General features: G+C 61.0%; 49 protein-coding genes (1 of these 49 only partly in view). 32 read left to right on the forward strand and 17 right to left on the reverse strand.

The window, feature by feature from the left end; genetic code table 11:
* A protein-coding gene (locus EKL15_RS02160) for a LysR substrate-binding domain-containing protein (protein WP_169318699.1) crosses the window boundary here: on the forward strand, nucleotides 1-755 show its 3' portion. It extends 172 nt beyond the left edge of the window; 755 of the gene's 927 nt are visible here — the last part of the coding sequence; its start codon lies off the left edge, out of view; the stop codon is at nucleotides 753-755.
* Here the strand turns inward: EKL15_RS02160 and EKL15_RS02165 are convergent.
* Entirely contained in the window at nucleotides 750-1,265 is a 516-nt protein-coding gene (locus EKL15_RS02165; protein WP_070913755.1) for a DUF1543 domain-containing protein, read from the reverse strand. The genes EKL15_RS02160 and EKL15_RS02165 overlap by 6 nt on opposite strands.
* 120 nt (nucleotides 1,266-1,385) lie before the next feature.
* On the opposite strand from EKL15_RS02165, the gene EKL15_RS02170 reads away from it, so the two are divergent.
* Nucleotides 1,386-1,568, forward strand: a complete 183-nt coding sequence (locus tag EKL15_RS02170) for a YodC family protein (protein WP_025303973.1) — start codon at nucleotides 1,386-1,388, stop codon at nucleotides 1,566-1,568.
* Between the two features lie 32 nt (nucleotides 1,569-1,600).
* On the opposite strand, the gene EKL15_RS02175 is transcribed toward EKL15_RS02170, so the two are convergent.
* Together EKL15_RS02175 and EKL15_RS02180 are read right to left on the reverse strand one after the other, a co-directional pair.
* Nucleotides 1,601-1,879, reverse strand: a complete 279-nt coding sequence (locus EKL15_RS02175; RefSeq protein WP_063990620.1) for a GNAT family N-acetyltransferase — start codon at nucleotides 1,877-1,879, stop codon at nucleotides 1,601-1,603.
* A gap of 1 nt (nucleotide 1,880) precedes the next feature.
* On the reverse strand, nucleotides 1,881-2,111 hold the full coding sequence (locus EKL15_RS02180) for a (4Fe-4S)-binding protein (RefSeq protein ID WP_087762386.1): 231 nt from the start codon (nucleotides 2,109-2,111) through the stop codon (nucleotides 1,881-1,883).
* Between the two features lie 191 nt (nucleotides 2,112-2,302).
* On the opposite strand from EKL15_RS02180, the gene EKL15_RS02185 reads away from it, so the two are divergent.
* On the forward strand, nucleotides 2,303-2,716 hold the full coding sequence (locus EKL15_RS02185) for a DoxX family protein (protein ID WP_016929826.1): 414 nt from the start codon (nucleotides 2,303-2,305) through the stop codon (nucleotides 2,714-2,716).
* Between the two features lie 50 nt (nucleotides 2,717-2,766).
* On the opposite strand, the gene smrA is transcribed toward EKL15_RS02185, so the two are convergent.
* Entirely contained in the window at nucleotides 2,767-3,339 is a 573-nt protein-coding gene (smrA, locus tag EKL15_RS02190; RefSeq protein ID WP_060425072.1) for a DNA endonuclease SmrA, read from the reverse strand.
* Nucleotides 3,340-3,523: 184 nt separating this feature from the next.
* Here smrA and EKL15_RS02195 point away from each other — a divergent pair, with 184 nt between their 5' ends.
* Nucleotides 3,524-3,859 carry an MbeD/MobD family mobilization/exclusion protein gene (locus EKL15_RS02195; protein WP_004928976.1) on the forward strand — a complete coding sequence of 112 codons (336 nt, stop codon included), beginning with the start codon at nucleotides 3,524-3,526 and terminating at the stop codon, nucleotides 3,857-3,859.
* A gap of 67 nt (nucleotides 3,860-3,926) precedes the next feature.
* Entirely contained in the window at nucleotides 3,927-4,373 is a 447-nt protein-coding gene (locus EKL15_RS02200; RefSeq protein WP_025303978.1) for a DUF1198 family protein, read from the forward strand.
* A 26-nt stretch (nucleotides 4,374-4,399) separates the two neighbouring features.
* Here EKL15_RS02200 and EKL15_RS02205 read toward each other — a convergent pair whose 3' ends face one another.
* The 3 genes from EKL15_RS02205 to EKL15_RS02215 all read right to left on the reverse strand — a co-directional run bounded on the left by EKL15_RS02205 (nucleotide 4,400) and on the right by EKL15_RS02215 (nucleotide 7,009).
* The gene (locus EKL15_RS02205) at nucleotides 4,400-4,738 is read right to left on the reverse strand and encodes a DUF2002 family protein (RefSeq protein ID WP_038872785.1); all 339 of its coding nucleotides are present in this window, start codon (nucleotides 4,736-4,738) and stop codon (nucleotides 4,400-4,402) included.
* A 102-nt stretch (nucleotides 4,739-4,840) separates the two neighbouring features.
* Nucleotides 4,841-6,013 (reverse strand): MFS transporter, encoded by a 1,173-nt coding sequence (locus tag EKL15_RS02210; RefSeq protein WP_197848647.1) that lies wholly within the window; start codon nucleotides 6,011-6,013, stop codon nucleotides 4,841-4,843.
* A gap of 90 nt (nucleotides 6,014-6,103) precedes the next feature.
* Nucleotides 6,104-7,009, reverse strand: coding sequence for a LysR family transcriptional regulator (locus EKL15_RS02215; protein ID WP_049200821.1), 906 nt, complete (start codon nucleotides 7,007-7,009; stop codon nucleotides 6,104-6,106).
* Nucleotides 7,010-7,114: 105 nt separating this feature from the next.
* On the opposite strand from EKL15_RS02215, the gene EKL15_RS02220 reads away from it, so the two are divergent.
* Both EKL15_RS02220 and EKL15_RS02225 read left to right on the forward strand, forming a co-directional pair.
* The gene (locus EKL15_RS02220) at nucleotides 7,115-8,497 is read left to right on the forward strand and encodes an MFS transporter (RefSeq protein ID WP_147840214.1); all 1,383 of its coding nucleotides are present in this window, start codon (nucleotides 7,115-7,117) and stop codon (nucleotides 8,495-8,497) included.
* Complete coding sequence (locus tag EKL15_RS02225; protein WP_049200826.1) at nucleotides 8,494-8,874, forward strand: DUF4440 domain-containing protein; 381 nt, start codon at nucleotides 8,494-8,496, stop codon at nucleotides 8,872-8,874. The genes EKL15_RS02220 and EKL15_RS02225 overlap by 4 nt, the downstream gene beginning before the upstream one ends.
* A 195-nt stretch (nucleotides 8,875-9,069) precedes the next feature.
* On the opposite strand, the gene asr is transcribed toward EKL15_RS02225, so the two are convergent.
* Nucleotides 9,070-9,420, reverse strand: a complete 351-nt coding sequence (gene asr / locus EKL15_RS02230) for an acid resistance repetitive basic protein Asr (RefSeq protein ID WP_004928953.1) — start codon at nucleotides 9,418-9,420, stop codon at nucleotides 9,070-9,072.
* Between the two features lie 199 nt (nucleotides 9,421-9,619).
* Between asr and EKL15_RS02235 the strand changes: the two genes are divergently transcribed.
* The gene (locus tag EKL15_RS02235; protein ID WP_110158365.1) at nucleotides 9,620-10,594 is read left to right on the forward strand and encodes a nickel/cobalt transporter; all 975 of its coding nucleotides are present in this window, start codon (nucleotides 9,620-9,622) and stop codon (nucleotides 10,592-10,594) included.
* A gap of 91 nt (nucleotides 10,595-10,685) precedes the next feature.
* Nucleotides 10,686-10,994 (forward strand): YqjD family protein, encoded by a 309-nt coding sequence (locus EKL15_RS02240; protein ID WP_004928950.1) that lies wholly within the window; start codon nucleotides 10,686-10,688, stop codon nucleotides 10,992-10,994.
* A 61-nt stretch (nucleotides 10,995-11,055) separates the two neighbouring features.
* Here EKL15_RS02240 and EKL15_RS02245 read toward each other — a convergent pair whose 3' ends face one another.
* Nucleotides 11,056-12,489 (reverse strand): PLP-dependent aminotransferase family protein, encoded by a 1,434-nt coding sequence (locus EKL15_RS02245; RefSeq protein WP_203088711.1) that lies wholly within the window; start codon nucleotides 12,487-12,489, stop codon nucleotides 11,056-11,058.
* 95 nt (nucleotides 12,490-12,584) lie between these two features.
* Here EKL15_RS02245 and EKL15_RS02250 point away from each other — a divergent pair, with 95 nt between their 5' ends.
* The 5 genes from EKL15_RS02250 (at nucleotide 12,585) to nrdF (ending at nucleotide 17,039) form a co-directional block, all read left to right on the forward strand.
* On the forward strand, nucleotides 12,585-13,016 hold the full coding sequence (locus tag EKL15_RS02250; protein WP_015378864.1) for a carboxymuconolactone decarboxylase family protein: 432 nt from the start codon (nucleotides 12,585-12,587) through the stop codon (nucleotides 13,014-13,016).
* 272 nt (nucleotides 13,017-13,288) lie between these two features.
* A complete protein-coding gene (gene nrdH, locus EKL15_RS02255) occupies nucleotides 13,289-13,519 on the forward strand; it encodes a glutaredoxin-like protein NrdH (RefSeq protein ID WP_004928934.1) in 231 nt (76 codons plus the stop codon).
* Nucleotides 13,520-13,528: 9 nt separating this feature from the next.
* On the forward strand, nucleotides 13,529-13,933 hold the full coding sequence (nrdI, locus tag EKL15_RS02260; RefSeq protein ID WP_070913750.1) for a class Ib ribonucleoside-diphosphate reductase assembly flavoprotein NrdI: 405 nt from the start codon (nucleotides 13,529-13,531) through the stop codon (nucleotides 13,931-13,933).
* Nucleotides 13,915-16,059 (forward strand): class 1b ribonucleoside-diphosphate reductase subunit alpha, encoded by a 2,145-nt coding sequence (nrdE, locus tag EKL15_RS02265; protein WP_072265494.1) that lies wholly within the window; start codon nucleotides 13,915-13,917, stop codon nucleotides 16,057-16,059. The genes nrdI and nrdE overlap by 19 nt, the downstream gene beginning before the upstream one ends.
* Before the next feature lie 8 nt (nucleotides 16,060-16,067).
* Nucleotides 16,068-17,039 (forward strand): class 1b ribonucleoside-diphosphate reductase subunit beta, encoded by a 972-nt coding sequence (gene nrdF / locus EKL15_RS02270; protein WP_038872807.1) that lies wholly within the window; start codon nucleotides 16,068-16,070, stop codon nucleotides 17,037-17,039.
* A 62-nt stretch (nucleotides 17,040-17,101) separates the two neighbouring features.
* Here the strand turns inward: nrdF and EKL15_RS02275 are convergent, their stop codons facing one another.
* Entirely contained in the window at nucleotides 17,102-17,305 is a 204-nt protein-coding gene (locus EKL15_RS02275) for a DUF1289 domain-containing protein (protein ID WP_060425090.1), read from the reverse strand.
* A gap of 64 nt (nucleotides 17,306-17,369) precedes the next feature.
* The gene (locus EKL15_RS02280) at nucleotides 17,370-18,110 is read right to left on the reverse strand and encodes an SDR family oxidoreductase (protein WP_060441091.1); all 741 of its coding nucleotides are present in this window, start codon (nucleotides 18,108-18,110) and stop codon (nucleotides 17,370-17,372) included.
* A gap of 101 nt (nucleotides 18,111-18,211) precedes the next feature.
* Between EKL15_RS02280 and EKL15_RS02285 the strand changes: the two genes are divergently transcribed.
* Nucleotides 18,212-19,105: a LysR family transcriptional regulator gene (locus EKL15_RS02285; RefSeq protein ID WP_048234590.1), complete on the forward strand. Its 894-nt coding sequence runs from the start codon at nucleotides 18,212-18,214 to the stop codon at nucleotides 19,103-19,105.
* A gap of 12 nt (nucleotides 19,106-19,117) precedes the next feature.
* Here the strand turns inward: EKL15_RS02285 and EKL15_RS02290 are convergent, their stop codons facing one another.
* Nucleotides 19,118-20,062: an MBL fold metallo-hydrolase gene (locus tag EKL15_RS02290; RefSeq protein WP_087762380.1), complete on the reverse strand. Its 945-nt coding sequence runs from the start codon at nucleotides 20,060-20,062 to the stop codon at nucleotides 19,118-19,120.
* A 206-nt stretch (nucleotides 20,063-20,268) separates the two neighbouring features.
* On the opposite strand from EKL15_RS02290, the gene EKL15_RS02295 reads away from it, so the two are divergent.
* Nucleotides 20,269-21,240, forward strand: coding sequence for a patatin-like phospholipase family protein (locus tag EKL15_RS02295; RefSeq protein ID WP_048234592.1), 972 nt, complete (start codon nucleotides 20,269-20,271; stop codon nucleotides 21,238-21,240).
* Nucleotides 21,241-21,338: 98 nt separating this feature from the next.
* Here the strand turns inward: EKL15_RS02295 and EKL15_RS02300 are convergent, their stop codons facing one another.
* Nucleotides 21,339-22,694, reverse strand: a complete 1,356-nt coding sequence (locus EKL15_RS02300) for a 2-hydroxycarboxylate transporter family protein (RefSeq protein ID WP_033635692.1) — start codon at nucleotides 22,692-22,694, stop codon at nucleotides 21,339-21,341.
* 326 nt (nucleotides 22,695-23,020) lie between these two features.
* Here EKL15_RS02300 and EKL15_RS02305 point away from each other — a divergent pair, with 326 nt between their 5' ends.
* Nucleotides 23,021-24,613 carry a sensor histidine kinase gene (locus EKL15_RS02305; RefSeq protein WP_203088713.1) on the forward strand — a complete coding sequence of 531 codons (1,593 nt, stop codon included), beginning with the start codon at nucleotides 23,021-23,023 and terminating at the stop codon, nucleotides 24,611-24,613.
* Between the two features lie 32 nt (nucleotides 24,614-24,645).
* Nucleotides 24,646-25,332 (forward strand): response regulator, encoded by a 687-nt coding sequence (locus EKL15_RS02310; RefSeq protein ID WP_033635694.1) that lies wholly within the window; start codon nucleotides 24,646-24,648, stop codon nucleotides 25,330-25,332.
* Between the two features lie 16 nt (nucleotides 25,333-25,348).
* Here the strand turns inward: EKL15_RS02310 and EKL15_RS02315 are convergent, their stop codons facing one another.
* Nucleotides 25,349-25,612, reverse strand: coding sequence for a hypothetical protein (locus EKL15_RS02315; RefSeq protein ID WP_203088715.1), 264 nt, complete (start codon nucleotides 25,610-25,612; stop codon nucleotides 25,349-25,351).
* A gap of 126 nt (nucleotides 25,613-25,738) precedes the next feature.
* Between EKL15_RS02315 and proV the strand changes: the two genes are divergently transcribed.
* The 3 genes from proV to proX all read left to right on the forward strand — a co-directional run bounded on the left by proV (nucleotide 25,739) and on the right by proX (nucleotide 29,113).
* Complete coding sequence (proV, locus tag EKL15_RS02320) at nucleotides 25,739-26,941, forward strand: glycine betaine/L-proline ABC transporter ATP-binding protein ProV (protein WP_038872840.1); 1,203 nt, start codon at nucleotides 25,739-25,741, stop codon at nucleotides 26,939-26,941.
* Nucleotides 26,934-28,040 (forward strand): glycine betaine/L-proline ABC transporter permease ProW, encoded by a 1,107-nt coding sequence (gene proW, locus EKL15_RS02325; RefSeq protein ID WP_087762377.1) that lies wholly within the window; start codon nucleotides 26,934-26,936, stop codon nucleotides 28,038-28,040. The genes proV and proW overlap by 8 nt, the downstream gene beginning before the upstream one ends.
* 71 nt (nucleotides 28,041-28,111) lie before the next feature.
* Nucleotides 28,112-29,113 carry a glycine betaine/L-proline ABC transporter substrate-binding protein ProX gene (gene proX, locus EKL15_RS02330; RefSeq protein ID WP_033635697.1) on the forward strand — a complete coding sequence of 334 codons (1,002 nt, stop codon included), beginning with the start codon at nucleotides 28,112-28,114 and terminating at the stop codon, nucleotides 29,111-29,113.
* Between the two features lie 30 nt (nucleotides 29,114-29,143).
* Here the strand turns inward: proX and EKL15_RS02335 are convergent, their stop codons facing one another.
* Entirely contained in the window at nucleotides 29,144-30,022 is an 879-nt protein-coding gene (locus EKL15_RS02335; RefSeq protein WP_038872847.1) for a LysR family transcriptional regulator, read from the reverse strand.
* A 105-nt stretch (nucleotides 30,023-30,127) separates the two neighbouring features.
* Between EKL15_RS02335 and EKL15_RS02340 the strand changes: the two genes are divergently transcribed.
* The 7 genes from EKL15_RS02340 to emrB all read left to right on the forward strand — a co-directional run bounded on the left by EKL15_RS02340 (nucleotide 30,128) and on the right by emrB (nucleotide 37,445).
* Entirely contained in the window at nucleotides 30,128-31,327 is a 1,200-nt protein-coding gene (locus EKL15_RS02340) for an MFS transporter (RefSeq protein WP_033632267.1), read from the forward strand.
* A 121-nt stretch (nucleotides 31,328-31,448) separates the two neighbouring features.
* The gene (locus tag EKL15_RS02345) at nucleotides 31,449-32,195 is read left to right on the forward strand and encodes an AzlC family ABC transporter permease (protein ID WP_038872849.1); all 747 of its coding nucleotides are present in this window, start codon (nucleotides 31,449-31,451) and stop codon (nucleotides 32,193-32,195) included.
* Nucleotides 32,185-32,532 (forward strand): L-valine transporter subunit YgaH, encoded by a 348-nt coding sequence (gene ygaH, locus EKL15_RS02350; RefSeq protein WP_025304001.1) that lies wholly within the window; start codon nucleotides 32,185-32,187, stop codon nucleotides 32,530-32,532. The genes EKL15_RS02345 and ygaH overlap by 11 nt, the downstream gene beginning before the upstream one ends.
* Before the next feature lie 162 nt (nucleotides 32,533-32,694).
* The gene (mprA, locus tag EKL15_RS02355) at nucleotides 32,695-33,213 is read left to right on the forward strand and encodes a transcriptional repressor MprA (RefSeq protein ID WP_025160249.1); all 519 of its coding nucleotides are present in this window, start codon (nucleotides 32,695-32,697) and stop codon (nucleotides 33,211-33,213) included.
* A gap of 28 nt (nucleotides 33,214-33,241) precedes the next feature.
* Nucleotides 33,242-34,693, forward strand: coding sequence for an efflux transporter outer membrane subunit (locus EKL15_RS02360; protein ID WP_060425102.1), 1,452 nt, complete (start codon nucleotides 33,242-33,244; stop codon nucleotides 34,691-34,693).
* A 23-nt stretch (nucleotides 34,694-34,716) separates the two neighbouring features.
* Nucleotides 34,717-35,889, forward strand: coding sequence for a multidrug efflux MFS transporter periplasmic adaptor subunit EmrA (emrA, locus tag EKL15_RS02365; RefSeq protein ID WP_033635707.1), 1,173 nt, complete (start codon nucleotides 34,717-34,719; stop codon nucleotides 35,887-35,889).
* Nucleotides 35,890-35,906: 17 nt separating this feature from the next.
* Nucleotides 35,907-37,445 (forward strand): multidrug efflux MFS transporter permease subunit EmrB, encoded by a 1,539-nt coding sequence (emrB, locus tag EKL15_RS02370; protein ID WP_038872860.1) that lies wholly within the window; start codon nucleotides 35,907-35,909, stop codon nucleotides 37,443-37,445.
* A gap of 60 nt (nucleotides 37,446-37,505) precedes the next feature.
* Here emrB and EKL15_RS02375 read toward each other — a convergent pair whose 3' ends face one another.
* Complete coding sequence (locus EKL15_RS02375; RefSeq protein ID WP_100397079.1) at nucleotides 37,506-38,594, reverse strand: tRNA/rRNA methyltransferase; 1,089 nt, start codon at nucleotides 38,592-38,594, stop codon at nucleotides 37,506-37,508.
* Between the two features lie 207 nt (nucleotides 38,595-38,801).
* Between EKL15_RS02375 and trxC the strand changes: the two genes are divergently transcribed.
* The 4 genes from trxC to pssA all read left to right on the forward strand — a co-directional run bounded on the left by trxC (nucleotide 38,802) and on the right by pssA (nucleotide 44,230).
* Nucleotides 38,802-39,221 (forward strand): thioredoxin TrxC, encoded by a 420-nt coding sequence (trxC, locus tag EKL15_RS02380; RefSeq protein ID WP_004928868.1) that lies wholly within the window; start codon nucleotides 38,802-38,804, stop codon nucleotides 39,219-39,221.
* A gap of 114 nt (nucleotides 39,222-39,335) precedes the next feature.
* On the forward strand, nucleotides 39,336-40,025 hold the full coding sequence (locus EKL15_RS02385) for a tRNA-uridine aminocarboxypropyltransferase (protein WP_060431249.1): 690 nt from the start codon (nucleotides 39,336-39,338) through the stop codon (nucleotides 40,023-40,025).
* Nucleotides 40,026-40,073: 48 nt separating this feature from the next.
* Nucleotides 40,074-42,722: a bifunctional acetate--CoA ligase family protein/GNAT family N-acetyltransferase gene (locus EKL15_RS02390; RefSeq protein WP_203088717.1), complete on the forward strand. Its 2,649-nt coding sequence runs from the start codon at nucleotides 40,074-40,076 to the stop codon at nucleotides 42,720-42,722.
* A 152-nt stretch (nucleotides 42,723-42,874) separates the two neighbouring features.
* Nucleotides 42,875-44,230, forward strand: a complete 1,356-nt coding sequence (gene pssA, locus EKL15_RS02395; protein ID WP_060441100.1) for a CDP-diacylglycerol--serine O-phosphatidyltransferase — start codon at nucleotides 42,875-42,877, stop codon at nucleotides 44,228-44,230.
* A gap of 36 nt (nucleotides 44,231-44,266) precedes the next feature.
* Here the strand turns inward: pssA and EKL15_RS02400 are convergent, their stop codons facing one another.
* Complete coding sequence (locus EKL15_RS02400) at nucleotides 44,267-45,577, reverse strand: MFS family transporter (RefSeq protein ID WP_100397081.1); 1,311 nt, start codon at nucleotides 45,575-45,577, stop codon at nucleotides 44,267-44,269.
* Nucleotides 45,578-46,103 lie beyond the last annotated feature (526 nt).

Below are 46,103 nucleotides of genomic sequence, written 5' to 3' on the forward strand. Positions count from 1 at the left end.
TCTACCGGGTCGGCAACGACATGCACCCGACGGTGTATGCCGACAGCCTGGCCCCGACCGTCAGCGAAAGCCTGGCGCTGCTGGCCAAAGGGCTGCATCCGCGCCCGCGCTTCGTCCCCGCCGAAAGCCGGGAGAGCTTCACCTTCGCCATTACCGATTACACCGCCTTCGCGGTGTTTCCCGCGCTGATGGCGCAGATGCAACGCCTGGCGCCGGGGCTGTCGTTCCAGCTGCGCTATTCCGAGCGTAAGGTAGCATTGAACGATCTGTTGGCGGGGCGCATCGACTTCGCGCTGGGCTTTACCGAAACCGACGGCGAAAGCTACCCGGAGATCGACGAGGTGAACTGGCTGGAGGATGAGTATGTGGCGATTTGTTCACCCGCCTTCAGCGTAAAATACGGCGAACTGACGCTGGAAAACTACCTGCGGGCGCGCCATCTGGTGGTGACACCGTGGAACGAACAGCGCGGCGTCATTGACTACCAGCTCGATAAGCTGGGGCTGCAGCGCGATATCGCCATCCGCACGCCTTCGCTGTTGGGAGCGCCGTTCATCGTCGCCGACAGCGAACTGGTGATGAGCATGCCGCGCTACGCCGCGCAAAAATTGCGGCAGGCGGCGGCGCTGGATATCCACCCCCTGCCGTTTCCGGTGCCGCCGTATCAGATCAAAATCTACCTGCACCGCAAGAACGGCCGGCCAGAGGCCTGCCGCTGGTTGCGGCAACAGCTGCAGGCGTTGGCGGCGTTATAGCGCGGGTTCGCCGATCGGCAGATACCCCTGCCACAGCGGCCGGGCCGGTTTGCCGTGCGGGTTGGCCCGCAGATGCACGTGGTAGCCCTGCAGCGCCTGCAACAGCAGGCAGTCGTCCACCTCGGCCAGGTCATCCTTGTGCTGCTGCGCGCTGTCCGTCAGCAGCACCCGTTTGGCTTTGTCCTTCGCCTCGTCGACGGAACGCGCCACAAACAGGCCGAACTGGTGCAATTCCGCCAGCTCATCGCTGCGGTAGCCGCCCACGTTGACGAAAAACAGCTTCTCTTCACCGGCGAACGGCGCAGGCTCCAGGCTCACGTCGTAACCGTCCGCCCAGTCGATGCGCGCATAGCCGTCGACATGCACCTTGCGCTTATCGCCGAACCACTTTTCACGCAGCAACGGATACGCCTCTTCCGGCCGATCCGCCGCCGCGAACTGCACGTCGTGCAGCTCAATATTGGCGCCCGGCGCCGTACCGCCCACATAAAACATCAATAATCCCGGCATGTTATTCTGCTCTCCTTGGTGATAATCGCTATATAAAATAATACATAACGAAACTCGTGCCAACGGCAGCGCCATTCTGTGTTATCAATAGGTGAGGTTTAATCTGTTGTGGAGGAACGCATGGCATTCAATATCGGTGATTTTGTTCAACGCACCACCGGCGGCCCAAAGATGACCGTGGTGGCGATCGACGGTGAAACCCTGGTTTGCAGCTGGAATGAACTGGGCAAAGAGCAGCGCACGGAGGTGCAGGCCAGCGACGTGGCGCTGTACCACGAAGACGGCGATTTCGGCGTCTGCTGAATGACCGGGGCGCACCGCGCCCCGTTATCGCCTCAGGCGCGAATGTCCTGATAGGCCGGCGTGGTATCAAACTCATGCTTGGCGAACGGGCAGAGCGGAATGATTTTACGCCGCTCCGCGCGCATCTTCTCCACCACCAGCGCCACCAGCTTTTTGCCGACGCCCTGCCCCTTCAATGACTCATCCACCCAGGTGTGATCGATAATGGTCAGCTTGTCACCGCTCGGCACGAAAGAGATCTCGGCGATCAGCTTGCCCTGCTCGTCATTGATATAAAAACGCTTGTCGTCTGCCAGTATTTTATGTTCCATATTATTTCTCCCTATATTTAAGTGCGCCGCTGGGGCAGGTGTCGATAACGCGTTTCACCTCCGCCGCGTCGGCATTGTCCGGCATAATCCACGGGCGGCGGTTCAGGGTAAAAATAGCCGCGTTGCCACGCACACAGTTGGCGGAATGGCGGCATGTCGCGCTGTTAAAATAAACGTCAATCTTGTCGCCGGAATAACGGCGGTAACCGGCGGCGGTCAATTCCTCGTCCATTTTGGCCTCACATTGCCTGTTTTATTGTTTTTGCTCCAGGCTCAAGTATAGGCAATGCCGCCGGCTTCACCACGCGTCTCGCTCACCGAAAAAGTGGCGCAACCGCCCGCCGCCGCTAGAAAAAAACGTAAATTGTTCTAATCTTTATTCAGTAAGACAACATCATTCCGACAGTGGCTAAGGAGTTCGAAATGGGTGATAGCTCAAAAGACGGCGTAATTCTGCTGTCCCGCATATTACTGATGGTTCTGTTTATCATTTTCGGCTGGATGAAACTGGTCAACTTCGGTGCGACCGTCACGGCGATGGAAGGCTACGGCACGCCGATGCCTTATTTAGCGGCGATCGTTGCCGTGGTGGTGGAGTTTATTTTCGGCATCGCGCTTATTCTCGGTCTGTTTACTCGCCCTATCGCGGTCATTTTCGCCCTGTATGTGTTGGGCACCGCGTTTATTGGCCATCCGTTCTGGAAAATGACCGGCATGGAAATGATGGGCAATGAAATCAACTTCTTTAAAAACATCAGCATCATTGGCGGCTTGCTGTTGCTGGCGGTAACCGGCGCCGGCCGTTATTCGCTGGACTATAAAATATTTAATAAATAATTCATCGATGGCCGGCGATATTCGCCGGCCATTTTATTTCGGCTATCCCTTCAACGGCTGCGCTTGGCGTGGCGCTCAAAGTTTTCCGCCTTGGCCTGCGCCGATTTACGCAGCGTGACATAGCAGGCGCCCTCGCCGCCGTCGCGCGGTAAGGCACGGCAAAACGCCTGAACCTGTTCAAACTGCGCCAGCCATTTGGCGACGTAACTGCGCACGATATTCGGATGGCTTTCGTTCTGCCGTCCGCGGCCGTGCACGATCAGCAGCGAACGCAGGTTTTGCGCCTCCGCCTGCACGATGAAGCGAAACAGCGCCTGCCGGCTGGCTTCGACCGACTGACGCAGCAGGTTCAGCGACGCCTGCGGCGGATAACGCCCGTTGCGCAGCTTGTCCAGCACGCCCTGTTGAATGCCTTCCCCTTTGAACTCCAGCGGCTGTTCGCAGGGGATCACCTCGAGAAAATCGGTACTGAGGAAGTTTTCCTGCATCAGCCGCTGCGCTTCGCGCCGCGCGCTTTTGTCCATCGCCTCCTGCGGCTTGAGGTACAGCGTCTGCCGTCCGCTCGCCAGCGGCACCACGTCCGCCATCGCCTGTTCAAAAAAGTCTTTTTCCTGCTCGCTCATCTTCCACCTCTCTTGAACGGCAGCCTTTACGGCCGGGAATGGGGTCGATTGTAAGACGCCTTGGCGCGGTTGCAAGCCGGGAATTGTCAGCGGCATTTGTCTCATTTGTCGTCAACGGGTGAGCTTGCGAACAGTTTTCGCTATACTGCTAAGCCATCATTGAGTGCCGCAAAGGATCGAGCCCATGACAATGCGCGAGCTGGAAATCCAGTTTCAAAATGCGATGAATGAGTTGCAGAGCAGCTTCGAACGGCAACACCGCGAATGGCAGCAGAGCTACCAGGCGCTGCAGCAACTGCTGGAAGAAGCCAAACAGCGCGAAGCCGCACTGCGGGCGCAGAATGAACAACTGGCGCGCAAGCTGAGCACCGCCAGTTCGGTACCGGAACAGCATGCGCTGGTGAAGCAGATCAAAATGCTCGGCGCTCATCTGGACGCGCTGGCCAAAGACGCGGCCACCTTCAATCACCACCTGCGCCAACAGAGCGCGGTCGGTAATTTCAGCGGCGAACAGCATTGATAGCGGGCGCTGTCGCACAGCGCCTCCCGCCCCTCTTCTGGCGTATTGAGAGTGTAATAAAGCCTAAATGACCTGGATCATCCTCGCCGCCCTGATCGTCGTATTCATTATCGGTTACCGCATCCTGACGTCCGACACCCGCAAAGCCATCGATTCGCTGGCCCATCTGCTGAGGGTCAAACCAATGCTGATCGAATCGATGATCCAGGAAATGGGCGGCCGCCAAAGCCAGACCTTTATTCGCATGCTGAACAACGGCTACACCGAAGAGATGCACCAGGCGGCTTATCTGCTGTTCATCTACCTGACGTTCATCAAACAGGCGGACGACGAACAGATTGCCCTGTGGCGCGACGTGCTGCTGCGCGCCGGGCTATCGCCGGAGCTGCACGCCGAGCACACCGAAGCGGCGCTGTTTTACTTCGCCGAACTGGATATCGATGCGTTTGAACTGGCGCAGTTCCGTCGCGCCTACAACGAGCGTTTCAACCGCGAAGCGTTGGCCCACGGCTGATCGCGTCCCCCGAAACGGGGGACCGATTACAGGAACATGCTGAAGAGGTAGCGCGACAGCGCTTCGCGCGAGCTGAAGCCGTGTGCGATGCCGTAACGCAGGTTCGGGGCGTCGCCGCTTAAATCCAGGGGAAATTCCAGATACTGCTCGCTGGTGCGCACCGGGGAGGTTGGCGTGGCGAAATGCACGCTTCTCTCTTTCAACGCCGGGTGGATCACCAACGCGGTTCTGCCCATCCGCGCTTCGCGGTTCACATACACGTAGTGTGCACCCTTGCGGTAGCCATAGGCCTGATCGGTGACATAATCACGCTCAAAGCCGGTATTCTCCAACACTTTAGCCACTTCATCCGGCCGTAAATACATCGATTCCTCCTCTCATTCTGGACCGCTGAGCGACCTTACCGTAATCATTCACCGAAACAATGATTTTCTGGGGAGGAATCCGGGTTTCGGACTATTCCTGAATCAAGCCCGGCTGCGCTGCAGCAGGCGCAGAGTGAGCATAACCCCGAGCGCCACCAGCAGCGCCGCCGCCAGATAGATCGACGGCACGCCCGCTTGCCCAATCAGCAGCCCGGCCAGCGGGCCGGTGATGCCCAGCGCCAGGTCGAGGAACGCCGAATAGGTGCCGAGCGCCGTGCCCTGATTCTGCGGCGGCACCTGTTTCACCGCCTCGACGCCCAGCGCCGGGAACACCAGCGAGAAACCGGCGCCGGCCAGCAACGCGCCGGTTTGCACCATCCAGGGCTCACCGGCCAGCCAGATCAACAGCAGCCCGACGATCTCGACCAGAAACGACGCCAGCGTCACCTTCAGACCGCCGTGGCGGTTGATGACGTTGCTGAAGATCAGGCGGATGCCGACGAAGGCGCAGCTGAACAGCGTCAGCGAAAACGCCGCGCCGCTCCAACCTTTGTCGGCATAGTAAAGCGTGATGAACGTGGCGATCACGCCGAAGCCGACGGTGCCCATCGCCAGCCCGAGGCCATAGGCCCAAATGCGACCGAACACCGCGCGAAAGGCGATGCGCTGCCCGGCGGCGATCGAGACGTCCGGCTTGCCGCTCGCCAACAGCAGCGCCACCGCGACCGCCAGCACGATCAGCGCCGCCACCCCGGCCAATCCCCACTGCTGATTCAGGTATACGCCGAGCGGCGCCCCGGCCGCCATCGCCCCGTAGGTGGCAACGCCGTTCCAGGAAATCACCCGCGCGGTGTGCATCGCTCCGACCCGGCCGATGCCCCACAGCGTGGAACCGGTGCTGGCGAAGCTTTCGCCGACGCCGAGAAACACCCGCCCCACGCACAGCAACAGCAGGCTGAGCCACGGGTAACCGTCAACGCCGAATGCCAGCGCGTAAAACAGGCCGCTGGCGCCGCAGCACGCCAGGCCGAACAGCACCACCTTCTTCGGCCCCAGCTGATCGGCATAGCGCCCGGCGTGCGGGCGGCTGAACAGCGTGGCGAAGTACTGCGCGCTGATGATAAGGCCCGCCAGCACCGAGTTGTAGCCCAGATGCTCATGCACAAATCCCGGCAGCACCGCCAGCGGCAGGCCGATGGTCAGGTAGCAGACGAAGGTGAACATCACCACGGACAGAATGCGTCGGTTCAGCTGGAGGTTATTTTCTGCGGTCATCGAAGGTGGCTCGCATCGGACGGGGTAGACAGAGATTGCCAGCATACCCCGATGGGATCTGATGATAAATGAGAGAGTTATAACGAATTATTATTTCGCTAACGATTTTGCCGCCACCCGCGCGCGCAGAAAATCGATAAACGCCCGTACCTTTTCCGGCACATGGCGGGTGTTCGGGTAGAGCGCATAGATGCTCTGCTCGGGGAAACGGTGATCCGGCAGCAACCGCTGCAGCCGGCCGGCGTCGATTTCGGGCTGTGCCAGCCACGCCGGCAGCAGCGCCACCCCGGCGCCATGCAGGGCGAACGCCAGCAATGCCGCGGCGCTGTCGCCAGTGAGCGTGGCAGCGTCCGCGACCTTGAACAGCACCGCTTCGCGCTGCGGCGTGGCCACCTGCCAGCTGAGCGGTGAACTGAGCCGGCTGTGGGCGATCCACTGCGCCTGCGCCAGATCCGTCAGCGAATGAATCGGTCGGTCGGCCAGATAACCCGGCGACGCCACCGGAAAAATGGCGAAGCTGTCGATCAGCGCCGCGCGGTGGCTGGAGTCCGCCAGCTGGCCCAGGCGGATCGCCACGTCAAAGCGCTCCGAGATCAGATCGGCATGATAAGAAGAAGAGACATGCTGGATGCGCAGCCGCGGATGCTGCCGCGAAAAAGCCGCCAGCGCCGGCACCACCACCTGCGCGCCGTACTCCGGCGTGCTGGTGATGCGCAGCACGCCGCTCAGCCCGTGATGATCGCGGCGCACGTCGTCCAGCACGTTTTCCGCCTCCTGCAGCAGCTGCAGGCTGCGCTGGTAAAAGCGTTCGCCGGCGTCGGTCAGCGACAGCCGCCGGGTGCTGCGCGCCAGCAGTGACACCCCCAGCTCGTTTTCCAGCTGTTTGACGTTAAAACTCACCACCGCCTTGGTTTGCCCCAGCGCCGCCGCTGCCGCGGTAAAGCTGCCCGCTTCCACCACCGCCGCAAAGATCGCCAGGCGCTGCAAATTCAGCATTTCGCCGCCCTTATTGTCAAAATCATTTTGACAGTGTAATCGCCCGCCGCCGATTTATCCGCACTTTTCCCCCCGATACACTGCTCGCCTTCAACCGGAGGCACCATGTCTTATCGCAGCAAAGTGGCAATCGTCTATCTGCTCGGCTTTTTCGTCGATCTGATCAATATGTTTATCGCCAACGTCGCCTACCCCGCCATCGGCCAGGCGATGCGGGCGTCGGTCAGCCAACTGGCGTGGGTCAGCAACGGCTATATTCTCGGCCTGACGCTGGTGATCCCCCTCAGCGCCTGGCTGGCGCAGCGCATCGGCGGGCGGCGGGTGTTCCTGCTGTCGCTGGCGCTGTTCATGCTGGCCACCCTCGGCGCGGGCAACGCCGACAGCATCGGCGCGCTGATCGGCTGGCGCACCCTGCAAGGCATGGGCGGCGGCTTACTGATCCCCATCGGCCAAACGCTGACCTACCAGCTGTACCGCAGCCATGAACGCGCCGGGCTGTCGGCGGCCATCATGTTGGTGGGGCTGCTGGCGCCGGCGCTGTCACCGGCGCTGGGCGGCTGGCTCGTCGATCGGCTGGACTGGCGCTGGGTGTTTTTCGCCAACCTGCCGCTGGCGGCCCTGGCCCTGGCGCTGGCGGCGCTGTGGCTGCGCGCGGAAACGTCGGCGGCGGTGCGTAAACCGCTCGACGGCAAAGGGCTGCTGAGCGCCAGCGCGGCGTTGACGCTGCTGCTGCTCGGCCTGACCCGGCTGAGCGAGGCCGGTCATCAGGCTTCCGGCGCGGCGCTGCTGGCCGCCGGCCTGCTGGTGCTGGCCTATTATCTGCGCCATAGCCTGCGCACCCCGCAGCCGCTGCTGAACCTGCGGCTGGTCGCCGATCCGCTGCTGCGCAACGCCATGGCGGTTTATTTGTGCATTCCCGGCCTGTTCATCGGCGTCAGCCTGGTGGCGATGCTGTATCTGCAAAACCTGCTGGGGATGCCCGCCGCCCAGGTCGGCGGCCTGATGCTGCCCTGGGCGCTGGCGTCGTTCCTGGCCATCACGCTGACCGGCAAAACCTTTAATCGCCTTGGCCCGCGGCCGCTGCTGATCGCCGGCTGCCTGTTACAAGGCGCCGGCATGCTGACGCTGGCGCAGATCGATCTGGCCGGCCAGCACGCATTGCAGATCGCCGCCTTCGCCCTGATGGGGTTTGGCGGCAGCCTGTGCAGCAGCACCGCGCAGAGCAGCGCGTTCCTGCAGATCCCCGACGCTCAGCTGGCGGACGCCAGCGCGCTGTGGAACATCAATCGCCAGCTCAGTTTTTGCCTCGGCGTGGCGCTGCTCAGCCTGCTGCTGAATTTGCTGCTGACCGGGCTGCCGCCCGCGGCGGCCTACCGCACCTGCTTCATTCTGGCGGGCACCAGCGTATTTATCCCGCTGCTGCTGTGCCTGCGCCTCGCCAACCGCGCCATCGTGCGCCAACTCAACGCTCAACAGGATGCTTTATGAACCCGTACTTTACCGAAGTGATCGACGCCCACATCGCCATTGAACGCTGGCTGGGCAAAGGGGCTGGAGAAGAACAGGCGCTGCTGGCGCGCTTTACGCCGGATTTCAGCATGATCGCGCTGAGCGGCGCTCCGCTGGATTTTGCCGCGCTGTGCGCCTTTTTCCGCGCGCATCGCGCCGCCAAACCGGGATTGGAAATCGAGATAGAAGAGATGAAGCTGGTGGCCGAATGGCCGACGGGCGCAGTAGTCAGCTACCGGGAAAAACAGAGCCTGCCGGGGCAAAGCGCCACGCTGCGCTATTCCACGGTGGTCTTTGAACGTCAGCCCAACGTACTCGGCTGGCGGCATTTGCACGAAACCGCCGCGGCGCAATAATTACAAAAAGCTGCCGGCCAAAAACAGTTCCCAACCGACGATCACCCCGCACAGGGTTACCGCACTGAAAATGACTTCAAACAGATAGCGATTGATCATCGTTCGTCGCCTCAAAAGAAGACACCCGGAAGAACCGGGTGTCTGGAGTACGGGCTGGAGAGTGCGGAACCTTTCGGTTCCGCAAACATCACTTAATTAAGCTTTTTTACCGGCTTTTTTGTGGTGTTTTTTAGCGGCCTGAGCTTTCTGCACTGGCGCTTTTTTGTGGTGTTTTTTAGCAGCCTGGGCTTTCTGAGCTGGCGCTTTTTTGTGGTGCTTTTTAGCGGCCTGAGCTTTCTGGGCTGGCGCTTTTTTGTGGTGCTTAGCTTTCTTGTGGTGCGTTGCTTTAGCTGGTGCTTTTTCAGCAGCAGCCGCTGGCGCAGCGGTAGTGGTGGTCGCAGCTGGCGCGGTGGTGGTAGCCGGAGCAGTAGCTGCAGTATCAGCAGCGAAAGCAACAGAAGACAGACCCATAGTGGCAGCAACGATCAGCGCTAATACTTTTTTCATCTTTAAATCCTCAGAGTGTTGTTTCGGTAAGCTCCGGTGGAGCCGTTGAAACAGATACTAGTGGAATCAAACTGCCGTTTCCGTGAGTGATTGGTTTCGCCGAGTAACCAAATGTACAACGTTTGTGAACGGCGCTTGTGAACCGCATCGGCGGGTATATGCTGAAGGAAGATGCCCCTCGTACAGGCTCGCTCACGCTATGAAAACCGTCTCGCTGAAACACGCGCCGGGCCGCTACGCCGGTCTGGCCCTCGCCGGTCTGCTGCTGCTGACGCTGCTCTACCTGTTCGTGCGGCACTGGGCCGAGTTTGTGCAGTATTGCATCAACTTCCAGATTTACATGCACCGCTATCTGGTGCTCTATCTGCTGCAGCAGCGTAACCAGCAATACAGCGGCGGGCTAATGCTGACGCTGGCCAGTTTCGCTTACGGCTTCCTGCACTCCATCGGCCCCGGCCACGGCAAGTTCGTCATCACCACTTATCTGGCCACCCACCGCGAACGGCTGAACGCCAGCCGGGCGATCACCCTGCTGGGCAGCCTGATGCAAGGCGTGGTCGCCATTGTGTTCGTGGTGGTGCTGGCGGTGGCGCTCAACCTGTCGATGGGCGATCTCAGCCTCAGCCGTTATTGGGTGGAAAAAGGCAGCGCGGTCTTCATCGCCGCCTTCGGCCTGATGGTGATCCTGCGCGCCAGCGGCTGGCGCTGGCGTCGGCGCCGCGCGCCGGTCATTCAGGCGCTGCACCCGGCGGACCACGCGCATAGCGCGGCGTGCGAGTGCGGCCACCGGCATCAACCCAGCGCGGCCGAACTGACCGGCGGCTGGCGCAACGCGCTGTGGCTGATCGTCTCCATCGGTATTCGTCCGTGCAGCGGCGCCATCCTGATTCTGGTGTTCGCCAACGCCATCGGCATGTTCACCTGGGGGGTGATCTCCGCCATGAGCATGGCACTGGGTACCGGGCTGTCGATCATGATCCTCGCCACGCTGGTGCACCACGCGCGCGAGCGCTTTCTGGCCCATCAACCCGGCCTGACAGGCTACTATCTGGCACAGGCGTCGCGTATCGCCGTGATGCTCGGCGGCGTGATCCTGATCCTGTTCGCGCTGGTGTTGTTCAATTCGGTGATCCCGGTCAGCGCCAACGGCGATTTTATCGCCGCCGGCTGCTAACGCCGGTAAATCGTCGTTTTTTTGCGTGATCGGCCACACAAATCTCGGCATGGTCTACACTTAAAAGACATGTGTCGAAATGGAGAGCTGAATGTTTAAGAAAGCGGAAAGAACAGAACGCGATATCGATCAGGACGTCACTCTGTTGGCCGATACGCTGGATGAAGTGTTGCGCGAGTCCGGTGACAAGACCAAAGAGGAACTGAAAGAGCTGCACAGTAAGGCGAAAGGCGTGCTGCGCGACGCCCGGGCGCGGTTCAATGGCTCCACCAGTCTGACACAGCATGCGCGCGACGCGGTCGATCAAGCAGACAGCTATGTGCGTGACAAACCTTGGCAGGGCGTAGGGATCGGTGCCGCCGTCGGCATCGTGCTCGGCGTGCTGCTGGCCCGGCGTTAACACCCCTGCAGTCATAAAGATAAAACAGATGTGCGTCTGGCCCGCGGAAATCGCGGGCCGTTTAATTGAGGCGTTTGAACAGCTGCGCCAGCCCCTGCACCGCCCGCTCCGTCTCCTCTTGCCGAGTGAAATTGGCGAACCCCAGCAGTAACCCCTGCCCCGCCGGATGATCGATTCGCCAGTCCGATAACGCCTGCACCGCCAACCCCTGTTGCCAGGCTTGCGCCGCCAACGGCGTATCCGCCACCCCGTCACGCAGCCGGGCCAACAGCTGAATGCCGCCCTGTTGCGGCACCGCCGTCAGCCACGTCCCCAGCTGCCGTTCCAGCGCCTGCGTCAGCCACTCACGCCGCTGGCGGTACAGCGGCCGCATGCGTTTCAGGTGGCGGTAGAAATGCCCTTGCCGGATAAAATTCGCCACGCCGGCCTGCAGCAGCGGCGGGCAGCCGCAGCCACGTAGCCGGCTGCTGCGCGCAAAGGCCTCCGTCAGGCCGGCGGGCACCACCAGGTAAGCCATGCGCAGCGCCGGGAACAGCGTTTTGCTGAAGGTGCCGGCGTACAGCACCCGCCCCTGAACATCGAGGCTTTTCAGCGGCGGCAATGGCCGCCCGTGATAGCGAAACTCGCTGTCGTAGTCATCTTCCAGGATCCAGGCCCTGCGCTGCTGCGCCCAGTCGAGCAGCGCCATGCGCCGCGCCAGGCTGAGCGTGACGCCGAGCGGGCTTTGATGGGTTGGCGTCACCACCGCCAGCCGCGCCTCAGGCGCCGTCAGCCTACCGGCGGCCACGTCCATGCCTTGTTCATCCACCGGCACGGCGATCGGCCTGACGCCGGCGGCCCGCAGCAGCGGGCGCGTGACCGGATAGCCGGGATCTTCGATCCATACCGCGTCGCCGGCGTGCAACAGCGTCTCCACCACCCAGTCCAACAGCGCCGGATAGCCAGCGCAGAGGAAAACCTGCTCCGGCCTGCAGCTGATGCCGCGCGACAAATGCAGATAATGGGCGATCGCCTCACGCAGCTCAGGCAGGCCGCCGGCCGGCGGCAGCGCCAGGGAAGACACCGTGGAACCGCGCAGCTGGCGGGCGACAATGCGCTGCCATAACGCCCGGGGAAACGCGTCCAACGCCGGCACGCCCAGTTGGAAAGGCTGCAGCATGCCCTGCGGCTGCAGCGGATCGGGCGCCATCGCCGCCAGCGGCGGCGCAGCGGATACCCTGCCCGGCGGCACGTGCGGCAGCTGCGGCGAGACATAGGTGCCCGCCTGCCCGCGGCTCTGCAAGAAACCTTCGGCAATAAGTTGCGCGTAGGCGCTTTCCACCGTGGCGCGCGCCACGCCCAGATCGCTCGCCAACCCGCGCACTGAGGGTAATCGGCTGCCCGCCGCCAGGCTGCCCTGGGCGATGGCGTCTTTAATCCGCAGGTAAATCTGCCGGTACAGCGGTTCCGCGAGCCGGTTGTCCAGCCGCAGCGAGGTCAGGAAAGATGGCATCATGGCCCGGTTAAATAATCATTTTATGGCTCTATAGCATAGACCATAAGGCCGCTAAAGTAGCGGCATGATTTCGTTACTACCGATTGAGGTTGACCATGATTAAGCAACGTTTGAACTATGCCGAGCTGGCGCCCGCCCCGTACAAAAATATGGTAAGCGCGCTGATGGCGCTGGAGAAAGGTGCCCTGGACAAGGCGACCATCGAGTTGATGTTTATGCGCGTTTCGCAGATCAACGGCTGCGCCTACTGCCTGGATATGCACGGCAAAGCGCTGCGCGAAAGCGGCTTCAGCCATGCCAAGCTGGATACGCTGGCGGGCTGGCGCGTCAGCCATGAGTTCAGCGAGCGCGAACGCGCCGCGCTGGAATGGGCCGAGTCGGTGACGCTGATCGCCGCCACCGGCGCACCGGACAGCGCTTTCGAGGCGCTGAAGGCGCACTTCAGCGATACCGAGATCGCCGATCTGACCTTCGCCATCAGCATCATGAACGCCTTCAACCGGCTGGCCGTCAGCATGCGCCAGTAATGCGCTCGCCTCCCCCTCTTCACTGAGAGGGGGAATTTCACACCCGCAAAAATTTTTTCCCTCGCCTTTTCCAGCCCCGGCGCGGCCTGCACCTCCAATCCGACAAAACACCATATATAGCGTGGTTGATAAAACAAATATCAACATATAGTATTTTATGGGTCAGCCGCAGGGAGTGTCGTTCGGTTGATAACGCCGTCAGAAACGCCAGGAACGATGCTCCGTTATCTGACTTGTCCGCCTTTCCTTCAGCCTAAAGGTAAATGCGAATCATGAGCATTATTATTTACAGTAAGCCGGACTGTGTCCAGTGCAACGCCACCTATCGCGCATTTGATAAACAGGGGATTGATTATCAGGTGATCGATCTCACCCAGGATCAGCAGGCGCTGAACCACGTTAAATCCTTAGGTTATCAGCAAGTTCCGGTGATTATCGCCGGTGACGATCACTGGTCCGGGTTCCGGCCGGACAAGATCGGCGCGCTGGCGCTCACCTGCTGAGGCCCGCCGATGAATCCGCTGGTCTATTTCTCCAGCAGCTCGGAGAACACCCATCGGTTCGTTGAGAAACTGGGCCTGCCGGCGATCCGCATTCCGATCGCCGGTGCCCGCAGCAAATTGCTGATGGAACAACCCTATATCTTGATCGTGCCCAGCTATGGCGGCGGCAGCGCCGTCGGCGCGGTGCCGATCCAGGTCATCCGCTTTCTCAACGTTCCGCAAAACCGTTCACACCTGCGCGGCGTCATCGCCGCCGGGAACACCAACTTCGGCGCAGCATACGGCATCGCCGGCGACATCATCGCCAAAAAATGCCAGGTGCCTTTTTTGTACCGCTTCGAGCTGCTCGGCACCGCGCAAGACGTTGAAAACGTTCGACAGGGAGTAACCGCATTTTGGCAACGACAGAACTGACCAGGCCCGAGACGGGCGCGCTGGATTACCATTCGCTCAACGCGATGCTCAATCTCTACGATGCGGAAGGCCGGATCCAGTTCGATAAAGATCGGCTGGCGGCGCGGCACTACTTCCTGCAGCACGTCAACCAAAACACCGTGTTCTTCCATAACCTGGAGGAAAAGCTGCGCTATCTGGTGGAGGAAGGCTACTACGAGCCGCAGGTGCTGGCGCAGTACGAATTCCCGTTTATCAAGCAGCTATTCCAGCAGGCCTACGCCAAAAAATTCCGCTTCGAGACCTTCCTCGGCGCCTTTAAGTATTACACCAGCTATACGCTCAAAACCTTCGACGGCAAACGCTATCTGGAGCGCTACGAAGATCGGGTATGCATGGTGGCGCTGACGCTGGCGGCGGGCGACACCGGGCTGGCGCAGGATCTGGTGGAAGAGATGATTTCCGGCCGCTTCCAACCGGCCACCCCAACCTTCCTCAACTGCGGCAAACGCCAGCGCGGCGAGCTGGTCTCCTGCTTCCTGCTGCGTATCGAAGACAATATGGAATCGATCGGGCGAGCGGTGAACTCCGCGCTGCAGCTGTCGAAACGCGGCGGCGGCGTGGCCTTCCTGCTGAGCAATATTCGCGAGGTGGGCGCGCCAATCAAGCGCATCGAGAACCAGTCCTCCGGCGTCATTCCGATCATGAAAATGCTCGAAGACGCCTTCTCCTACGCCAACCAGCTCGGCGCGCGCCAGGGGGCCGGCGCGGTGTATCTCAATGCCCACCACCCGGACATTCTGCGTTTCCTCGACACCAAACGGGAAAACGCCGACGAGAAGATCCGCATCAAAACGCTGTCGCTGGGGGTGGTGATCCCGGATATTACCTTCGAGCTGGCGAAGAACAACGAAGAGATGTACCTGTTCTCACCCTACGACGTCGAACGGGTGTACGGCGTGCCGTTTTCGGAGATTGCCGTCAGCGAGAAATATCGCGAGATGGTGGACGACAAGCGCATCCGCAAGTCGCGCATCAACGCGCGCGAGTTCTTCCAGGTGCTGGCGGAGATCCAGTTCGAATCCGGCTACCCGTACGTGATGTTCGAGGACACCGTCAACCGGGAAAATCCGATCGCCGGGCGCATCAACATGAGCAACCTGTGTTCGGAGATCCTGCAGGTCAACCGCGCCAGCACGTATCACGAGGATCTGAGCTACGATCGCATCGGCAAGGACATCTCCTGCAACCTCGGCTCGCTGAACATCGCCAAAACCATGGACGCGCCGGACTTCGGCAAGGCGATCGAGACCGCGATCCGCGCGCTGACTGCGGTGGCCGACATGAGCGATATCCGCTCGGTGCCGTCGATCGCCGAGGGCAACCGCAGCGCCCGCGCCATCGGGCTGGGCCAGATGAACCTGCACGGTTACCTGGCGCGCGAGCGCATTTTCTACGGCTCGGAAGAAGGCATCGACTTCACCAACCTCTATTTCTATACCGTGGCCTATCACGCCATTCGCGCCTCGAACCGGCTGGCGATCGAGCGCGGCGGCGCCTTCGACGGTTTTGAACACTCCCGCTATGCCAGCGGCGAGTACTTCGACAAGTACACCGAACGCGACTGGCTGCCGCAAACCGAGCGGGTACGCGAGCTGTTCGCCGCCGCCGGCATCGCCATTCCGGGCCGCGACGACTGGCGCGCGCTGCGCCAGTCGGTGATGCTGCACGGGCTGTACAATCAGAACCTGCAGGCGGTGCCGCCGACCGGTTCCATCTCGTACATCAACAACGCCACCTCCAGCATCCACCCGATCGTCTCGCGCATCGAGATCCGCAAGGAAGGCAAGATCGGCCGCGTTTACTACCCGGCGCCCTACATGACCAACGACAACCTGGCGTATTACCAGGATGCCTACGAGATTGGCCCGGAAAAGATCATCGATACCTACGCCGCCGCCACGCAGCACGTCGATCAGGGGCTGTCGCTGACGCTGTTCTTCCGCGATACCGCCACCACCCGCGATATCAACCGCGCGCAGATCTACGCCTGGCGCAAAGGCATCAAGACCATTTACTACATCCGCCTGCGCCAGATGGCGCTGGAAGGCACCGAGGTGCAGGGCTGTGTGTCCTGCTCGCTGTGAGGCAACTTATGACGACCCTAACATCGGCGCCGCTGGTGCGCGCCATCAACTGGAACATCATCGAAGACGACAAGGATCTGGAGGTATGGAACCGCCTGACCTCCAACTTCTGGCTGCCGGAGAAGGTGCCGCTGTCTAACGATATCCCCTCCTGGGCCACGCTGACGCCGAAGGAGCAGCAGCTGACCATTCGGGTGTTTACCGGGCTGACGCTGCTGGACACCATCCAGAACACCGTCGGCGCGCCGGCCCTGATCGCCGATGCGCTGACGCCGCACGAAGAGGCGGTGTACTCCAACATCAGCTTTATGGAGGCGGTACACGCCCGCTCGTACAGCTCAATCTTCTCCACCCTGTGCCAAACGCCGGACGTGGACGATGCCTACCGCTGGAGCGAGGAAAACCGCGCGCTGCAGAAAAAGGCCGGCATCATTCTGGCCCACTACCGCAGCGACGATCCGCTGTTGAAGAAGGTTGCCAGCGTGTTCCTCGAGTCGTTCCTGTTCTATTCGGGCTTTTATCTGCCGATGTACTGGTCGAGCCGCGCCAAGCTGACCAACACCGCCGATCTGATCCGCCTGATCATTCGCGACGAGGCGGTGCACGGCTACTACATAGGCTATAAGTTCCAGAAAGGGCTGGAGAAAGTGGACGCCGCGCGGCGCCGGCAGGTGAAAAACTTCGCCTTCGACCTGATGCAGGATTTGTACGACAACGAGGTGCGCTACACCGAGGAGCTGTACGACGGCGTCGGCTGGACGGAAGACGTGAAAACCTTCCTGCACTACAACGCCAACAAGGCGCTGATGAATCTGGGATATGAAGCGCTGTTCCCACCGGCGATGGCGGAGGTCAACCCGGCTATCCTGTCGGCATTGTCGCCGAACGCCGATGAAAACCACGACTTCTTCTCCGGCTCCGGTTCGTCTTACGTCATCGGCAAGGCGGTCAACACCGAGGATGAGGATTGGGATTTCTGAGGGTTGGCTGGCCGTATCAGGAAAAGGCTTTCGCGGGAGTGCGACGTGTCGTGCTCCCGCGACTATGTGTTTTGCTTGAAGGCCGCACGCAGCTCAAGCCGCCGCCAAATAGCGCGTTTCTCCGCGTCGCTGGCGGTCGGCCAGGCGGCGATCTCCGCCCGCGTGCGCCGACATCCCCGGCACCGCTGGGTTTCGTCGTCGATGCGGCACAGGCTGACGCAGGGCGATCTCACGCCGTGCTGGAATTGCTGATTGTCGCCCGCCATAAACCGCCCTTGATGTGATGTGTGCCGCCACAGGATACCCGATCCTGCGGCGGCGCGTCGTCAATCAGATGATGCCGCCGTTGGCGCGCAGGGTTTGGCCGTTGATCCAGCCGCCGTCGTTCCCGGCGAGGAAGGCCACCGCCGCGGCGATATCTTCCGGCGTGCCCAGGCGCTCCAGCGGCGCCATCTTCGCCAGCCGCTCGATAAGCTCCGGGGTTTTACCGTCGAGGAACAGCCCGGTCGCGGTCGGCCCCGGCGCAACGGCGTTCACCGTGATATTGCGGCCGCGCAGCTCTTTTGCCAGCACGCTGGTCAGCGCCTCGATCGCCGCCTTGCTGGCGGCATACATGCCGTACCCCGGCTGCAGCAGCCCCACCACGCTGGAGGAGAAGTTGATGATGCGGCCGTTGTCGCGCAGGCGCTTCGCCGCCTCGCGCATCGTGTTGAAACTGCCTTTCAGGTTGATGTCGATCAGGCGATCCGCGTCTTCATCGCGCATGTCCGCCACCGGTGCCAGCGCCATCACCCCGGCGTTGTTGACCAGCACGTCGACGCCGCCAAACGCCTGTTCGGCGCTGTCGAACAATCGGGAAACCGCTGCCGCATCGCTGACGTCGGCTTTGGCGCCGAGCGCGCGGCCGCCCGCCTGTTCTATCTTGCGCACCAGTTCATCGGCCGGCGCCGGGTTGCCTGAATAGTTGATGATGACGGTAAAACCGTCGGCGGCCAGACGCTCGGCAATGGCGGCGCCGATGCCGCGAGATGCGCCGGTGACGATGGTGACGCGTTGAGTGGCGTTCTGCATAAGTCTCTCCTCCTGGGTCAGTGAGTTGTCATCATGCACCTTTCGGCACGGTGAATAATCCCCTATTCTTCGTTATCACTATCCGAAATAAACGAACAATTATGGACAGAATCGACGCTATGCGCCTGTTCACCCGCGTGGTAGAACAACGCAGCTTTACCCAGGCGGCGCAGGATCTGAACCTGCCGCGCTCCACCGTGACCGACGCCATCAAACAGCTCGAAGCCCGGCTGCAGGTCAGGCTGCTGCAGCGCACCACCCGCCACGTCAGCCCGACGCTGGACGGCGAAGCCTACTATCAGCGCTGCCTGAGCATTCTGGCGGACATCGAAGAGGCGGAGATGGCGTTCGCCGGCGCCAAACCGCGCGGGCTGCTGCGCATCGAGGTGCACGGCACGCTGGCGCGCCATTTTCTGTTGCCCGACTTGCCTGATTTTTTGGCGCAATACCCGGATATCGAGCTCTATATGAGCGAAGGTGATCGGCTGGTGGACGCGCTGCGGGAAGGCATCGACTGCGTGGTGCGCGTCGGCAAACTGCGGGACAGCGACATGGTGGCGCGCCGCCTGGGCGAGCTGGAAGAGGTGACCTGTGCCGCCCCGGCCTACCTGCAGCGCTTCGGCACGCCGCAAAGCCTGGACGACCTGCGCCATCACCGCATGGTGGGTTTTCGCTCTTCGGCGACCGGCGCGCTGATGCCGCTGGCGTTCACGGTGGCGGGGCAAGCGCAGCCCATCACGCTGCCGGCGACGGTGTCGGTCAGCGCGGCGGAGAGCCTGGTCGCCGCCGCCCGCGCCGGGTTGGGCATCATTCAGGTGCCGCGTTATCACCTGCGCGGCGATCTGGCCGACGGCAGCCTGTTGCCGCTGCTGCCGGATTGGCCTTCTCCGCCGATGCCGGTCTCGCTGCTTTATCCGCGCAACCGCCAGCTCTCGCCGCGAGTGCGCGTGTTTCTCGATTGGTTCAGCCGGGTGTTCGCCGAGCGCAACCGGTAGCGACCGAGTGCGTTACAGCGCGCCGTAATTCAGCGGCACCCAGTTGTACCCTTCGCCCTGGCGGTTCAGGTAGCCCAACCCTGGGAACGACAGGTGCGCGCCGCCCACCAGCTCGCTCTGCCGCGCGCTGTCGCCGAACACCCGCAGCCGTTGAGCGACCGCCGCCTTAGCGTCGCTGTCAAAGCTGATAGCCACCTTCGGATGCGGCATCTGCACCGCCGCTACGTGGATCAAATCCCCCAGCAACAGCAGCTTTTTGCCCTGGCTCGTCACCTGATAGACGCTGTGGCCCGGCGTATGCCCATGGGCGGCATAGGCGGCGATGCCCGGCGAAAGCTCGCCGTCGCCGTTGAATGGCTTAAAGTGCCCGGCCGCCTGATAAGGCTTGATCGCCGCCTGGGCTCTTTCGAAGTTGCTTTTATTTTCCGCGTTGGCCCGTTTCAGCTGGTCGGCGCTCAGCCAGAAGTCCGCGTCCTGGCTGGCGGCGCGCACCACCGCATTGGGGAATACCGCCTTGCCGTCGTGCGTCAGTCCGCCGAGGTGATCCGGGTGCATGTGGGTCAGGTAGATCTCATCCACCTGCTCCGGTTGGTAGCCCGCCGCGCGCAGGTTATCCACCAGCTTGCCCAGGCCGTCGCCCAGCAGCTGGCCGGCGCCGCTGTCGATCATCACCAGCTTGTCGCCGGTATTGATCAGATAGGCATTGACCGAGGTGACCACCGGCAGGCTTTGATGCCGCTCGGCCAACCCGGCGGCGATCTGCTGCGGCGTGGTGTTCAGCAACAGCTTGTCCGCCGGCAAGCGAATGACGCCGTCGGACAACGCGGTCACTTCAAAGCTGCCCAGCATGATGCGGTAAAATCCCGGCGTCGGGGTTTTGGCCTGCGGCGCGGCGGCCCCGGCCTGTAATGACATAACGGCCAGCGCCGCGCCCAGCAGACAACGTTTCCAGAACATGATGACTCCTTGCGATAATTGGACAGCGCTAAGTATTGACGCAAAAGGTCCGATGCGCCTGTTTAATAAATGCCTTTGATAAATATATAAATAATATATTTATTATGAATAATTTTGTTTGCCGAGCCACACAACCCCAATCCATATTTTCTCGCTCGCCACTTGGTTATTTTTCTTACTCCCTAAACCAAGAGTGAGGAAATATCATGAACTATCAATTCGAAAATCTGGTCTTTGAAGGCGGCGGCGTAAAAGGCATCGCCTATGGCGGCGCGCTGGAATTGCTGGAAGCCAAAGGCATCATGCCGCAGATCAAGCAAACCTCCGGCGCCTCGGCGGGCGCCATCGCCGCGCTGCTGGTCGGCCTGGGCTGCAGCTCGGCGGACGTCACTAAAATTCTGTCGGCGATGGATTTTAAAAAATTCCTCGATTATAACGGCGGCTTTTTCGGTACGCTCCAGGACGCCTACCGCCTGTTCAATCAATACGGCATCGCGCCCGGCGATTATTTCTATCAATGGTCGCGCGATATTATCAAGCAATATACCGGCAAGCCGGATATTACCTTCGAGCAGTTCGAAGCGATGAAGGCGGCGAAAGGGTTCAAGTCGATTTACTTTATCGGCGCCAACCTCAACAGCGGCCAGCGCGAGGTCTATTCGCATCGCACCACGCCGCGCATGAAAGTGGCGGACGGCCTGCGCATTTCGATGTCGTTCCCGTTCGCCTTCGTGGCGAAGAACAATACCCTGGGCGATCTGTGCATCGACGGCGGCATGATCGACAACTACCCGGTGCGGCTGTTCGACTATGACTTTTCCGCCACGCCGCCTTATATCGACAGTTCCAGCCAGCGCATCAACACCCGCACCCTGGGCCTTCGCCTGGACTCCGCCGGCGAAATCGCCCAGGCCGCCGGACAGGCCGGCCCGCGCACGCCGGTCAACAACCTGTTTGATTTCACCCTGGCGGTGGCCAACGTGATGCTGGACATCCAAACCAAGGTGCACCTGGACAGCGACGACTGGAAGCGCACCGTGTATGTCGATACGCTCGACGTCGGCACGCTGGAGTTCGGCATCAGCGAGGAGAAGAAACGCGCGCTGATCGAATCCGGCCGCCGCGGCGTAGAGCGCTACTTCGCCTGGTACGACGCCGCCATGAAACAGGCCGCGTAACCGGTATTATCCCTGCCCGCGCGTACGGCCGGCGCGCGGGCAAAAAAAATCCCCGCGGGGGCGGGGAAAGGCAAAGTAACGCTAAGGATTTATAGGAGTTATACGAAGAACTTGGCCAACACCAGCAGCGACAGCGAGACGTTGATAGCGCCCCCGATACGCGTCGCGATTTGGGCGAACGGCATCAGCGACATGCGGTTGCCGGCGGTGAGGATAGCGACGTCGCCGGTACCGCCCTGCCCACTCTGGCAGCAGGAGACGATCGCCACGTCGATAGGGTGCATGCCGATTTTCTTGCCGACGAAGAAACCGGTCGCCACCAGCGCGCTGACGGTTGTGACGATCACGATCAGATTCTGTACGGTGAACGCGTCCACCAGCTCCTGCCACGGCGTGATGGCCACGCCGACCGCGAACAGGATCGGATAAGTCACGGCGGTGCGGAAGAATTTGTACACCACCTGCGAGCCTTCCTGAATGCGCGGCGACACCCCGTGCGCCAGCTTCACCGCCACGGCGGCGAACAGCATGCCCACCGGCGCCGGCAGACCGATCAGGCGGTGCAGCAGCATGCCTACCATATACAGCAGGATGGCCAGCAGCGCGCCGCAGGCGATGGTGCTGACGTCCACCTTGCCGCTGATTTTTTCCACCGCGTTCATGTCGCTGTCGCCCTGCTTGCTCGGCATCAGGCTGCCTTCGCCGGTCAGGTGCGGATAACGCTTGCCCAGTTGGTTGAGCAGGCCGGCGATGACGATGGCAGTCAGGCTGCCGAGCATCACGATCGGCAGAATGCGCCCCAACGCCACGCCCTGCTCCATGTGCAGGATCGCCGCGTAGCCCATCGACAGCGGGATCGCCCCTTCACCCACGCCGCCGGCCATGATCGGCAGGATCAGGAAGAAGAAGATCTGGAACGGCTCCAGGCCCAGCGCCATGCCGACGCCCATCCCCACCAGCATGCCGACGATCTCGCCGCACAGCATCGGAATGAAGATGCGCAGGAAGCCCTGGATCAGCACCTGGCGGTTCATGCTCATGATGCTGCCGACGATGATGCAGCAGATGTAGAGATAAAGAATGTTGGTCGATTTGTAGAACTTGGTGGTCGACTCCACCACCACGTCCGGCAGCAGGCCGTAGTGCACCAGCGCAGAAGGAATGAAGGTGGCGCAGATCGCCGCCGCGCCCATTTTGCCGATCAGCGGCAGGCGCTTGCCGAATTCGCCGCAGGCGAAACCGAAGAACGCCAGGGTGGCCACCATCACCACGATATCGCTCGGCAATTTGCCTTCCAGGCAGTCGAGCAGAATCAATACGCCGGCCAGAATAAAGAACGGTAACGGAATAATCCCTACTTTATAATTGTCCAGTATCCGCCACCATTTCTCACGCAGAGGAATATCGGCGGCCTTGTCTTTGGCTACGAGGTAAGAATCATCTGTTGTGCTCATAATCTGGCCTCTTATTAGTTTGTTCAGCCATCATAGAGAAGCGCACGGATTATCTGCTGTGATTATGTTCAAAGTTAAAAAGGGTTTTTAATGGTGGTTATGGTTTCTATGGGGTTAATTAAGATTATGTAAAAACCGGCGTGGTTTTAATGGTGTTAATACCGTTTTTATTTTAAAGCTTATCAACTTTATCGCAGACGAACAATTCTCGTCCGGTTCACTCTAATCCCGTGTGAGGGATCACAAGTTGATCGGGCGCAATATTACAGACCCCGCTTCTCGTGATAGGGTAAGGCTTCAGGATCTCTTTACGGTGAAGCACCGCCATGCGCCTCAAACTCTCATTTCAAATCAAGCTGTTTCTGTGCCTGGTGGCCTTCTCCTGCCTGCTGCTGACCTGTATCGGCGCCTATACCTATTACCAGCTGGATGCGCAGCTGCACCGCGATCTCGGCGCCCGCGCCCAGGTACAGGCGCGGGAAATCGCCCTCATTCCTTCGCTGGTGGACGCAGTGGAGAACAACGACGACGCCCGGATCGCCGCGCTGATGAAAAAAATCCGCGCCAGCAGCGACGCCAGTTATATCGTCATCGGCGATAATCATGCCCGCCACCTTTATCATTCCGAATATGAAGGCCGCCTGGGCACGCCGATGATCGGCGGCGATAATAAAGAGGTGCTGGAAGGAAAAAGCATTATTTCCATTCGCAAGGGCGGCATTGGCGTTTCATTGCGCAGCAAGGCGCCGATCGTGGATGAAAATAATCGCGTGATCGGCATCGTTTCGGTCGGCTATTTGAAATCGCATATCGATAATTTAAATGCCAGGACGTTGACGCAAATTATCGGCTCCATCGTCCTGCTACTGATCGCCCTGTTCGTCTTTTCCTGGCTGCTGTCGAAAAACCTCAAGCGCCAGATGTTCTGGCTGGAGCCGAAAGAGATCGCGCTATTGGTGCGCCAACAAAAAGCGCTGCTGGAAGCCATCTATGAAGGGGTGATCGCCATCGATCCGCAGTTGCGGATCATCACCATCAACCATGCGGCGCGCGAGCTGCTGGATCTGCACCAGCCCGCCGCCGGCTTGCTGGGCCGGCCGCTCGGCGACGTGATCCAGGCGCAGCCGAACTTCTTCGCCGCCGCGCAGCTGGGCCAGGATACGCACGACGAGGTGTGCCGCTTCAACCACGTGCGGGTGATCGCCAGCCGAGTGCGCATCATGCAGGAACAGGAGCTGCAAGGCTGGGTGATCAGCTTCCGCGACAAGAACGATATCAATACCCTGAGCAGCCAGCTCAGCCAGGTGAAACGCTATGCCGACAACCTGCGCATCATGCGCCACGAGCAGCTGAACTGGACCGCCACGCTGGCCGGGCTGCTGCATATGCAGCGCTACGACGAGGCCATCCGCTACGTGGAGGCCCAGTCGGAGGGCGCGCAGGAAATCCTCGATTTCATCTCGCAGCGCTTCAGCTCGGCGGCGCTGTGCGGCCTGCTGCTGGGCAAATACTCCAGCGCCAGAGAAAAAGGCATCGAGCTGCGCTTCGATCCGGCCTGCCAGCTGCGGCAGATCCCGGCGGCGCTGAATGAGACCGAACTGATGTCGATCGTCGGCAACCTGTTGGATAATGCCGTGGAGGCGACGCTGCACTACCCGGCCCCGCACGAAGCGATCGAGCTTTATATCAGCGACGGCAGCGACGAGCTGGTGATCGAGGTGGCGGATCGCGGCACCGGCATCGCCGAGGAGATTCGTGATACGCTGTTTGAACAGGGCGTCACCACCAAAGCGGATAAAAGCGACCACGGCATCGGCCTGCATCTGGTCGCCAGCCACGTGGCGCAGGCGCACGGCAGCATAGAAGTGTCGGACAACGAGCCGCACGGCGCGATATTCTCTATATTTATCCCTAAATAAAACCCATAACCCGATTTTTTGAGCACCCGATTATGTCACACCAAGCACTGGACGTTCTGATCGTGGAAGACGAGCCGCAACTGGCGACGCTGCACGCGGAGTTCATCGAGAAAAATTTCAACCTGCGGGTGGTGGCTTACGCCGCCACGCTGGCCGAAGCGCGGGCCAAAGCCAATGCGCATCAGCCGCGGCTGATCCTGCTGGATAACTTTCTGCCGGACGGCCAGGGCATCGAGCTGATGGAAGAACCGGCGGTGAAGAACCCCGCCTGCTCGGTGATCTTCATCACCGCCGCCAGCGACATGCATACCTGCAGCCAGGCGATCCGCAACGGCGCCTTCGACTACATCATCAAGCCGGTGTCTTACAAGCGGCTGCGCAATTCGCTCGAACGCTTCATGCAGTTTGTGCAGACCCAGCGCACCTTCAAGATTATCGATCAGGACAACGTCGATGCGCTGTACAACCTGCAGTCGAAGCAGTTCTCCAGCGAGCCGAGCGCCAAAGGCATCGAAACCAATACCCTCGAGCTGGTGCAGGCGCTGTTTATCGCCCAGCCGGCGGTGGCGCATGCGGTGGAAGACGTGGTGGAGCAGGTCGGCATCAGCAAGACCACCGCCCGCCGTTATCTGGAATATTGCGTCGCCACCCAGTTCGTGCGGGTGGAGATGCTGTACGGCAATATCGGCCATCCGCGGCGGCTGTATCGCAAGGCCTGAGGCTGCCATCTGGCTGTCATATTACGGCGATAACATAGCGCCCGACGATATCCCCCTCGATATCGGCACCTGTCGTTAAAACTGATGAAATACTGATGACTTTTGCCCGGCCTCTGGTCGGGTTTTTTATTATCCGAACGGCAGACGCAGAAGCGAAATATCCCATTGCTTCACGCCGCGTTATTTTCCCCAAAACCAATCCATTATGGCGAATAACGGCCGTCAATTTTGAGTCGCGGGCCAAATTACCATAACTAATTAAAACCTTGATGTAAACCACTAATATCCCATTTAAACGACATTCAGGGTTGTCTCAGATATTCACTGTGTTAGGGTAAAAAGCTCTTTTATTTTGCTAAGGACAGCTCATATCGCTTTAATTAAACCAGAGGAAACAGCAAATTGCATGGCAATTAAACTTGAAGTAAAGAACCTGTATAAGATATTTGGCGAACACCCGGAACGCGCATTCAAACTGCTGGATAAAGGTCTGACAAAAGATCGGCTGTTTGAAAAAACCGGCTTATCGCTCGGCGTAAAAGACGCCACTCTGGCCATTGAAGAAGGCGAGATATTTGTCATCATGGGGCTCTCCGGTTCCGGCAAGTCCACCCTGGTACGCCTTCTCAATCGTCTGATAGAACCCACCCGCGGTCAGGTACTGATCGACGGTGAGGACATCGCCAAAATATCCGACACCGCGCTGCGCACCGTGCGGCGAAATAAGATCAGCATGGTATTTCAGTCATTCGCGTTAATGCCGCACATGAATGTCCTGAATAATACCGCCTTCGGTATGGAATTAGCCGGCATACCGCTGCAGGAGCGCCAGGAAAAAGCGCTGGATGCCCTGCGCCAGGTCGGGCTGGAGAATTATGCGCTGTCTTATCCGGATGAATTATCCGGCGGTATGCGCCAGCGCGTGGGATTAGCCCGCGCCCTGGCCAATAACCCGGATATATTATTGATGGACGAAGCCTTCTCGGCGCTCGATCCGTTAATTCGTACCGAAATGCAGGATGAGCTGGTGAAATTACAGGCCCAGCATCAACGCACCATCGTGTTTATTTCCCACGATCTGGACGAAGCGATGCGCATCGGCGATCGCATCGCCATCATGCAGGGCGGTGAGGTGATCCAGGTCGGTACGCCGGACGAGATCCTGAATAACCCGGCCAACGACTATGTGCGCACCTTCTTCCGCGGCGTGGACATCAGTCATGTGTTCAGCGCCAAGGATATCGCCCAACGGCGCCCGGTGACGCTGATCCGCAAAACCCCCGGTTTTGGCCCCCGTTCGGCGCTGCAGCTGCTGCGCGATGAGGACCGAGATTATGGTTATGTGGTTGAACGCGGGAAGAAATTTATCGGCGTAGTGTCGATAGAGTCGCTGAAAAAGGCGCTGTCCGCCAATCAAACGCTGGACGATGCCCTGCTCGAGGCCCCCGCCGCCGTGCCGGCCGACACGCCGCTCAGCGATCTGATCTCCCTGGTCGCCCAGGCGCCGTGCGCGGTGCCGGTGGTGTGCGAAGAACATAACTATCTCGGCATCATCTCCAAGGCCATGCTGCTGCAGGCGTTGGACAAGGAGGGCTCCGCCAATGAGTGATACCACGCAAACCCAAGATCCCTGGGCTACCGCACCGGTCGATGCCGGTGCCGCACCCACAAACGATGCCGCCGCCAACGCCGGCGACGCCTGGTCCAGCACGCCAGCGCCGGCCGCCCATGACGCCGCCGCGTCAGGCACCGATTGGCTCAGCGGCGCCCCGGCGCAGCCGGAGCACTTCAGCCTGCTCGATCCGTTCCACAAAGCCTGGGTGCCGTTCGACGCCTGGGTCACGCAAGGCATCGACTGGCTGGTGCTGCACTTCCGCCCGCTGTTCCAGGGCATCCGCGTGCCGGTCGACATGATCCTGAGCGGCTTCCAGCAGCTTCTGCTGGGCATGCCGGCGCCGATCGCCATTCTGGTGTTTTCGCTGCTCGCTTGGCAGGTCTCAGGCCTCGGCATGGGCGCCGCCACGCTGCTCTCCCTGGTCGCCATCGGCGCCATCGGTGCCTGGTCGCAGGCGATGGTCACGCTGGCGCTGGTGCTGACCGCGCTGTTCTTCTGCATTCTTATCGGCCTGCCGCTCGGCATCTGGCTGGCGCGCAGCAAGCATGCCGCCAAGGTGATTAGACCGCTGCTCGACGCCATGCAGACCACCCCGGCCTTCGTCTACCTGGTGCCGATCGTCATGCTGTTCGGCATCGGCAACGTGCCGGGCGTGGTGGTGACCATCATCTTCGCGCTGCCGCCGATCGTGCGCCTGACCATTCTGGGCATCAAGCAGGTGCCGGAGGATCTGATCGAGGCCGCCGAATCCTTCGGCGCCAGCCCGCGTCAGCTGCTGTTCAAGGTGCAGCTGCCGCTGGCGATGCCGACCATCATGGCCGGCGTTAACCAGACGCTGATGTTGGCGCTGTCGATGGTCGTCATTGCCTCGATGATCGCCGTCGGCGGTCTGGGCCAGATGGTGCTGCGCGGCATCGGCCGGCTGGACATGGGCCTGGCCGCCGTCGGCGGCGTCGGCATCGTGATCCTGGCGATCATTCTCGATCGCCTCACCCAATCGCTGGGGCGCGATCGCCGCAGCAAAGGCATCGGTCGCTGGTATCGCCGCGGCCCCATCGGGCTGCTGACTCGCCCGTTCATCAAACAAGCCTGACGCTTTTCCCGCCGGCGGCTGCGGCCCCGGCGGGCTATGACACCACCACATCGAAAAAAAGGGGAAACACTATGCGCACTACGGGCATCTGGGCTCTCGCCCTGACGACGCTGATCGGCTCACAGAGCGTGAGCGCGGCAGATTTACCCGGCAAGGGGATCGCGGTACAGCCGGTGCAAAGCACCATTTCCGAAGAGACGTTCCAGACGCTGCTGGTCAGCAAGGCGCTGGAAAAATTGGGTTACGACGTGAAGGAACCGCGTGAAGTGGATTACAACGTCGCCTACACCTCGATCGCCTCCGGCGACGCGACCTTTATCGCGGTCAACTGGGATCCGCTGCACGCCGATCAGTACAAGGCCGCCGGCGGCGACGCCAAGTTCTACCGCGAAGGCGTCTACGTCAACGGCGCCGCGCAGGGCTACCTGATCGACAAGAAAACCGCCGAACAGTACCACATCACCAACGTCGAACAGCTCAAGGATCCCAAGATCGCCAAGCTGTTCGACACCAACGGCGACGGCAAGGCCGATCTGACCGGCTGCACACCGGGCTGGGGCTGCGAAGCGGTGATTAACCACCACATCAAGGCCTATGGCCTGAGCAATACCGTCGAACACAACCAGGGCAACTACGCGGCGATGATCGCCGACACCATCACCCGCTACAAAGAGGGCAAACCGGTGCTGTATTACACCTGGACGCCGTACTGGGTCAGCGATGTGATGGTGCCGGGGCGCGACGTGGTCTGGCTGCAGGTGCCGTTCTCCTCCCTGCCGGGCGAGCAGAAGAACGTCGACACCAAGCTGCCTAACGGCGCCAACTACGGCTTCCCGGTCAACACCATGCGCATCGCCGCCAATAAGCAGTGGGCCGAAGCCAATCCGGCGGCCGCCAAGCTGTTCGCCATCATGAAGCTGCCGATCGCCGACATCAACGCGCAAAACCTGCGCATGCATGAAGGCCAGGCTTCGGAAGCCGACATCCAGAACCACGTCAACGGTTGGATCAAGGCGCACCAGGCCACCTTCGACGGCTGGGTGAAAACCGCCGCCGAAGCGGCGAAGCCGTAACCGTTCAGGGGCGCCGCCAGTGCCGCGCCCCTACCCCGCCATATCGATGCCGCTGAAATGCAAAAAGCGCTCGGCGATAGTCGACATGGGCTGCGGCCAAATGCAATACACCTGGCGCCGCGGCCCGTCTTCAATCGGAATCGACACCAGCGCGCTTAAGCGTTGCGCGGTCGAAATCGGTACGATGCCCGCCGCCAGCCCGCGCCGCACCAAATTCTCCAGCCATTCGATATGATCGATTTCAAAACTGACGTGCCGACGAATGCCCGCCGCCTGAAAGGCGCGATCGGTTTGGCGCCGCGCGCCGGTGCCGCTGTAGAAATCCACCAGCGGCACTTCCGCCAGCGCCTGCAGGTTCACCCGCTCGCGGCCGGCCAGCGGATGCTGCGGCGCCACCAGCGCCACCAGCGGCTCATCGGCCAACTGCCGGTGCGACATCGGCAGCAGATCGGCATCGCCCGGCCAGATGCCGACGAACGCCATATCGCATTTTTGCTGGCGCACGTCTTCCAGCAACGCTTCGCTCATGCCGACGTACAGGCGGATATTCACCGCCGGATAGTGGCGATGAAACTTGTCGAGCCTTTCGGTCAGAGCCATCACGTTTATCGTTGAAATAGTGCCGATGGTCAGGGTGCCGGACACCGCGCCGTCGGCCGCCGTCACCTCCTCCACCAGCGCCTGCTGCGCCGCCAACAGGCGCTGCGCTGGGGCCACGAAAGCCTGGCCGGCCGGGGTCAACCGCACCCGACGCGAAGTGCGTTCAAACAGCGTGCAGCCCAGCTCCTCTTCCAGTTTGGCGATCTGGTGGCTCAGCGCCGACTGCACCGTATGGCAGCGCTGCGCCGCCCGGGTAAAGTTCAGCTCTTCCGCCACCGCCAGCGCATAGCGGATCTGTTTCAGGTTCATGGCATCTATCTTGAAATGAGATAAATAAAATGAAAATTATACATTGGTTTCCCGGCGTGCGTTGCCGGATACTGCGCGCCATCTTCTTCCCGTGATGAAAAAACCATGAGCCAACAAAACGCCCACCCGGGCCTCAGCCCGGCGCTGACCGTGCTGATCGCCATCGCTACCGGCCTGGCGGTCGCCAGCAACTATTACGCGCAGCCGCTGCTGGAAACCATCGCCACCGGCTTCAACCTGTCGGTCAATCAGGCCGGCTTTATCGTGACCGCCGCGCAGCTCGGTTACGCCACCGGGCTGCTGCTGCTGGTGCCGCTCGGCGATATGTTCGAGCGCCGCGGGCTGATCGTGTTCATGACGCTGCTGGCCGCCGGGGGCATGCTGATCACCGCCACCTCCGCCACCCTGCCGATGATGATCCTCGGCACCGCGCTCACCGGGCTGTTCTCGGTGGTGGCGCAGATTCTGGTGCCGCTGGCCGCCACGCTGGCCCACCCGGAAAAGCGCGGCAAGACCGTCGGCATCATCATGAGCGGCCTGCTGCTCGGCATCCTGCTGGCGCGTACCGTCGCGGGGGCACTGGCGTCGTTCGGCGGCTGGCGCACCATCTACTGGGTCGCCAGCGTGCTGATGATCCTGATGGCGCTGATCCTGTGGCGCGCGCTGCCGCGCTATAAGCAACACTCCGGGCTGAACTACCCGCAGCTGCTGGCCTCGATCTTCAGCCTGTTCTGCCGCACGCCGCTGCTGCGCACCCGCGCCATCCTCGGCGCCCTGTCGTTCGCCAACTTCAGCGTGCTCTGGACCTCCATGGCCTTTCTGCTCGCCGCGCCGCCGTTCAACTATTCCGAGGGGGTGATCGGGCTGTTCGGCCTGGTGGGCGCCGCCGGGGCGCTGGCCGCTTCACGCGCCGGGCATCTGGCGGACAAGGGCAAAGCCGGATTGACCACCACCGTCGGCCTGGTGCTACTGCTGCTGTCCTGGATACCTATCGCGTTCGCCAAACAATCGCTGTGGGCGCTGATCGCCGGCATCCTGATCCTCGATCTGGCGGTGCAGGCGGTACACGTCACCAACCAGAGCGTGATGTACCGCATCATGCCGGACGCGCGCAACCGCCTGACCGCCGGCTATATGACCAGCTACTTTATCGGCGGTGCCCTCGGTTCACTGCTCTCCGCCTCGGCCTATCAGCATGCCGGCTGGTACGGCGTGGCCGCCGCCGGCGGGGTGTTATGCCTGCTCAACCTGCTGACCTGGTGGCTCGGCAAGCACCACGATCCGCAGGGGCCGGCGACAATCTGATTATCGTGCAAATAGTCACTTAAGAAATTTATTAGCAGTGCAGGGTATAAACATTACTTACTCTCTGGTAATGTTCTGGGCATAAACTATTGAAGTCCTATCTACCCTGCGACCCACAACCATGCAAAGCCAAGCTGCAGACAGCCTCAATCCGCCCGCCGTCAGCGCCACCTTCGCCAACGGCGTCGTCGACAGTTTGCCGATCGTCATCGGGTATGTCCCGGTGGCGTTCGCCTTTGGCCTCAGTGCCGTCAAACTGGGCTTTTCCCCGCTGGAAAGCATTTTCTTCTCCTGCATTATCTACGCCGGTGCCAGCCAGTTCGTGATCACCGCCCTGTTGAGCGCCGGGATGTCGCTGTGGGTCTCCGCGTTGACGGTGATGGCGATGGATGTGCGCCACCTGCTCTACGGCCCGGCGCTGCGCCACCGCATCGTCTCGCGCATGTCGCCCGGTAAAACGGCGATGTGGGCCTTTGGCCTGACCGATGAAGTCTTCGCCGCCGCTACCGCCAGGCTGATGCGCAATAACCGCAGCTGGAGCGAAAACTGGATGCTGGGCATCGCGCTCTGTTCCTGGCTTTCCTGGGTGGCCGGCACCGCGCTCGGCGCGCTGTTCGGCAACGGCCCGCTGGAGCAGTTCCCGGTGATCGAAGCCTCGCTGGCCTTCATGCTGCCGGCGCTGTTTCTCAGTTTCCTGCTGGCCGCCTTCCGGCGCCCGCAGAGCCTGACCATTGCTGCCGCATTGGCCGGCGCGCTGCTCGGCGTGGTGCTGTTCTCCATTCCGGTCGCCATTTTGGCCGGCATCGGCGCCGGCTGCGTCGCCGCCCTGTTCCAGCCCGCCCCTGCGGAGGCCAACCATGAACACTGATGTGCTGGTGATCGGCCTGGTGGTGGGCTGCGCCAATTACCTGTTCCGTTATCTGCCGCTGCGGCTGGCGCCGGCGCGCGCCCAGCCCGGCCTCAAACGCGGTAAAGCCGCCCTGCTGCTCGACAGCATCGGCATCGCCTCGATCTGCGCCCTGCTGGTGGTCTCCAGCACGCCGGTCGTCATGCGCGAACCGGACAAGCTGCTGCCGACGTTGGCGGGGTTCGCCGCGCTGGCGCTGTGCTTCTACCGCAGCAAAAGCATCATTCTGTCGACGCTGCTCGGCGCGACGGCCTTTGGCGTCACATTAAAGCTGTTAATGCTTTTCGGTCCGGGCTGACGCCGCTCCCGATCGTTTGGCTTCACTTTGGCGTTTTCATGCGTCACATCTTTACAAACACTGACAAATGACACGAATTGCTAAATTATCCGCACGGCTGAACATTTACATTATTAGTCACCGTCGTTACTATCTCGAACGAAATTAATGAGGCCCTAAATTATGGAAAGCTCGTTTGCCCCCATAGAACAAATGCTGAATTTCCGCGCCACCCGGCAGAAAGATTTCCCTTATCAGGAAATCCTGCTGACCCGCCTGTGCATGCACATGCAAGGCAAGCTGCTGGAAAACCGCAATAAGATGCTGAAGGCGCAGGGGATTAACGAAACACTGTTTATGGCGCTGATCACCCTGGATGCGCAGGAAAGCCACAGCATCCAACCTTCTGAGCTAAGCTCTGCCTTAGGCTCCTCGCGCACCAATGCGACCCGCATCGCCGACGAGCTGGAGAAACGCGGCTGGATCGAGCGCCGGGAAAGCGACAACGATCGCCGCTGCCTGCATCTGCATCTGACGCCGCAGGGGGAAGAATTTCTCAGTCAACTGCTGCCGCCGCAGCATCAATGTCTGCATTTCCTGTGGTCCACGCTGACCGACGATGAGCAAAAACAGCTGGAACAGCTGACGCGCAAATTGCTGGCACGTCTGGATCAAATGGAAATCACAGAACAGTTATCCTAATTCACAATTTCTGTTCAGGTACCTACTTATGCGATCCCCATTTAACTGGAGATTCACCCCGCTGTTCGCCGTGTTGCTGCTGGCCGGGTGTGCTTCGACCGATAATATTGCCCCGCAATCCACGCTGATGGATCCGCAGAGCCTGCAGTTGGCTCAGCCGAAAGTCAGTTCGCTGGCCGTCAGCCCGCAGTGGTGGCGCGCCCTCAAGGATCCGCAGCTGGACGCCTTGATGACGCAGACGCTGCAAAGCTCGCCGACCCTGCGGCAGGCCGCCGCCCGCGTGCGCGAAGCGCAGAGCGTGGTGGGTGAAGCCAGCGCCGCCAACGGGCCGAACCTGGATCTGAACGCCAGCACCCAACGCCAGCGCGTGCCGCAAAACGTCAATATGGGGCTGGGGTATCCGCATAAGCCGATCTACGAAAGCTCCAATTCGCTGGGGCTGAACCTGGCGTACGAGTTCGACTGGTGGGGCAAATACCGCAACCAGGTGAACGCCGCCAAGGCGCAGGTCAACGCCGCGCGGGCCGAGCAGGAACAGGCGGCGCTGACGCTGACCAGTTCGGTGGCGTCCGCCTACTATCAGCTGCAGAGCAACCTGGCGCTCGAGAAGCTGCTGCAGCAGGAAGTGAACAACAATGAGCGCCTGACCGCGCTGCGCCAACAGCGCTATCAGGCCGGCCTGACCGGCGTCGACGTGCCGCAACAAACCCAGGCGCAGTCCGACGTCGCCAAGCAGCAGATCCTGCAGCTGCAATCGCAGATCGAGCAGCTCAGACACCAGCTCGCCGCGCTGGCCGGCCAGGGGCCGAACGCCATGCAGCACCTGCGTCAGGTGCCGTTGCCCGCAGACAACCTAATGGCGCCGCAGGGCGAGCTGACGGCGGATCTGCTGGGCAAACGCCCGGACATCGCCGCGCAACGCCAGCTGGTAGAGTCTTACAGCCAGCGCGTCAGCGCCGCGCGTAAAGAGTTTTACCCCAGCCTGACCATTTCAGCCTTCGCCGGCCTGATGACCACCAATACCAGTGGCACCAGCCCGAACCTGTTTGAAGCGGCCAGCCAGGCCTGGAACGTGATGCCGGCGATTTCGCTGCCAATCTTCCACGCCGGGGCGCTGCGCAGCAAGCTGGGCGAGGAATCCGCGCTGTATGACGAAGCGGTGGAATCCTACAACCAAACCATCCTGAATGCGGTACAGGAAACCGCCGACGCCATCACCATCCAGCAGAGCTCTGCGCAACAGCAGCTGCAGGCGGCGTCCGCGGCCCAGTCGATGCAACAGGTGTATCAGGTCGCCAACGCCCGTTACCAGGCAGGGATTATCGGGCGCGACGATCTGTTGACCAGCCAGACGCAGCTATTACAGCAGCAACAGGCGGAGTTGAATGCCAGCAGCAATTTACTGCAGGCGAAGATAGGACTGATCCGCGCGCTGGGCGGTGGCTATCAGGCCCCGGCCGCAGCGGATTCGAAAGCATAATAATATAAGGCTTGGAGAACACCATGAGCGCAAGCGCGGAAATCCAAAACCCGCAGCAGCCGAACGGCAAAAAGAAGCAGCGTAAATTTTGGCTGCTGTTGCTGACGGTTATTTTCATTGTTATAGGGGTGGCTTACTTAGTGTATTGGTTCCTGGTGCTGCGTCATCACCAGGAAACCGACGACGCCTACGTCTCCGGCAACCAGGTGCAGATCATGGCCCAGGTGTCCGGCAGCGTGAACAGCGTCAATTTCGACAACACCGACTACGTCAAGCAGGGCGACGTATTGCTGACGCTCGATCCGACCGATGCCGAGCAGGCGTTTGAACGCGCCAAGACCGGCCTGGCCAACAGCGTGCGTCAGACCCACCAGCTGATCATCAACAGCAAGCAATATCAGGCCAACATCGCCCTGCGCAAGACCGATCTGAGCAAGGCCGAGAACGATCTGAAGCGCCGCGTGGTGCTGGGCAGCGTTGACGCCATCGGCCGCGAAGAGCTGCAACACGCTCGCGATGCGGTCGACAGTGCCAAGGCCGCGCTGGAAGTGGCGGTGCAGCAATACAACGCCAATCAGGCGATGGTGCTGAACACCCCGCTGGAACAGCAGCCGGCGATCCAACAGGCCGCCGCGCAGATGCGCGATGCCTGGCTGGCGCTGCAGCGTACCAAAGTGATCAGCCCGATCACCGGCTATGTCTCGCGCCGCAGCGTGCAGGTCGGCGCGCAGATCGCCGCCGGTTCGCCGCTGATGGCGGTGGTGCCGGCCGATCACATTTGGGTTGACGCCAACTTCAAGGAAACCCAGATCGCCAACATGCGCATCGGCCAGCCGGCGACAGTGGTCAGCGACGTCTACGGCGACGACGTGGTGTATCAGGGCAAAGTGGCCGGTATCGACATGGGCACCGGTAGCGCCTTCTCCCTGCTGCCGGCGCAAAACGCCACCGGCAACTGGATCAAGGTAGTGCAACGTCTGCCGGTACGTATTGAGCTCGACGCCAAGCAGGTGGCCGATCATCCGCTGCGCATCGGTCTTTCTACGCTGGTGACCGTCGACACCGCCAACCTGGACGGCCGCGTGCTGGCCGACGTGGTGCGCGACAAACCGCTGTACCAGAGCGACGCGCTGGCGTTGAATCTGGCGCCGGTTAACCAGCTGATCGCCGACGTGATCCATGCGAACGCCGGCTAAGCGCGCGGGAGGCCATCTTGCCACAGAAACCGCTTGAAGGCGCCCAGCTTGCCTGGATGACGGTCGCGCTCGCCATGGCGACCTTCATGCAGGTGCTGGACTCCACCATCGCCAACGTGGCGATCCCCACCATTTCCGGTAACCTCGGGTCTTCCAACTCGCAGGGCACCTGGGTGATCACCTCGTTTGGCGTGGCGAACGCCATCTCGATTCCGATCACCGGCTGGCTGGCGAAGCGCTTCGGCGAAGTGCGGCTGTTCCTCTGGTCCACCGCGCTGTTCGCCCTCGCCTCCTGGCTGTGCGGCATCTCCAACAGCCTCGGCATGCTGATCTTCTTCCGCGTGATCCAGGGCGTGGTGGCCGGGCCGCTGATCCCGCTGTCGCAGAGCCTGTTGCTGAACAACTATCCGCCCGCCAAGCGAGCGATGGCCCTGGCGCTTTGGTCGATGACCGTTATCGTCGCGCCGATCTTTGGGCCAATCCTTGGCGGCTACATCAGCGACAACTACCATTGGGGCTGGATCTTCTTCATCAACATCCCGATCGGCGTCTTCGTGATCGTGGCGGCGATGGCGACGTTGAAGGGGCGGGAAACCAAAACCGAGATCAAACCGATCGACACCGTCGGCCTGGTATTGCTGATCGTCGGCATCGGTTCGCTGCAGATCATGCTCGATCAGGGCAAGGAGCTGGACTGGTTCAACTCGACCGAGATCATCACGCTCACCGTCGTCGCGGTGGTGGCGCTGCTGTTCCTGGTGGTGTGGGAGCTGACGGACGACCATCCGGTGGTGGATCTGTCGCTGTTCAAGTCGCGCAACTTCACCATCGGCTGCCTGTGTATCAGCCTGGCCTACATGCTGTACTTCGGCGCCATCGTGCTGTTGCCGCAGCTGCTGCAAGAGGTGTACGGCTATACCGCCACCTGGGCGGGGCTGGCATCGGCGCCGGTTGGGCTGATCCCGGTGCTGCTGTCGCCGATCATCGGCAAGTTCGGCAACCGGCTCGACATGCGCCGGCTGGTCACCTTCAGCTTCATCATGTATGCCGTGTGCTTCTACTGGCGCGCCTATACGTTTGAACCGGGCATGGACTTCGGCGCTTCCGCCTGGCCGCAGTTTGTCCAGGGCTTCGCCATCGCCTGCTTCTTCATGCCGTTGACCACCATCACGCTGTCCGGCCTGCCGCCGGAACGCATGGCGGCGGCGTCGAGCCTGTCGAACTTTACGCGAACGCTGGCGGGGTCGATCGGTACCTCGATCACCACCACCCTGTGGACGCAGCGCGAATCGCAGCACCATTCGCAGCTGACGGAGTTCGTCAACCCGTACAACCCGCAGTCGCAGGAGATGTACCGGCAGCTGGAGCAGCTCGGCATGAGCAAACAACAAGCGTCGGCGTATATCGCCAACGAGATCACCGCGCAGGGCCTGATCATCTCCGCCAACGAGATCTTCTGGCTGTCGGCCGGGGTATTCCTGGTGCTGCTGGTGCTGGTGTGGGTGGCGAAACCGCCGTTCAGCTCCGGCGGCGGTGGGGGCGGCGGCGCTCACTAAGCTTCAATAAACGAAACGGGCGCCCTGGGGCGCCCGTTTTTTTATCCGACGTAGAACAGATTACGCCTGATTCTGACGCCACCAGTCCGCCAGCAGAATGCCGGTCGCTACGGAAACGTTCAGGCTTTCCACCTTGCCGGTGCCGCCGATAGACACGTTCATGTCGCCCTGCTGCCAGGCGCTGTCGCTCAGACCGTCACGTTCCTGGCCCAGCACCAGCACCATCTTGGCCGGCAGCTTGGCCTGCGCCAGCGCGGTGCCTTTGTGGCTGGAGGTGGTAACGATGGTGTAACCCGCCTTGCGGAAGGTGTCCAGCACCGACAGGAAATCGTCGGCGTTGATCGCCTTGATGTGCTCCGCGCCGCCTTCTGCGGTACGCACCGCCGCGCCGGATTCCAGCAGCGCCGGATCCTGCAGCAGCACGCCGTTGACGCCGAAGTGAGCGCAAGAACGGACGATAGCGCCCAGGTTATGCGGGTTACCCACTTCTTCCAGCGCCAGCACGCAGTCGGTCGCCGGTGCGCTTTTCAGGTAGGTCTGCGCATCCAGGCCCTGACGCTTTTTGATCAGGAAGCAGACGCCGCCGTGGTGCTCGGTGCCGGAAGCCTTGGCCAGCTCTTCCTCATCCACCACGTGGTAAGCCTTGCGGTTAGCCGCCATCCAGCGCAGCGCTTCGCGGAAACGCGGGGTGACCGACTGCACGAACCAAGCGCGCACGATCGCTTCCGGGCGGCTGGCGAACAGCGCCTGACAGGCGTTTTCACCGTAAACGCGGGTTTCTTCCGCGCGCTGGCGGCGCAGCTGTTCCGGATCGATAAAGCTTTTGCCGCTGATACCGCCGTGATCGAACGCCGGCTCTTCATTCGGCGCGCGAGAAACGGTTCTCCACGGCGACTCGTTGCCACCGCGATCTTCAGTGCGCGCCGGACGGCGAGGAAGATCGCTTTCACTGCGGCGGGAGTCGGCACCGCGGCGATCGTTGCCGCCGCGCGCCTTGTCTTGACCGGTGCGGCCGGAGCGCGCACCGTCAGCCGGACGGCCTTTGCCGGCCGGACGTTTATTCTTGTTGCGGTCGTCGCCGTTGTCGTCGTCACTGCGGACGTACATCACTTTGACCTTACCGTTCTTGCCACTAAATGAATCGTTCATTGTCTTCTCCACCAACGCGCAGGGCGCGAAGATTACCTGATGTTGGTGCATGAAGCCACCAACTTGCGCTAAAAGCTCCCAACTATCACATCCATTGAACAAACCTCATTGTTCATGCGCCGGGTTTTGCCGATAATTGTCAGCATTAAAGAAACATCTCTGCAACTGCGTTGCGGGGACCATGCTTTCTCTGTACCCGAGGTCAACATGAATACAGTTTGTGCAGCTTGCAATGCCACCAACCGCGTGCCGGAAGAACGTCTGGCGGACAACGCGAAATGCGGCCGCTGCGGCCATGAGCTCTTCGACGGTGAAGTGATCAACGCCACCGCCGCCACGCTGGACCAGCTGCTGCAGGACGATCTGCCGGTCGTGGTCGATTTCTGGGCGCCATGGTGCGGCCCGTGCCGCAGCTTTGCGCCGATCTTTGAAGACGTGGCCGAAGAGCGCGCCGGCAAAGTGCGCTTCGTGAAAGTGAACACCGAAGCCGAGCCGGAACTGAGCGCCCGTTTCCGCATCCGCAGCATCCCGACCATCATGGTGTTCCGTCAGGGTAAGATGGTCGATATGCTCAACGGCGCGATGCCAAAAGCGCCGTTTGACAACTGGCTCAACGAGTTAGTGTGATTCGGCAAGTATAGGCCGTATCCCGCCATCGCGCGCGAACGCGCCTCGATCGAGCCCGCCCCTCCCGGCGGGCTTTTTTCTGCGTTACAATGGCGGTTTTTCCCCAGGATCGTTATGACCGACAACGCCGTACTTCGCCTGCGCCAATTCCGTTTAGACCGCGCCACCCGCCCTTTTCTGGCGCGCGGTTGCCGGGTGGCGCGTTGTCAGGGTTGCCTGCTGCCGCATAAAAACTGCCTGTGCGACACCATTCGCCCGCAGCAGGCCGGCAGCCGTTTCTGCCTGATCATGTTCGGCGCCGAGCCGCTCAAGCCCAGCAACACCGGCCGCCTGATCGCCGATATCCTGCCGGACACCCAGGCGTTCCTCTGGTCGCGCACCGAAGTCGATCCGGCCCTGCTGGCGGCCATCAACGATCCGGCGCGGCAGCCTTATGTGGTGTTCCCCGCTTCCTACGCCGACGCCGAACGGCCGGTGTTCAGCGAGCTGCCCGCCGGTGGCAAACCGCCGCTGTTCATCATGCTGGACGGCACCTGGGCGGAAGCGCGCAAAATGTTCCGTAAAAGCCCGTACCTCAATCAATTCCCGGTGTTTTCCCTCAACGTCGACGCGGCATCGGACTACCAGCTGCGCGAAGCCAGCCGCGCCGAGCAACACTGCACGGCGGAAGTGGCCGCCGCCCTGCTGCAACAGGCGGGCGATCTGCCGGCCGCCGACGGATTGAATCAGCATTTCCGCTATTTCCGTCAACAATATCTGGCGGGAAAACCGACCCGGCCGGAGGCACCGGTCACAGCAATGTAGCCAGAAAGCGCCTAAAATCAGGCGTAACGTTGCCAAAAGGAGCCGTGCATGAGCCAGCGAGGGTTAGAAGCGCTACTACGTCCCAAATCGATCGCCGTGCTGGGCGCTTCGCAGCAGCCCGGCCGCGCCGGCAACCTGATGATGAGCAACCTGCTGGCCGGCGGTTTCGGCGGGCCCATCTTGCCGGTCACGCCGCGCTACAAGGCGGTCTGCGGCGTGATGGCCTACCCCGACGTCGCCAGCCTGCCGCTGACGCCGGATCTGGCGATCATCTGCACCCACGCCAAACGCAATCTGGCGCTGATTGAAGCGCTGGGCCAACGCGGCTGTAAAACCGCCATCGTACTCTCTTCGCCGCCGGAACAGTTTGCCGAGCTGAAGGCCTGCGCGCAGCGCTACGCCATGCGGCTGTTGGGCCCCAACAGCCTGGGGCTGCTGGCGCCGTGGCAGGGCATCAACGCCAGCTTCTCGCCGGTGCCGATCCAAAAGGGCAAGCTGGCGTTTATTTCGCAGTCCGCCGCCGTGGCCAACACCATTCTCGACTGGGCGCAGCAGCGCGAAGTCGGCTTCTCTTACTTTATCGCACTGGGCGACAGCCTGGACATCGACGTCGACGACCTGCTCGACTTTTTGGCGCGCGACAGCAAGACCAGCGCCATTCTGCTGTATCTGGAAAACATCAGCGATGCGCGGCGCTTTCTCTCCGCCTCGCGCAGCGCCTCGCGCAACAAGCCCATTCTGGTGATCAAAAGCGGCCGCAGCCAACAGGCGCAGCTGTTGCTCAACAGCCAGCTGGGGCTGGACGCCGCCTATGACGCCGCCATCCAGCGCGCCGGCCTGCTGCGCGTGCAGGATACCCATGAGCTGTTCTCGGCGGTGGAAACCCTCAGCCATATGCATCCGCTGCGCGGCGAGCGGCTGATGATCGTCAGCAACGGGGCGGCGCCGGCGGCGATGGCACTGGACGAACTGCTCGGACGCAACGGCAAGCTGGCCATGCTGAGCGATGAGAGCCTGGCGACATTGAGCGACGCGCTACCGGATTTCATCCGCGCCGGCAATCCCCTCGACCTGCGCGACGATGCCACGCCGCAGCGCTTCCTGGCGGCAATCGAAGCGCTGCTCGACAGCCACGACTATGACGCGCTGCTGTTAATCCACGCGCCGAGCGCGGCGGCGCCGGGCACCGCCACGGCAGAACGGCTGATCGAGGCGCTGCACCGCCATCCGCGCGGCAAACGCATCACGCTGCTGACCAACTGGTGCGGCGAATACTCTTCGCAAGAGGCGCGCCGGTTATTTACCGAGGCCGCCATTCCCACCTACCGCACGCCGGAAGGCGCGGTGACCGCCTTTATGCATATGGTGGAATATCGCCGCAACCAGAAGCAGTTGAAAGAGACGCCAGCGCTGCCGGTCGGCCTCACCGCCAACACCGCCGATGCCCACCGCCTTATCCATCAGGCGCTGGCCGAAGGCGCCACCCAGCTGGATACCCACGAGGTGCAATCCATCCTGCAGGCCTACGATCTGAGCACCCTGCCGACCTGGATTGCCGAGGACAGCGCCGAAGCGGTACACATTGCCGAACAGATCGGCTACCCGGTAGCGCTGAAGCTGCGTTCGCCGGATATCCCGCATAAATCGGAAGTTCAGGGCGTCATGCTCTACCTGCGCACAGCGACCGAAGTGCAGCGCGCGGCGGAGGCGATCCTCGACCGCGTGAAGCGCACCTACCCCCAGGCGCGCATCCATGGCCTGCTGGTGCAGAGCATGGCCAACCGCGCCGGCGCCCAGGAGCTGCGCATCGCGGTAGAGCAGGATGCGATTTTCGGCCCGTTGATCATGCTGGGCGAAGGCGGCGTAGAGTGGCGCCAGGAAAATCAGGTGGCGGTCGCGCTGCCGCCGCTGAACATGGCGCTGGCGCGTTATCTGGTGCTGCAGGCGGTGAAAGGCGGCAAGATCCGCGGGCGCAGCGCGCTACGGCCTTTGGATATCCCCGGGCTGAGCCGCCTGCTGGTGCAGGTCTCCAACCTGATCCTCGACTGCCCGGAGATCGCCCGGCTGGATATTCACCCGGTGCTGGCCTCCGGCAGCGAGTTCACCCTGCTGGACGTTTCGATGCAGCTCGCGCCGTTCAGCGGCGATCCGCAGGCGCGGCTGGCGATCCGCCCTTATCCGCAGGAACTGGAAGAGACCATCGCGCTGAAAGACGGCAGCCAGTGCCTGTTCCGCCCAATCCTGCCGGAAGACGAACCGGCGCTGAAGCATTTCATCGATAGAGTGACCAAGGAAGATCTCTATTATCGCTACTTCAGCGAGATCAACGAGTTTACCCATGACGATTTGGCCAACATGACGCAGATCGACTACGATCGAGAAATGGCCTTTGTAGCGGTGCGCGCAGACGAGATCATCGGCGTGACCCGCGCGCTGTCCGATCCGGACAACACCGACGCCGAATTCGCCGTGCTGGTGCGTTCCGATCTGAAAGGCGTGGGCCTGGGCCGTCAGCTGCTGGAGAAAATGATCGCCTATGCGCGCGCTCATGGCCTGACTCGCCTGAGCGGCATCACCATGCCGAATAACCGCGGCATGATCGCACTGGCGCAGCGGCTGGGCTTTGGCATCGAGGTGCAGCTTGAGGACGGCATCGTCAATCTGACGCTGCCGCTGCAGGCCGCCGACGCGCAGTGACCTGCGTCGCAATGCGCTACGAATCCACCACTTAACGCCAAAACATACGCACAATCGAGGCAACTAATGGTATTATCGCCCGATTATTCGGTTTATTGTTTTTAAGCCTGTGGCGTTCCGGCCATCAATCATGAGAGAAGAAACGCACTGTGATGTTGTCAAAATTTAAACGTAGCAAACATCAACAACACCTTGCACAACTGCCCAAACTCCCCCAGACGGTTGCTGATGTTCGTACCCTGTACGCGCCGTCCGACTTTCGCACCACGCTGCTGGACGCCATCGCCAACGCCACCCAACGTATCTATCTGGTGGCCCTGTATCTGGAGCATGACGACGCCGGGCGCGAGATCCTCAACGCGCTGTATCAAGCCAAGCAGCAGCGGCCCGAGCTGGAAATCTGCGTGCTGGTCGACTGGCACCGCGCACAGCGCGGGCGCATCGGCGCCGCCGCCGCCAATACCAACGCCGACTGGTACTGCGCCATGGCCAGCCAACATCCAGAGCAATCGGTGCCTATCTACGGCGTGCCGGTCAATACCCGCGAAGCGCTGGGCGTCCTGCACCTGAAGGGCTTCGTGGTCGACGATACCGTGATCTACAGCGGCGCCAGCATCAATGACGTCTATCTGCATCAGCATGAGAAATACCGTTACGATCGCTACCAGCTGATCACCAACGAGGCGTTGGCCGATACCCTGATCGATTACATCAAGCAGCATCTGCTCACCGCCGGCGCCGTACAGCGCCTCGATCGCAGCGATCGGCCGAAAAGCCCGGAGATCAAAAACGAGACCCGTCTGTTCCGTTTCGCCCTGCGCCGCGCCGGTTACCACTTCCGCGGTAAAGCCGGTAACGATGAGCTGGCGGTGACGCCGCTGGTTGGGCTTGGCAAGCAAAGCGTGCTGAATAAAACCATTCATCACCTGATGTCGTGCGCCGACCAGAAACTGACGCTGTGTACCCCTTATTTCAACCTGCCGGCGCTGCTGGTGCGCAACATCATTTATCTGCTGCGCCAGGGCAAACAGGTGGAGATCATCGTCGGCGACAAAACCGCCAACGACTTCTATATTCCGGAAGACCAGCCGTTCAAAATCATCGGCGCGCTGCCCTACCTGTACGAGATCAACCTGCGCCGCTTCCTGAGCCGCTTGCAGCGTTACGTCGACACCGGTCAGCTGATCGTGCGCCTGTGGAAAGATGGCGATAACAGTTATCACCTGAAAGGCATGTGGGTAGACGAAGAGTGGCAGCTGGTCACCGGCAATAACCTCAACCCACGCGCCTGGCGGTTGGATCTGGAAAACGCCATTCTGATCCACGATCCCAAGCAGGAAATGCGCGAGCAGCGGCAAAAAGAGCTGGAATGCATCCGCACTCACACCACCGTGGTCGGCCACTATCAGGAGCTGCAAAGCATTCAGCAGTATCCGATCAAGGTGCGTAAGCTGATTCGCCGTCTGCGGCGTATCCGCATCGACCGGCTGATTAGCCGTATCCTGTAAGATGCACTCTGACCCCGGCCAAGGCCGGGGTTTTTATTACAGCTGTATCTCCTTGCCTTTGCGATGCAACCGGAGCGAGACCAGCAACGCCAGCAGGCACATGCCGGAAACGTACCAGAAGAAAGCGTTTTCCACGCCAAACGATTTAAGCGACAACGCGACATATTCCGCCGAACCGCCGAACATGGCATTCGCTACCGCATAAGACAAACCCACCCCTAGCGCACGCACCTCCGGCGGGAACATCTCGGCTTTAAGCAGCCCGCTGATCGCGGTATAAAAGCTGACGACGAACAACGCCAGCACGATCAGGCCGAACGCCATAAAGGGGTTGGTCACCTCTTTCAGGGCGAACAGGATCGGCACCGTCAGCACGGTGGCCAATGCCGAGAAGATCAGCATCGAGCTGCGACGGCCGATTTTATCCGAGAACGCGCCGACCGCCGGCTGCAGCAGCATGAAGACGAACAGCGCGACGGTCATGATGGCGCTGGCCAGCTTGGCGTCCATACCGGCGGTGTTCACCAGATATTTCTGCATGTAGGTGGTGAAGGTGTAGAAGGTCAGCGAACCGGCGGCGGTAAAGCCCAGCACCATCAGGAACGCTTTGCGGTTCTTCCACAGCCCCGTCAGCGAACCGGCATCTTTGTGGTTACGCGTCTTCGCATCGGAGGTTTCATTCAGCGAACGGCGCAGGTACAGCGCCACCACCGCCAACACCGCCCCCAAGGCAAACGGAATACGCCATCCCCAGGCCTTCAGTTCTTCGCCGGACAATATTTGCTGCAGGATCACCAATACCAGCAGCGCCAGCAGTTGCCCGCCGATCAGCGTCACGTACTGGAACGAGGCATAAAAGCCACGTCGGCCCTTGATCGCTACCTCGCTCATGTAGGTAGCACTGGTGCCGTACTCGCCGCCCACCGACAGCCCCTGGAACAGGCGCGCGATCAACAGCAGCGCCGGTGCCCAGCTGCCGATCGATTCATATGTCGGCAGGCAGGCGATCACCAGCGATCCGGCGCACATCATGCAGACCGAAAGCAGCATTGAGTTTTTTCGGCCATGTTTGTCGGCAATATAGCCGAACAGCCAGCCGCCGATAGGCCGCATAAAGAAGCCGGCGGCGAATACCCCGGCGGTTTGCAGCAGCTGCGTGGTGCTGTTGCCCGCCGGAAAAAATGAGGCGGCAAAGTAGATTGAGCAGAAGGAGTAAACGTAAAAATCAAACCACTCCACCAGATTGCCTGACGAAGCCCCAACGATAGCGAAAATGCGTTTTTTGTTATCCAGCGCCCCCTGTTCGACGCCGCGTTCACCCTCAAGAGCCGAGGTTGTTTCTGTCATGATATGTTCTCCGAGCCATAGCAATGATGAAATTCGGCTTCCTGCCGCCCTGGTTGTTACTTTATTGTTATTTATAAGTTAACAGCCAAACTTAATAGCGGACGAAGAATATCTGGAGTTCATTCAAAAAATGAATTGGTTTTGTGATGAATATAGAATCGTGAGATGAAAGATGAAGCGGGTTACAACGGGGATTTTCCATTTTATGCATAGCAAAAAGCCCTGAACATCAGTTCAGGGCTTTCGGCTTGGTTTGATGCCTGGCAGTTTATGGCGGGCGTCCTGCCCGCCCCCCTTCGGGCCGTTGCTTCGCAACGTTCAAATCCGCTCCCGGCGGATTTGTCCTACACAATTCGTCTCATCCTGAGACTCTCCCCTCCGGGGCCGCCGCACGCGGCGTTAAGGCCCGTTCCCGACGGGCCTTTCGCATGCCCATGCTCATGCAGAACGCCAGATAACAGACAAAACAAAAAGCCCCATGCTTTCGCATGAGGCTTGTTGTTTTATTTGATGCCTGGCAGTGTCC

Origin of the sequence: Serratia sp. 4542, assembly GCF_016805595.1 — a bacterium.
In the GTDB taxonomy this organism is placed as follows: domain Bacteria; phylum Pseudomonadota; class Gammaproteobacteria; order Enterobacterales; family Enterobacteriaceae; genus Serratia; species Serratia nevei.

Coding starts and splice junctions, on each gene's coding strand:
- EKL15_RS02165 (WP_070913755.1), bottom strand. CDS start 1,265: ATGCCGGGATTATTGATGTTTTATGTGGGCGGTACGGCGCCGGGCGCC.
- EKL15_RS02170 (WP_025303973.1), top strand. CDS start 1,386: ATGGCATTCAATATCGGTGATTTTGTTCAACGCACCACCGGCGGCCCA.
- EKL15_RS02175 (WP_063990620.1), bottom strand. CDS start 1,879: ATGGAACATAAAATACTGGCAGACGACAAGCGTTTTTATATCAATGAC.
- EKL15_RS02180 (WP_087762386.1), bottom strand. CDS start 2,111: ATGGACGAGGAATTGACCGCCGCCGGTTACCGCCGTTATTCCGGCGAC.
- EKL15_RS02185 (WP_016929826.1), top strand. CDS start 2,303: ATGGGTGATAGCTCAAAAGACGGCGTAATTCTGCTGTCCCGCATATTA.
- smrA (WP_060425072.1), bottom strand. CDS start 3,339: ATGAGCGAGCAGGAAAAAGACTTTTTTGAACAGGCGATGGCGGACGTG.
- EKL15_RS02195 (WP_004928976.1), top strand. CDS start 3,524: ATGACAATGCGCGAGCTGGAAATCCAGTTTCAAAATGCGATGAATGAG.
- EKL15_RS02200 (WP_025303978.1), top strand. CDS start 3,927: ATGACCTGGATCATCCTCGCCGCCCTGATCGTCGTATTCATTATCGGT.
- EKL15_RS02205 (WP_038872785.1), bottom strand. CDS start 4,738: ATGTATTTACGGCCGGATGAAGTGGCTAAAGTGTTGGAGAATACCGGC.
- EKL15_RS02210 (WP_197848647.1), bottom strand. CDS start 6,013: ATGACCGCAGAAAATAACCTCCAGCTGAACCGACGCATTCTGTCCGTG.
- EKL15_RS02215 (WP_049200821.1), bottom strand. CDS start 7,009: ATGCTGAATTTGCAGCGCCTGGCGATCTTTGCGGCGGTGGTGGAAGCG.
- EKL15_RS02220 (WP_147840214.1), top strand. CDS start 7,115: ATGTCTTATCGCAGCAAAGTGGCAATCGTCTATCTGCTCGGCTTTTTC.
- EKL15_RS02225 (WP_049200826.1), top strand. CDS start 8,494: ATGAACCCGTACTTTACCGAAGTGATCGACGCCCACATCGCCATTGAA.
- asr (WP_004928953.1), bottom strand. CDS start 9,420: ATGAAAAAAGTATTAGCGCTGATCGTTGCTGCCACTATGGGTCTGTCT.
- EKL15_RS02235 (WP_110158365.1), top strand. CDS start 9,620: ATGAAAACCGTCTCGCTGAAACACGCGCCGGGCCGCTACGCCGGTCTG.
- EKL15_RS02240 (WP_004928950.1), top strand. CDS start 10,686: ATGTTTAAGAAAGCGGAAAGAACAGAACGCGATATCGATCAGGACGTC.
- EKL15_RS02245 (WP_203088711.1), bottom strand. CDS start 12,489: ATGATGCCATCTTTCCTGACCTCGCTGCGGCTGGACAACCGGCTCGCG.
- EKL15_RS02250 (WP_015378864.1), top strand. CDS start 12,585: ATGATTAAGCAACGTTTGAACTATGCCGAGCTGGCGCCCGCCCCGTAC.
- nrdH (WP_004928934.1), top strand. CDS start 13,289: ATGAGCATTATTATTTACAGTAAGCCGGACTGTGTCCAGTGCAACGCC.
- nrdI (WP_070913750.1), top strand. CDS start 13,529: ATGAATCCGCTGGTCTATTTCTCCAGCAGCTCGGAGAACACCCATCGG.
- nrdF (WP_038872807.1), top strand. CDS start 16,068: ATGACGACCCTAACATCGGCGCCGCTGGTGCGCGCCATCAACTGGAAC.
- EKL15_RS02275 (WP_060425090.1), bottom strand. CDS start 17,305: ATGGCGGGCGACAATCAGCAATTCCAGCACGGCGTGAGATCGCCCTGC.
- EKL15_RS02280 (WP_060441091.1), bottom strand. CDS start 18,110: ATGCAGAACGCCACTCAACGCGTCACCATCGTCACCGGCGCATCTCGC.
- EKL15_RS02285 (WP_048234590.1), top strand. CDS start 18,212: ATGGACAGAATCGACGCTATGCGCCTGTTCACCCGCGTGGTAGAACAA.
- EKL15_RS02290 (WP_087762380.1), bottom strand. CDS start 20,062: ATGTTCTGGAAACGTTGTCTGCTGGGCGCGGCGCTGGCCGTTATGTCA.
- EKL15_RS02295 (WP_048234592.1), top strand. CDS start 20,269: ATGAACTATCAATTCGAAAATCTGGTCTTTGAAGGCGGCGGCGTAAAA.
- EKL15_RS02300 (WP_033635692.1), bottom strand. CDS start 22,694: ATGAGCACAACAGATGATTCTTACCTCGTAGCCAAAGACAAGGCCGCC.
- EKL15_RS02305 (WP_203088713.1), top strand. CDS start 23,021: ATGCGCCTCAAACTCTCATTTCAAATCAAGCTGTTTCTGTGCCTGGTG.
- EKL15_RS02310 (WP_033635694.1), top strand. CDS start 24,646: ATGTCACACCAAGCACTGGACGTTCTGATCGTGGAAGACGAGCCGCAA.
- proV (WP_038872840.1), top strand. CDS start 25,739: ATGGCAATTAAACTTGAAGTAAAGAACCTGTATAAGATATTTGGCGAA.
- proW (WP_087762377.1), top strand. CDS start 26,934: ATGAGTGATACCACGCAAACCCAAGATCCCTGGGCTACCGCACCGGTC.
- proX (WP_033635697.1), top strand. CDS start 28,112: ATGCGCACTACGGGCATCTGGGCTCTCGCCCTGACGACGCTGATCGGC.
- EKL15_RS02335 (WP_038872847.1), bottom strand. CDS start 30,022: ATGAACCTGAAACAGATCCGCTATGCGCTGGCGGTGGCGGAAGAGCTG.
- EKL15_RS02340 (WP_033632267.1), top strand. CDS start 30,128: ATGAGCCAACAAAACGCCCACCCGGGCCTCAGCCCGGCGCTGACCGTG.
- EKL15_RS02345 (WP_038872849.1), top strand. CDS start 31,449: ATGCAAAGCCAAGCTGCAGACAGCCTCAATCCGCCCGCCGTCAGCGCC.
- ygaH (WP_025304001.1), top strand. CDS start 32,185: ATGAACACTGATGTGCTGGTGATCGGCCTGGTGGTGGGCTGCGCCAAT.
- mprA (WP_025160249.1), top strand. CDS start 32,695: ATGGAAAGCTCGTTTGCCCCCATAGAACAAATGCTGAATTTCCGCGCC.
- EKL15_RS02360 (WP_060425102.1), top strand. CDS start 33,242: ATGCGATCCCCATTTAACTGGAGATTCACCCCGCTGTTCGCCGTGTTG.
- emrA (WP_033635707.1), top strand. CDS start 34,717: ATGAGCGCAAGCGCGGAAATCCAAAACCCGCAGCAGCCGAACGGCAAA.
- EKL15_RS02375 (WP_100397079.1), bottom strand. CDS start 38,594: ATGAACGATTCATTTAGTGGCAAGAACGGTAAGGTCAAAGTGATGTAC.
- trxC (WP_004928868.1), top strand. CDS start 38,802: ATGAATACAGTTTGTGCAGCTTGCAATGCCACCAACCGCGTGCCGGAA.
- EKL15_RS02385 (WP_060431249.1), top strand. CDS start 39,336: ATGACCGACAACGCCGTACTTCGCCTGCGCCAATTCCGTTTAGACCGC.
- EKL15_RS02390 (WP_203088717.1), top strand. CDS start 40,074: ATGAGCCAGCGAGGGTTAGAAGCGCTACTACGTCCCAAATCGATCGCC.
- pssA (WP_060441100.1), top strand. CDS start 42,875: ATGTTGTCAAAATTTAAACGTAGCAAACATCAACAACACCTTGCACAA.
- EKL15_RS02400 (WP_100397081.1), bottom strand. CDS start 45,577: ATGACAGAAACAACCTCGGCTCTTGAGGGTGAACGCGGCGTCGAACAG.